Here is a 57,671-nt window from a genome sequence, read left to right on the forward strand (position 1 = left end):
AGGAATCGCCAGTGTGGGAGCGACGGAAGTCGCGACGCTTTCGGCGACAGCGGGTCGCGACTTCCCGGCGACGACATGCCGCCGCCACTCCCACATTCGGAACGGGGTGCATCGCTGCGATCAGGGGATCGCCAGCGCTCCTGCAGCCATGGGTTCGCCGGCCTTCCGCGGCCTGGCCTCGATGACGGCATCGGCCGGCAGCGCACCCTCGCCATCGAGGTGCGCCGCCACCCGGTCGAGCGCCGCGTACACGTACGGCAGCAGCGGCACGTAGCGCACGCCGTAGTCCGGCAGCCCGAGGAACGCGTCGAAATGCTGCGCGTTCCGCACCTGCCAGAAGCGGACGTCGCGCCCGGCGGACCGCGCCGCGGCGACATAGGGCGCGCTGCTGAAGGCGAGCGGGATCAGGCCGTCGTCGCGGCCGTGGACCACCAGCACCGGCAGCCCCGCGCGCGGCAGGCCGGCGCGCACCGCCTCCACGCCCTCGCGGACGCGGTCGGCATCGGCGCCGTTGCCGTCCCAGAGCGCGCGCAGGCATTGCAGGCCCGGGAGAGTCGGATCGGGCGGCGCCAGCCGGGGATCGACGATGCCGACGCCCGCGCCCGGCGGAATGCCGCTGGCGTCGCTCCACCAGGCGCCGCGCTCGGCCGCGGTGGCGGCGCGCGGCGTGAAATCGGCGTTCTGCGCGGAGAACCCGAAACCACAGGGATGCTCCCCGGCACGGTAGCGACCGTAGGCCGAGGCGTAGGTCACCGCCACCGCGCGCCACAGGTCGAACTCCACCGAAAGCGTTCCGGCGCGGATCGCCGCCTCGCTCCAACCGACGTCGCGCAGCCGCTGCCAGGCCGAACGCGCCTGCGCGGCGGTGTCGTCGCCGTCGACCAGGCCGGCCTGCTTCAAGGCGGCGCAGCGCGGCACGCGCTGCGGCTGGTTCACGGCCGTGAACGGCGACTGCGGCAGGTCGTCCAGGTGCGCCAGCGCGCATGGCATCAGCAGCGCGGCTTCGGTGGTGTAGTCGTACAGGGCGCGCGCGCCGTCGCCGCCGGACAGCACGCTCGGCGCGCCGGCGACCACGGCATCGAGCCAGTCGCCGTCCAGTTCCGCCGCGCGCAGGACCGCACCACCGCCGTTGGAGATACCGACCGCGATGATGCGGGTGTTGTCGAAGGTGAACGGCGCCGCCTGCGGCAGCGCCTCGTCGAGCGTGCGCAGGGCGAACTCGGCCGCCTGGCGCACGTGGCGACCCCAGTCGGCCTCGGGATTGTCCTGCGAATGCGCATGCTTGAAGGCGACGCCCGATGCCGACGCCGGCGCGTCCGGTGCGAACGCCATTGCCTGCCCGCGCGGAACGACGGCGCCGTCCGCACCAATCCCGAGCCCGGCGTCGAGATCGAAGTAGTCGCTGCCTGCACCCTTGTCGGTGTACGCCACCGCGCAGCCCTTCGGCAGTCCCCAGGCGCCCGCGACCGCGATCGCGCCGTAGATGCCGCGCGAGCCGGACGAGGCGCTCACCAGCACGCAGCGGCGCCCGGCGTCGAAGTCGTCCGGCAACTGCAGCAGTACGCGGTGCGGATGGCGCGCACCGGGCAGCGTGGCCAGGGCGTGGAACTCGCGACCGGGCACGGCCGCGACGCTGCCGTAGACATCGCCGTAACCGCCGCCCGGCACCAGGTCGGCGATGCCGCGCCAGTTGCTCCAGATCGCACGGCGGCGCCGTTCGGCCGCGGTCGACCGCTCCGGATCGGCGAATGCCGGCGCCGCCATCGCGCGCAGGCCGCCGAGCCCGAGCCCGGCGCTGAGCAGGTCGTCGCTGTCACGGTGCGTGCTGGCGTGCCGGTCGGTGAACATGGCGGGCTCCGATGATGCGCGTTGCTGGCCGGTGGCGCAGGCAGCCAGCAGCACGGCAGCGGCCAGGACGACGGTATTCGCGGGATTTCGGCTCATGCCGCCGACCTTAGCAGCGGCGACCGGCACCGGCATCGTACTTTGGTACACCTGCACGCTCTCGTAGGAGCGCGCCATGGGCGCGATACCGCGGGTATCCGGCTGCAGGCGCGTCGCCCTGAGCTTAGTCCAAAAGGCGCCCGGGTCGATTTTCATCCGGGCAATTCCAGCATCCGCGGCATCGCGCCCATGGGGCGCTCCTACGTGCGTGTTCCGCGTGCCAGGCGGCTCTCCTACAATCCGTCCATGCCGATCCTGCTGATCGCCGACGACCACCCGCTGTTCCGCGCCGCGTTGCGCGGCGCGGCGGCGGAAGCCGTGGCCGACATGCACGTGGAGGAAGCCGACACCTTCGACGGCGTCATCGCCGTGCTCGATGCACGCAGCGACATCGACCTGGTCCTGCTCGATCTGCACATGCCCGGCAACCACGGCCTGGCGGGGCTGGCCGCGATCCGCGCGCAGTTCCCGGCGGTGGCGGTGGCGCTGGTTTCGGCCAACGAGGATCCGCAGGTGATCCGCCGTGCGCTCGACCACGGCGCCGCCGGCTACATTCCCAAGAGCGCCGGCCTGGACGAGATGCGCCAGGCCATCCGCAGCGTGCTCGCCTGCGAGCAGTGGCTGCCGCCGGCGCTGCGCGGTCCGGTGGAGCGCGCCGACTCGCTGCCGCACGATGCCGATCTCGCCGCGCGCCTGGCCAGCCTCACCCCGCAGCAGTTCCGCGTGCTCACCCTGGTCGCGCAGGGGCTGCTCAACAAGCAGATCGCCGATCGCCTCGACGTGCAGGAGCGCACGGTGAAGGCGCACCTGTCGGCGATCTTCGAAAAGCTCGGTGTCCGCAACCGCACGCACGCGGGCGTGATCCTGCGCGAGCTGGAGATCGGTGATCCCGCGCGGCGGGTCGAACCCGATGTCGCGGATCGGGCAGACGAATCGCGAACGGGAACTTCGCCGACACAATGATAGTCTCCGGCATCGCACCCTCCCCGACCGGAGCCCGCCGATGCCAACCGTGTTTTCCGCACCCCGATTCCTGCGTTCCCTTGCGCGCATCCTCGCCCCGCTCATGCTCGTCGTGGCGCCGCTTTCCGCCGGCGCCGCCGTGCAACAGGCCGGGCCGATCCAGCAACTGCGCATCTACGAGATCTTCGACGACACCCGCGATGCGTTCCACGACCGGTTCCGCGACCACGCCGCGCGCCTCATGGAAAAGTACGGCTTCGAGATCGTCGCGATATGGGAATCGCGGCGCGAGGACCGGCTCGAGTTCGTCTACCTGCTCGAATGGCCGGACGAACGGACCATGCGCGACAGCTGGGAGCGGTTCATGGCCGACGAGGAGTGGGCGGAGATCAAGCGCCAGACCGGGCGCGAGCACGGCCGGTTCGTCGGCGAGATCGAGGAGCGCACGTTGCGGGCGACCGATTATTCGCCGGCCCGGAGCTTCGCGGACTGAGCACACCGCACCGGCCCCGCGGATTCATCGGGCGCCGCTGGATAACCTCCATCCCCCCCGTAGGAGCGCGCCATGCGCGCGATGCCGCGAGCATTTCGCCGCCCGCAAATTCCGGCGATCGGCGCGCCTGCCGGTCCAGAATCGTGGCATCCGCCGGATTCTGTCGACACCCGCGGCATCGCGCGCATGGCGCGCTCCTACGGAGATGCCGCCGGGCCCATGCGCCCATCCCCGGCTCAGATGCGCGAGTACGTCCACGACAGCATGCCGCCGTCGCGATAGGGCATGACGCCGTGGAAGGCGCGCGGGTCGGCGTCGAACACCAGTGGCAGGAAATGGCGGTCGCCGTCCCATAGCGGCAGTTCCAGGATGCGTTCGACCGGCACCCATTCCAGCGTCCCCTCCGGATTGCTGGCGAGCGGCGTGCCGCTGAAGCGCGTCACCAGGAACAGGAAGCCGAACCAGTCCTCGCCCGCCTTGCCGAATCCGGGCCAGCTGATGGTGCCGCGCAGCTGCAGTTCCTCGCACTCGATGGCGGCCTCCTCGCGGATCTCGCGGCGCATACCCGTCACCACGTCCTCGTCCGGATCGAGCTTGCCGCCCAGGCCGTTGTACTTGCCGAGATGGTGGTCGTCGTCGCGGGCGTTGCGGTGGATCAGCAGCACCTCGCGGCGATCCGGCGACAGCACGTAGCCGAGGGTGGCGACGATCGGGGTGTAGGGCATGACGTTGGCTTGGACGCGAAAGGCGCGATTGTAAGGGAGCCGGGGAGCGGGAGCCTGGGGAATCGGGAATCGGGAATCGGGAATCGGGAATCGGGAATCGGGAATCGGGAATCGGGAATCGGGAATCGGGAATCGGGAATCGGGAATCGGGAATCGGGAATCGGGAAAGCGTAACGCCTTTGCTCGTCATCCCAGCGGCTTTCAACAGCCGAATGGCTGGTCAAGCTGGGATCCATCACGGAGATCGCGAAAAAAGCAAAATGGATCCCAGCTTCCGCTGGGATGACGAGCGAGGGAGTCGGAACTGCTGTCCGCCGGAGAAACGACGCCCGGTTCTCTCAACCCCGCCGCGCCAGCAGGCGATCCAGTACCGACTTCAACGCCAGCGGCCGCACCGGCTTGTTCAACAGCGCCAGGCCGTTGTCGAGCACGTCGCGGCGGAGGCCGCTGCCATCGTCGGCGCTCAGGATCAGCGTCGGCCGCGGCCCGAAGTGCGCGGCCAGCCGTGCATGCAGGCGAACGCCGGTGTCGCCGTCGTCGAGGTGGTAGTCGAACAGCCACAGTGCAGCCGGATCGGCCCGCATCGCATCCGCCGCGGCCGTGCCGCCGGCGGCTGCGGCGATCGTGCAGCCCCAGCCGCGCAGCAATCCGGCCAGTGCCTCGAGCGCGTCGGCATCGTTGTCGACCACCAGCACCCGCGTACCGGACAGTGCGTGACGCGCGGCACCCATCGGTAGCCCTTCCCGAGCCGGTATCCGCGGCTGCGTGAGCGAGAACACGGTGCCGCGCCCGACTTCGCTGCGCAGCCCCAGCGGCGCCGCCAGCAGCCGTGCGATCCGGTCGGCGATCGCCAGGCCGAGGCCGAGCCCCTGCCCGCCGACGCCTTCGCCGCGACGGAACTCCTCGAAGATCGGCGCGCGCTGCGGCGCCGGGATGCCCGGCCCGGTGTCGTGGACCTCCACCCGCAGCGCGCCGCCTTCGCGGCGCACGCCCAGCAGGATCGCGCCGGACCGGGTGTAGCGCACGGCATTGGCCAGGAAGTTCTGCAGCGCGCGGCGCAGCAACTGCGGATCGCTGCGCGTCCATGCCTGCGTCGGCCGGTAGCGGAAGTCGAGCCCCTGCTCCGACGCCAGCACGCGGAATTCGGAGGCCAGCGGATCGAGCACTTCGGACAGCGGGAACTCGCGCGGCTGCGGCGCCAGGCCGCCCGCCTCGAGCCGCGACATGTCGAACAGCCCGGTCAGCAGGTCGCTGGTGGAATCGAGCGCACCGCGGATCTGCCGCAGCTGGCCGCGGCGCGACGCGTCGTCGAGCTGTTGCGCGAGCGAGTCGGTGAACAGCTGCGCGGCATGCAGCGGCTGCAGCAGGTCGTGTCCGACCGCGGCGAGAAAGCGGCTCTTGGCGTCGTTGGCGCGCTCGGCCTCGCGCCGCGCCTGGTCGAGACTGGCGGTGCGTTCGGCCACGCGCTGCTCGAGGGTCTCGTTGGCGGTGCGCAGCGCGTGCTCGGTGCTGCGAAAGGCGGTGACGTCGGTGAAGGTGGCGACGAAGCCGCCGCCGGGCATCGGGTTGCCGCGGATTTCTACAGTGATGCCTTCGACGGTGATGCCATCGACGACACTGCCGCCGGGCGCACCCGCGTCGGGGAAACGGCGCTCGGCGACGTACGGCGTGCCCGCGCGCATGTGTCGCAGGCGTTTGCGCAGCTCGTCCTCCAGCGAGACCGCGCCGAGCAGGCCGCGATCGAGATTGAAGCGCACCAGGTCCGCCACCGGCACGCCCACGCGCAGCAGGTCCGGCGGGTAACCGAACAGTTCGGCATAGCGCGCGTTCCAGGCCACCAGCCGCAGTTCGGCATCGACCACGCTGATGCCCTGGCTCATGTTCTCCAGCGCCGCTTCCAGCACGCGCTGATTGAAGCGCAGGTCCTGTGACGCCTCGCCGACGATCGCGGCGACGGTGTCGAGGTCCGGCCCGGCTTCGCGTCGGGCCGCATCCAGCAGCAGCCGCGCCGAGGCGCTGCCGAGCACCGCCGACAGTTCGCGCTCCATGCTCGATTCCAGCGCCGCCGGCACCGGGCCTTCGGACGGGGCGTCCTGCAGCAGCGCATCGACCAGGTGCTCGGGCAGGAACCGGCGCCCGGCGTTGCGCAGCGTCCGCAAGTCGGCGCGCCGATGCGGGCCGCTCCGTTCGCGTCGGTCCAGCGCCGCGACCAGCACCGTGGCCAGGGTGCCGGTGAACAGCGTCGCCCCGACTGCACGTCCCAGCCGGCTCCAGCCGGTCAGGCCGAACAACGCATCCGGCGCCAGCCACTCCAGTCGGAGCGGGCCAGCGGCCAGCCACGCGGCATCGGCGCGCGCGAACGCCGGTACCAGCATCACCCAGGCCCAGACCGCGAACGCCGCCAGCACCCCGGTGGTCGCCGCGCGCGCGGAGGTCTGCGGCCGCCACACCGCGAACGCCAGCGCCGGCGCCAACGTCGCCAGCGCCGAGAACGACACCGCGCCGATGTCCGCCAGCGCATCGCTGTCGCCGACCAGGCGGCTGTAGGCCCAGGCCAGGAGCATGATCACGACGATGCCGGCACGGCGCAGCAGCAACAGGCCGCCGCGATGATCGTCGCCCTGCCCGCGCGACCACGCCCCGCGCAGCAGGCCCGGCGCGAACCAGTGGTTGCCGATCATCAGGCTCAGGGTCAGGGTGCTGACGATCACCATGCCGGTCGCCGCGCTCAACCCGCCGAGGAACGCGAACAGCGCGATCCCCTCGCCGCCCTGCGACAGCGGCACCGCCAGCGCGTACATGTCCGAGGGCACGCCATCGTCGAGCAGCGCCATGCCGGCATGCGCCAGCGGCAGGCCCGGAATCGCGATCAGCAGCAGGTACAGCGGGAACTGCCAGCGCGCCGTGCGCACGTCGCGTTCGTCGCGGCATTCCACCACCGCGACGTGGAACTGGTGCGGCAGGATGAACATCGCCAGCCCGCCCAGCAAGACCAGCGGCACGAATCCGCCGACATCCTGCGGCGGCGGCGCCGGCACGCTCGGCAACGGATCCAGCGCGAACCAGACGAACGCGCCCAGCGCCAGCATCGCCGCCAGCTTGAACAGCGACTCGAACGCCATCGCCAGCACCAGGCCGCGGTTGTGCTCGGCGGCACTGGCGCGCCGGGTGCCGAACAGCATGGTGAACAGGGCCATCGCCAATGCCACGTACAGCGCGCTGTCGCGCCACGGCGGCACTTCGGTCAGATCGCCGGCCGCGGTCCCGGTGAGCGTCGCGAAGCTCATCGCCACCGCCTTGAGCTGCAGCGCGATGTAGGGGATCAGCCCGAGCGCCGCGACCAGGGTGATGGTGGCCGCCAGCCACGCGTCCTTGCCCAGGCGGGTGGCGATCAGGTCGGCAAGCGAGGTGGCGTTGCTCTCGCGCGCCAGTCGCACCAGCCGCGTCATGAAGGCGAACGCGACCGTGTAGAACACGATCGCGCCGAGGAAGGTCGGCGGCAGCGGCCAGCCGTAGCGCGCCGCCTGGGTGACCGTGCCGTAGAAGGTCCACGAAGTGCAGTGCACCGCCAGCGACAGCGCATACACGTGCCGCCAGTGCTTCGCGAACACGCCCGGATGCCGCTCGCCGAACAGCGCCGCGGCGAACATCAGCCCCAGCCATAGCCCGGCCGCGAGCACCACCACGCCGACGCTCAGCATCGGCGCTCAGGTTCGCATTCGGTCCCCTGCCCCATCTCGTCCCGGCCCGCGTTCGTCACGCAGGCGAGCATAGCGCAGCGGCGCATTTGCGACCTGCTCAGAACTCGTAGCGCGCGCTCAGGCTGTACTGCCGCGGCGCGCCGTAGAACCCGGTCAGTACCCCATAGGAGGCGATGTTGTAGCCGGTGGTGCGGTATTCCTCGTCGGCCAGGTTGCTGCCCTGCAGCGACAGCGACCAGGCATCGTCGATGCGCCAGATCACGCCGGCACCGACCAACCCGTAACCCCCCTGCCGGATCGCCGGACTCAGGTCGGTGGTCGGCCACACTTCCGACTGGTAGCTGTAGCCGACCCGCGCCGAGAGATTGCCGCTGTTGGCCAGATCGGTGCGGTACTCCACGTTCAGCGCGCCGGAGAACTCCGGGGCGTTGGTGAACTCCTGCGTGTCGGCGACATCGACGCCGCCGCTGATGAACTCGTCGTACTTCGCGTCCAGCCACGACAGGTTGCCGCTGACCAGCCAGTTGGCCGTCGGCAGGAACTGGTATTCCACCTCCACGCCCTGCACGGTGCCGCGACCGGCATTGGTGAAGTCGCCGAAGAAGCTGGAACTGCCGTCGGGCAGCGTGTAGGACGTGAACACCGACAGCTGGATGTCCTTGTACTTGTTGTGGAAGTACGCCAGGTTGAGGAACAGGCGCTGGTCGAGCAGCGCCATCTTGCTGCCGATCTCGTAGCTGTCGACCTGCTCGTCGTCGAACGGCTCGCCGGAACGCGGGATCGACGTGGTGTTGGCGCGGATGTTGTAGCCGCCGGACTTGAATCCGCGCGAGGCGAGCCCGTATACCATGATGTCCGGCGTCACCTCGTAGTCCAGCGACACCTTCGGCGAGACGTTCTTGAAGTTCACGGTCTTGTCGAAATTGGCGGCCGTGCCCCATGACGTGGCGTAGGTGTCGTCGGTGTAGAATCGGTTGAGGGCGATGGCATGCTTGTCCTCGTCGGTATAGCGCGCGCCGACGTCGAGCTTGAGACGCTCGCTGAGATCGAAGGTCCAGTCGGCGTACAACGCGTAGCTTTCGGTGAATACCTTGCCCTGGGTATCGCCGAACAGCGGGTTGGTCAGCGATGGCGGCAGCAGCGGATTCTCGAAGCGGTTGAGCACCTGGCCGCCGGCCTCGCCGTCGAAGTAGTAGAAGCCCATCACGCCGCGCGCGCGGCCGCCGCCGTCGAAGTTGGCCTGCAGCTCGTGGCTGACCTGGCTGTCGCTGTAGAAGGCGAGCACGTCGACCAGCTGCAGCGGGGTCTCGTCGAAGTCGATGTTGGTCTCGGTGTCGGACTCGCGCTTGGCGACGATGTACTTGAACGCCCAGTCCAGGTTCGGCCGCCAGTTGAGCGTGGCCGATGCGCCCTTCATCTCGGTGTCGTTGACGTTGGGCATGCCGCTGCGGATGTCGTAGCGGTCGTCGAGCGGCGGATAGGCCGGCGCCAGCGGGTTCGGCGCCAGCAGCCGGGCGCCGCGCACGCCGGACTGGTCGTCCATGTAGTCGAGCGCGAACTGCACGTCGAACTGCTCGCTGGCGAAGGCGCCGAGCTGGAAGCGCGCGGCGTTGATCTCCTTGTCGCTGACCTCCTGGCCGTTCTCCCGGTTGGTGCCGAAGCCGTCGCGGTTCATGCTGGCCAGCGACAGCCGTGCGCGCAGCGCCTCGCTGCCGCCGATCGGGCCGCCGATGCCGCCCTTGACGTCGAGCTGGTTGTAGTTGCCGACCGTGACCTGTGCGAAGCCGTCGAGCTCCGTGGGCAGCTCGCGGCCGATGTACTTGATCGCGCCACCGATGGTGTTCTTGCCGTACAACGTGCCCTGTGGCCCGCGCAGCACCTCGATGCGACCGATGTCGAATACGTCCAGCAGCGCGCCCTGCGGGCGGGCGATGTAGACGTCGTCGAGATAGATGCCCACGCCCGGATCGACGCCCCACAGCGGATCGGCCTGGCCGATGCCGCGGATGTAGGCCGTGGCGGTGCTGGTGGAGCCGCGCGCGGCGTAGATCGTCAGGTTCGGCACCTGCGCATCAAGGTCGCCGATATCCTGGATGTTGAGCTTGTCGAGCGTCTCCGGCGTGAACGCGGTGACCGCGACCGGCACGTCCTGCAGGGTCTCTTCGCGCTTGCGCGCGGTGACCGTGATGGCATCGAGCGTGGTGGGCTCCGCCCGGGCGGCCGCTCCAACGGCCTGCTGGGCGGATTGCTGGGCAAACGCAGCAGCAGGCGACGACAGCCCGAAGGCGATCGCGAGGCTCAAGGCGGTGTGCTGGATCGTGGCGCGCTTCATCGGGCTCCCCTCGCGGATATGGCAATGCGGGCGGCCGGTCGCCGCCGGGGAGAAGCTTAGGTAGAACGCACCGCGGCGGGCATCGTACCTTCGGACAATGGGCCGTCCGCGGGCGGCCGGCCACACTGGCCGCCGGCATTTCCGCAACCGGACCTGCGATGGCCCTGCTGATCGTGCTCGGCGCGCTGAGCTTCCTGATGTACGTCGCCTACCGCGGCCACAGCGTGATCCTGTTCGCGCCGGTGGCGGCGATGGGCGCGGTGCTGCTGACCGATCCGACCCTGGTGGCGCCGATGTTCACCGGCCTGTTCATGGAGAAGATGGCCGGCTTCCTCAAGTTGTACTTCCCGGTGTTCCTGCTCGGCGCGGTGTTCGGCAAGCTGATCGAACTGTCCGGCTTCTCCAAGTCGATCGTGGCCGCGACCATCCGCCTGTTCGGGCCGCAGCGCGCGCTGTTGTCTATCGTGGTGGTCTGCGCGCTGCTCACCTACGGCGGCGTGTCGTTGTTCGTGGTGGTGTTCGCGGTGTATCCGTTCGCCTCGGAGCTGTTCCGCCAGAGCGAGATTCCCAAGCGCCTGATCCCGGGCACGATCGCGCTCGGCGCGTTCACCTTCACCATGATGGCGCTGCCGGGCACGCCGCAGATCCAGAACATCATCCCGACGGCGTTCTTCGGCACGGACTCGTGGGCGGCACCGGTGCTGGGCACGGTCGGCTCGGTGCTGATCTTCGCCTTCGGCATGCTGTACCTGGAGTGGCGCCGCCGCCGCGCGGTGGTCGCCGGCGAGGGTTACGGCACCGAGCTGCGCAACGAGCCCGAGGCCTTCATCGGCGGGCATCTCCGGCACCCGCTGCTGGCGGTGTTGCCGCTGGTGCTGGTGGGCGTGGCCAACAAGCTGTTCACCGTGCTGATCCCGCGCTTGTACGGCGACAGCCACGCGTTCGTGCCGGCGGTGATGGGCGAGGCCGCCCCGGTGGTACAGGAGGTCTCGCGGGTGACGGCGATCTGGGCGGTCCAGGGCGCATTGCTGATCGGCATCCTCAGCGTGCTGCTGCTGGCCTGGAAGCCGGTGACCCGGCGATTCGCCGAGGGCACCCGCGCGGCCATCGGCGGCGCGTTGCTGGCGTCGATGAACACGGCGTCCGAGTACGGCTTCGGGGCGGTGATCGCCGCGCTGCCGGGTTTCCTGATGGTGGCCAATGCCCTCAACGGCATCCCCGACCCGCTGGTCAACGAGGCGGTCACGGTGACCGCGCTGGCCGGCATCACCGGCTCGGCCTCGGGCGGCATGGGCATCGCGCTGGCGGCGATGTCGGAGAGCTTCATCGCCAACGCCGAGGCCGCCGGGATCCCGATGGATGTCCTGCACCGGGTCGCGGCGATGGCCTCCGGCGGCATGGACACGCTGCCGCACAACGGCGCGGTGATCACCCTGCTCGCGGTCACCGGGCTCAGCCATCGACAATCCTACGGCGACATCTTCGCGATCACGGTGATCAGCACGCTGACGGTGTTCGCGGTGATCGGGCTGTATTATCTGACCGGTTGGACGTAGAGCGGAGCTTGCTCCGCTATGCGGCTCCGGAGCCCGGGGCAGCGGAGCAAGCTCCGCTCTACGCGACCGGCTGGGTGTAGAGCGGAGCTTGCTCCGCTATGCGGCTCCGGAGCCCGGGGCAGCGGAGCAAGCTCCGCTCTACGCGAGAGGGAGCCTCGGGGCTTGCCGGGGGAGCGGTTCAATCCGCCACCACCTCGAACGTGGTCTCGCTGGTCTCGGCCGAGCTGCCGCCGGCGAACACGGTGAACGTTCCGGGTTCCACCACCGGGCGCAGGTCGGCGTCGAGCAGCGCCATGGCCTCGGGCTCCAGCCGGAACCGCAGCGTGCGGCTTTCACCCGGCTGCAACGTCACGCGCTGGAAGCCACGCAGTTCCTTCACCGGGCGGGTGAAGCTGGCGACATCGTCGCGCAGGTACAGCTGCACCACCTCGTCGCCGGCGCGGCCGCCGGCGTTGGTCACCGTGACCTCCACGTCGACCGCTTCGCCACGGCCGATGCGCGGCGTCTTCACCCGCAGATCGTCGTAGCGGAAGCGGGTGTAGGTCAGGCCATGGCCGAACGGATACAGCGGCGTCCAGTGCACGTCGAGGTACTTCGAGGTGTACTTGTCCTCCGCATCGGGCGGGCGCCCGGTGTTCTTGTGGTTGTAGTGGATCGGCACCTGGCCGACGTTGCGCGGAAAGGTCACCGGCAGCTTGCCGCTGGGGGCGTGATCGCCGAACAGCACGTCGGCCAGTGCGTTCCCGGCCTCCACGCCAGGGAACCACGCCATCAGGATCGACGGCACGTTGTCGTGCAGCCAGTTCACCGACAGCGGGCGGCCGCCGAACAGCACCGCCACCACCGGCTTGCCGGTCGCCTGCACCGCCTGCGCCAGCTCCTCCTGCACGTCGGGCAGGTCGAGCGTGGTGCGATTGTTGGCCTCGGCGCTCATCTCCTGGTCCTCCCCGAGCATCAGGATCACCGCATCGGCCTGGCGCGCGATGCGCACCGCCTCGTCCAGGCCGGACACGTCGTCGCCGTCGATCTCCGCGCCCTGTGCATGCAGCACGCGCACATCCGGCCCGAGCGCGGCGCGGATGCCGTCCAGCGGCGTGACCGCATCCTCGGGACGGCCGGCGGCGGCCCAGTTGCCCAGCATCTGCCGACGGTCGTCCGCCAGCGGGCCGATCACCGCCACCGTGCGCAGCCGCTTCGACAGCGGCAGGGTGTCGCCGTCGTTCTTCAGCAGCACGAAGGACTTGCGCGCCAGCTCGCGCGCGGCCTCGCGGTGCGCCGGGGTGAGCGTCATCGCCGCCTCGCGTGCGGGATCGCTGTAGCGGTACGGGTCGTCGAACAGGCCGAGCCGGTACTTGGCGCGCAACACGCGGCGCACGGAAGCGTCGACCAGGGCTTCGTCCAGGCGGCCGTCGCGCACCGCCTCCGCCACGTCCTCGAGATAGATGCCGCTGACCATGTCGATGTCGACCCCGGCCTCGAGCCCGAGGATGGCGGCGTCGGTGCGGGTCGCGGCGACGCCGTGCTGCATCAATTCCTGGACCGCGTTGTAGTCGCTGACCAGCACGCCGTCGAAGCCCCACTGCTCGCGCAGCAGCGTCTCGATCAGCGGCCGATGGGCGTGCATCGGCACGCCGGCGACCTCGTTGAACGCCGGCATGATCGACTGCACCCCGGCCGCGACGGCGGCCTTGAACGGCGGCAGGTAGACCTCGTGCAGGGTGCGCTCGGACACGTCGACGGTGTTGTAGTCGCGGCCGCCTTCGGCGCCGCCGTAGGCGACGAAATGCTTGGCGGTGGCGAGCAGCGTGTCGGGCGCGGTGAGATCGGTGCCCTGGAAACCGCGCACGCGCGCCTCGGCCATCCGCGAACCCAGGTAGGGATCCTCGCCCGCGCCCTCGACGATCCGTCCCCAGCGCGGATCGCGCGCGATGTCCACCATCGGCGCGAACGTCCAGTGCAGCCCGTGCGCGGTCGCTTCCACCGCGGCGATGCGCGCGGCGTTCTCCACCGCCTCGAGATCGAAGCTCGCCGCCTCCGCCAGCGGCACCGGGAAGGTGGTGCGGAAGCCATGGATCACGTCGTGCGCGAACAGCAACGGGATGCCGAGACGCGACTCCTCCACCGCCACCTGCTGCATCTGCCGGCTGTAGTCGGCGCCGTAGACGCCCAGGAACGATCCGATCTGCCCTGCCCGGATCTGCGCCTCGCCGCCTTCCGGAACGCGCGGGCCGGTATCGCTGCCGCGGCCGCGGGACTGGGTCAGCTGGCCGAGCTTCTCCTCCAGCGTCATCCGCGCCAGGAGCGACTCGACCACCGCGCCTTCATCGCCCGAGGCCGGGTCGGACGCCGCCGCCTGCCCCAGCGCCAAGGCCGGCAACAACAGCACCAGCCCGAACAGCACCCGACCCGCACGCCACGCTTTCATCGACACGCCTCCAGCAAAAGGGGCACCATGCTAGCAGCAGCATCGATCGCTCCGCGTGCGCGCAGAGCCGTGATGTCAGGTCGATCGGATCGCAAGGCACGATGTAACGTTTCAACGCGTATTGGCGTGGTGCCTGGAACACCGTTCTGCGCCGTTGGTCAAACCCAGGGGAATGCCGCCGACGATATATTCGCGATGTACGTCAACTATACGAATCGTGACTACCGGGACATCGAACACGTCAGCCGATGGTCGCTGCCGCGATGCAGCGGCAATGGCCATCGCATGGCCGCAACGCGAGAATGCGATCGCCTATGATGTCGGGCCTGCCAGTGGAGGACGGCCCCAGCCGTGATCGAGGCGCTGCACAGCACATGCCGGACCCGCGCGCCACGGGCGCCGGCACGCGAACCTGCGCGGAGCTGAGGCCTGCATGGTCGAAGGCCTGTTCCGCGACGAAGTACTGGAAGCCCGCAGGCAGGACTGGCTCGGCAGCGTGCACCTGTCGACGTCGAGGCTGGGTTGGCCGATGACCGTGGTCGCCGCACTGGCGATGCTCGCCTTGCTGCTGATCCTGGCGTTCGGAAGCTATACCCGGAAGGAGCGCGTGCAGGGCCGGCTGGTACCCGAGGGTGGCCTGCAGACGGTGGCCGCACCGGCCGCCGGCGTGCTGGTCCGCCGCTTCGTCGCCGAGGGCGATGCGGTGACGCGCGGACAACCGCTGCTCGAGATCTCGCCGGACATCCACACGCCGCAGTCCGACGGACCGGTCGGCGAACAGCTTGCCGCCGGTCTCGACCGCCGGCACCTCCGCCTGCAGCGGGACCTTGCCGAAATGGAAAACGCGGTGCCGCGGCAGCGCGATGCGCTGACCCGGCGCATCGAGTCGCTGCGGCACCAGTTGGCGTCGGCCGATGCCGAGTTCGAACTCAGGCGCAGGCAGGCGGAAGGGGCGCGGCGCATGCTGGAACGCCTGCAACCGCTGACGGAGCAGCAGATCGTCTCCGAAGTGCAGCTGCAGCAGTACGAGGAGCAGGCGCTCGGCACCGAAGCGCAGCGCGAACTGGCGCGGCGGACCCGGCTCGAAGTCGAGCGCGACCTGGCCCAGGCCCGTCAGGAGCTCGACGAGCTGCCGCTGCGAAACCGCGAGCGACGCAGCGCGGTCGAGCATTCGCTCGCCGAGATCGAACAGTCCTTGGTGCGCAACCAGGCACAGCGCTCGGTCCTGGTCCTCGCCCCGGGGCCCGGCACCGTCTCGGGCCTTGCGGCGGATGCCGGCCAGGCCATCGCGGAGCGCCAGCGCCTGCTGTCGATCGTGCCGCGGCAGGCACGACTGCTTGCCGAACTCTGGGTGCCGTCGCGCGCCGTCGGCCCCCTGTCCCCGGGCGACCGGGTCGCGCTTCGGTACGACGCCTTCCCGTACCAGACCCATGGGCAACGGTACGGCCGCATCGTCGAGATCGCCGGCAGCACGTTCGCTCCGGACGAAGTGAGGACGCGGACGGGCATCGACCTCGACGGACCGGTCTATCGGGTGCTGGCGGCGCTCGACCGGCAGGACGTGACCACCGGCGACCGCGCCCTGCCCCTGCGCGTGGGCATGCGCCTGGATGCGGACCTGCTGCTCGAGCGCCGGCGCCTGTACCGGTTGGTGCTGGCGCCGCTGGGCGACGGCGATACCGAAGCGGCGCCGTCGGGACGGCCATGATGACCCGAGGCAACGACGCGACGGCCCGGCGGTTACCGGTGATCCAGCAGAACGAGATCGCCGAGTGCGGGCTGGCCTGCCTGGCGATGATCGCGCGCTACCACGGCCACGACGTCGACCTCGCCGGGCTGCGACGGCGTTTCCCGATCTCGCTCAAGGGCACCGGGCTGTCGCGGCTGATCGCGATCGCCGGCAACCTCGGCTTCGACACGCGTCCGTTGCGTGCCGAGGTCGGGCACCTGCGCGACATCCGCACGCCGTGCATCCTGCACTGGGACCTCAACCATTTCGTCGTGCTGCGGCGGATCCGCGGCAACCGGGTCGAGATCCACGATCCGGCGCGCGGTGCGGTCACGATGTCGTTGCAGGAATTCGGCCGCCATTTCACCGGCGTCGTGCTCGAGCTGACGCCCTCGCCTTCGTTCGCGCCCGTGCGCGAGCGCCGCCGGCTGTCGCTGCGCGCCCTGGTCGGCCAGGTGTTCGGGCTACGCCGCGCCGCGGTGCAGGTGCTGCTGCTTGCCCTGGCGCTGGAGCTGTTCACGCTGGCCCTGCCGCTGGCGCTGCAGTGGGTGATCGATCTGGTGCTGGTCTCGGCCGACCTCGGACTGCTGACCCTGATCGGGATCGGCTTCAGCCTGGTGGTGCTGTTCCAGGCCGCGATCGCGATCATGCGCGGCTGGCTCGTCGCCGACCTGGGCGCTTCGCTCAATGCGCAATGGATCGGCAATCTCTTCGGCCATCTGCTGCGGTTGCCGCTGGAGTTCTTCGAGAAGCGCAGCGTCGGCGGCGTGCTGTCGCGCTTCCTGTCGGTGCAGTCGATCCAGCAGACCCTGACCGGCAGCTTCATCGAAGGCATTCTCGACGGCCTGACCGTACTGCTGGTGCTGGTGCTGCTGCTCGCCTACAGCCCGCCGCTGACGCTGCTGGTGCTGGCGGCCTTCGCGCTCTACACGCTGCTGCGCTGGATCAGCTACCGGCGCCTGCGGCAGCTGAAGGAGGAGCAGCTGGTGCATATCGGCCGCCAGCAGAGCCAGATGATCGAATCGATCGAGGGCGTGCAGACGATCAAGCTCGCCAACCGCCAGGCCGAACGCAGGGCACGGATGGCCAACGCCACCATCGAGGTGGCCAATCGCGAAGCGGCGATCAACCGGGTCGCCGCGACGTTCGCCTCGCTGTCGAAGCTGATCTTCGGCCTGCAGCGCATCGCGCTGATCTGGATCTGCGCCTGGCTGACCCTGCGCGGCGAATTCACCGCCGGCATGCTGGTGGTCTTCGTCGTCTACGCCGAGCTGTTCGCCGTGCGCGGCGGCAGCCTGATCGACAAGCTGGTCGAACTGCGGCTGCTGGAGATGCACGGCGCGCGCATCGCCGACATCGCGCTGGAACCGCCCGAGGCGCATCTGGATAGCGGGTACGCCGGCCCCGTGCCGGCCGCACGGATCGAGGTGGAGGACGTCGGCTTCCGTTATGCCGAGGACGATCCCTGGGTACTCCGGAACTGCTCGCTGCGCATCGAGCCGGGCGAATGCGTGGCGATCGTCGGCCCTTCCGGCTGCGGCAAGACCACGCTGGCCAAGCTGCTGCTGGGACTGATGCGCCCGGCCGAAGGCCGCATCCGCATCGACGGCATCGACATCGAGCGCTACGGTCTTGCGCAGTATCGCGACCGGTTCGGCGCCGTCATGCAGGAGGATGCGCTGTTCGCCGGCTCGATCGCCGACAACATCGCCTTCTTCGACGGCGACGCCACCGCCGAGCGCATCCAGGCCGCGGCGCGCACGGCCGAGATCCACGACGACATCGTATCGATGCCGATGGGATACGAATCCCTGGTCGGCGACATGGGCTCGGCGCTGTCCGGAGGACAGAAGCAGCGCGTGCTGCTGGCACGGGCGCTGTACCGCGAGCCGTCGATCCTGCTGCTGGACGAGGCCACCAGCCATCTCGACGTGGCGCGTGAGCGTGCGATCAATCACCATGTTTCCGCGATGTCGATCACGCGCATCGTCATCGCCCATCGGCCCGAGACGATCCGCAGCGCGGATCGCGTGATCGCCCTGCGCGACGGCCGCATCGTTCCGTCCGATGGCGGTGAATGGGCCGATACGGATGAACGATCCGCAAGCGCACGCTCGAAATAAGACGGCGGTAACAGACCCGTGCGCGCGATCGGCTAGCATCGGATCGATGCCGGAGTCCGGGAAGACACGACCGGATTCCGGAGAGCCGGTGGAAGCGATCGATCGCCCGCACCAGCGGGCGATGGCGGAGAAGCTCCAGACGCCATCGTTCGATTCCATCGTCCCGTCCCGGGTCCCTCCGGATCCGGATCGAGCATCGGACGGCACGCCTGCCCGGGCACCGGGCAACGTGCCGTCCCTGCCGCAGGGCCGTGACGCGGACAATGCCGCTCCACGGCCGTCGTTCCATCCCATCTTTCCGTGACCAAGGAGTTCCCTATGAAGCATCAAGCCGAAACGGTGACCGCCGATACGACCGACGCCACCCGCCCGTTTGCGCGTCAGGTTGCGCGCGAACTGACACAGGACGAGATCGCCGCCATCGCCGGCGGCAAGGGCGATACCACCCATGCGACCGGCCCCAACGGCGACGATCCGTCCGATCCCGGCGTCTGAATCCGGCACGGGCCGGCTTCGAAGCACCGGCACGAACGGGCCGCTTTCGTCAGGATGATCCCGCGCGGTCGGCCCGACTGCCGCCCTGGGCGGCACCCGTCAAGGCAAACACGCCCCGCATCTGCGGGGCGTGTTTCGTCAAGGCATCCTGCGGCCGGACGCCGCCCGCATCCGATGCCGCCCCCTCCCCTCGACCGCCCCACCGTCGCCCATGCCTGATCGCCAGCCGCTGATCCTGTCCGCCCTCGCCCACGATATCCACGCCGCCGCCGTCTGCTGGGGTCTGCGAAAACATGGCCTTTCGCCGCGCTGGATCGACTCCTGGGCGGATCCGGCGATGCCGCCGCTATCGATGTGCTGCGATGCGGAATCGGGCCTGCGGGCAACGGGCGGTGCGGCCGACGCGGGGGTGGGCAGCGTCTGGTTCCGCAGGCCGCGCAATCCGGAATCCTTCCCACGGGCGTTGGAGGCGGACCTGCCGTTCCTGCGCAACGAATGGGCTCGCTTCGCCAACAACGTGCATGCGCTGGCCTCAGGACTCACCGATGCGCTGTGGGTGAACCGTCCGTCGGCGGCGATCGATGCCGAGAACAAGATGGTGCAGCTCTGCGCGGCGCGACGCGCGGGCCTGCGTTTCCCGGCGACGTTGATGTCGTCGGACCCGGCCGAGATCAGGCGCTTCGCCGGGGCCCATCGCCGCGTGGTGTACAAGCCGTTCCAGACCCACTCCTGGCAGGACGCGGCGAGCGGCAAGATGTTCAGCACCTATGCGCGGATCGTCGACGCGGAAATGCTGCGCGACGATGCCAGCCTGCGCCAGTGTCCCGGCATCTACCAGGCGGTGGTTCACAAGCGCTACGACGTGCGGGTGACGATCATCGGCGAATGCTCGTTCGCGGTCCGCCTGGACTCGCCGCCGCAGGGCGATTTCATCGATTGGCGGATCGCTTCGCTCGCCAGCACCATGCAGGCCCGGCCGGCCGAACTCCCGGCCGGCTACGACGGTCGGCTGCAGCGCCTGATGCGCGAACTCGGCATCGTGTTCGGCTGCGTCGACCTGGCGGTCGACGCGTCGGGCGAAGCGCACTTCCTCGAGGTCAACCAGGCCGGGCAGTTCCTGTTCCTCGAGCAGGCGGTGCCCTCGATGCCGATGCTGCGGGCGATGTGCGCGCTGCTGGCGCAGGGCCGCACCGACTATTCGCCGGAAGCGATGACCGCCGTGGGCTTCGCCGACTATCTGGCGAGCGACGAACACCGGCAGTGGTGGGAGCGCGTCGGCGGCGGGATCAAGGGCAAGGACGGTTCGGTTCCCGGCGTCAGCGTGGAATGAAGCGCGGAAACGGAAAAAGCGGGCCGAAGCCCGCTTTTTCAGCTTGCACGACGGCGGCGGCGAATCACTCCGCCGACACGCCCTCGCCTTCTTCCACGGCCTTCATCGACAGGCGGATGCGGCCCTGCTTGTCGACCTCCAGCACCTTGACCTTGACCACGTCGCCTTCCTTGAGCTTGTCGGAGACCTTCTCCACGCGCTCGCTGGAGATCTGCGAGACGTGGACCAGGCCGTCCTTGCCCGGCAGGATGGTGACGAACGCGCCGAAGTCCATGATCTTGACCACCTTGCCCTCGTAGATCCGGCCCGGCTCGACGTCCGAGGTGATCTGCTCGATCCGGTCCTTGGCGGCCTGCGCGGCGGCGGCGTTGACCGAGGCGATGACGATGGTGCCGTCGTCCTGGATGTCGATCTGGGTGCCGGTCTCCTTGGTGATCGCCTGGATCGTGGAGCCGCCCTTGCCGATCACCTCGCGGATCTTGTCCGGGTGGATCTTCAGGGTCAGCAGGCGCGGCGCGTACTCGCTGAGCTCGCCACGCGGCTCGGTCAGCGCGTTGCCCATTTCCTTGAGGATGTGCTGGCGGCCCTGGTTGGCCTGCGCCAGCGCGACCTTCATGATCTCCTCGGTGATGCCCTGGATCTTGATGTCCATCTGCAGCGCCGAGATCCCCTCGGCGGTGCCGGCCACCTTGAAGTCCATGTCGCCGAGGTGGTCTTCGTCGCCGAGGATGTCGGACAGCACCACGAACTCGTCGCCTTCCTTCACCAGGCCCATGGCGATGCCCGCCACCGGCGCCTTGATCGGCACGCCGGCGTCCATCAGCGCCAGCGAGCTGCCGCAGACCGAAGCCATCGAGGACGAGCCATTCGATTCGGTGATCTCCGAGACCACGCGGATGGTGTAGGGGAACGCTTCCATCGTCGGCATCACCGCCAGCACGCCGCGCTTGGCGAGGCGGCCGTGGCCGATCTCGCGGCGCTTCGGTCCCATCATGCGACCGGCTTCGCCGACCGAATAAGGCGGGAAGTTGTAGTGGAACAGGAAGTGCTCCTTGTACTCACCGCCGACCGCGTCGATCACCTGGCCGTCGCGCGCGGTGCCGAGCGTGGTGACCACGATCGCCTGGGTCTCGCCGCGGGTGAACAGGGCCGAGCCGTGGGTACGCGGCAGGATGCCGACCTTGCTGCTGATCGGGCGCACGGTGTCGAGCGCACGGCCGTCGATGCGGACCTTGGTGCCGAGCACGGAACTGCGCAGGGTCTGGTATTCGAGTTCACCGAATTCCTTGGACAGCGCCGCAGGCGACCAGCCGTTGGCCTCGATCTGTGCGGCAAGCGATTCGAACACTTCCTTCTTCAGCGAAGAGATCGCATCGCGGCGCTTCAGCTTGTCGCGGATCTGGAAGGCCTGCTCCAGGCGGTCGCCGACCGCGGACTGTAGCGCCGCGACCATCGAGCCGTCGCGCGCCGGCGGCTGCCACTCCCACTTCGGCTTGCCGGCTTCGGCGACCAGCTCGTTGATGGCGTCGATCGCGCCCTGCATCTCCCGGTGACCGAACATCACCGCGCCGAGCATCACGTCCTCCGAGAGCTCCTTGGCCTCGGACTCGACCATCAGCACGGCGTCCTTGGTGCCGGCGACCACCAGTTCCAGGTCGCTGTCCTGCAGCTCGCTGGTGGTGGGGTTGAGCAGGTACTGGCCGTCCTTGTAGCCGACCTTGGCGGCGCCGATCGGGCCCTGGAACGGGCAGCCGGTCAGCGCCAGCGCCGCGGATGCGCCGATCAGCGCCGGGATGTCGGCGTCGACCTCGGGGTTGAGCGACATCACCGTGGCGACGATCTGCACCTCGTTCCTGAACTCGTCCGGAAACAGCGGCCGGATCGGGCGGTCGATCAGGCGCGAGATCAGCGTTTCCTTCTCGGTCAGGCGCCCCTCGCGCTTGAAGAAGCCGCCGGGAATGCGGCCACCGGCGTAAAACTTCTCCTGGTAGTCGACGGTCAGCGGGAAGAAGCTCTGGCCTTCACGCTCGGTCCTGGCGGCGACCGCCGCGACCAGCAGCGTGGTCCCGTCGACCGACACGATGACCGCGCCGCCAGCCTGGCGGGCGATCTCGCCGGTCTCGAGGGTCATGGTGCGACTGCCGTACTGGAAGCTCTTGGTAACTTTCGACACGTTTGATTTCCTTGGATCTCTTTACGATGAACCGGACGGGACCCCTGTCCAGACCGGGTGGCCGCTGGGCGGCGCAGGAGGGTGACTGACAGGAACGGGCATCCGGCCCATCCCGATCGATACCGCCGCAGACCTCGTCCGACGCGGTTGAACGGTCCGGGGGATTCCCGTCCCGCGCGTGGCATCCCTGCACCGCGGTGTTGGCAACGGCCGAAGGCCGGAAAAACAAAACCGCGGCGCATCGCTGCGCCGCGGCATGGGTTCGTTTAGCGGCGCAGACCGAGCTTTCCGATCAGGGCCTTGTAGCGCTCGGCATCCTTGCGGTGCAGGTAGTCGAGCAGGCTGCGGCGCTGGTTGACCATCTGCAGCAGGCCGCGCCGGCTGTGATGATCCTTCTTGTGCGTCTTGAAGTGCTCGGTGAGGTGCGCGATGCGCGCGGTCAGCAGCGCGACCTGGACTTCCGGGGAACCGGTGTCGTTGTCGCCGCGCTTGTGCTGGCCGATGATTTCGCTGGTGTCGATGGACATGTGTCGCCTCTGTGATGCGCGGCCTGCAGGAACGGCGCACCGTGCCGAGTGGCACGGGCGAAGCACCGCATGGCCCGCCGCTTGCTGGAATGAATGCGTGAAATGCTTGGGAAAAGCCGCAAAAGTGTAACCTCTGGCCGCCCTTGCGACAAGGCTCAATGCGGCCCCGGCGGCTGGCTGCAGGCCCAGGCGAACAGCCGCTGCGGGCGCAGCTGCCCCGACTCGTCGACCTGGCCGAGCCCGAGGGCGCGTCCGGCGCGATCGAAGGCCGCCACCGCGCCGCGCGCCGTGAACCCGCCGTCCACGCCCTGGCCGTACGCGAGCCGCCGGGCCTGCTCCTCGTTCAGGACCACCACCGGCCACGCGGTCATGCCGGCTTCGATCGGCAGCAGGCAGGCATCGAGGCAATGGCGGCCGCGCTCGGCCAGCGCCTGCAGCGCTTCCAGGGTCCACAGCCGGGGCTCCCTGAACGGATCCACCCAGAGTCGCCGCAGTTCCGCGACGTGGGCGCCGCAGCCCAGCACCTCGCCGAGGTCGCGCACCAGGCTGCGCACGTAGGTCCCCGACCCGCACTCCACATGCAGCCGCAGCAGCGGCTCGCCGCGGTCGAGCAGGTCTGCCGCGGACTGCAACCGGAAGGCGTGCACGTCGACCTCGCGCGGCTCGACCTCGATCGTCTCCCCGCGCCGCGCCTTGGCATACAGCGGCTCGCCGCCGCGCTTGAGCGCCGAATACACCGGCGGACGCTGCAGGATCCGGCCGGTCAGGCCGGTCAGCGCCGCGTCGAGGATGGGAATGTCCAGCAGCGGCACCGGCCGTTCGCGCAGCGGCTGCCCCTCGGCGTCGTCGGTGTCGGTGACGATGCCCAGCCTGGCCACGGTGTCGTAGGCCTTGCGCGCGCCGAGCAGTCCGCCGGCGATCTTGGTCGCCTCGCCGAAGCACACCGGCAGCAGGCCGGTCGCCAGCGGGTCGAGGCTGCCGGTGTGGCCGGCCTTCTCCGCCTGGAACAGGTGGCGGACGCGCTGCAGCGCCTGGTTCGAACTCAGTCCGCGCGGCTTGTCGAGCAGCAGGATGCCGTCGAGCTTGCGAAAGCGTGTGCGTGGCCGGCGGGTCATCTATTCATTGTAGAGGCGCGGGAAATGGGAACCTGAAACCTGGACTCGGACCCGGTCCGACACTTGGATTGGGACTTGGGAATGGCCAAGAAGCTACCGCGCCGTCATCCTGGCGAAGGCGGATCCATTTGTTTCCCGGAGCCACGTCAACAGATGATCCCGGCTGTTCATTGACACCGCCCGTGGCGACGGGTCCGACCTCACCGCAACGGATACGGTTGCCTGGCGCGGCTTGCGCCGGGATGACGATACAAGGCGCTTCCGGCTGTCGACTGTCACCTATCGGGCATCGGACGCCGATACCGGCGATCAACTGCCGCTGCCGGCCACCAGCTTTAACGTTCAGGCAGCATCCCCACCATGGTCGTCGCGCAGCAGGTTGTCGATCCGCTCGCCACGGTCGACCGAGTCGTCGTAGTGGAAATGCAGCTCCGGCACGTGGCGCAGGTTCACCGCGCGCGCCAGCCGGAAGCGTATCTCGCCGGCGATCTCGCGCAGGCCCTTCACCGCCTCGCCGGAGCGCTCCGCCTGCAGCGCGGTGACGAATACCTTGGCGTGCGCCAGGTCGCGCGTCACCTCCACGTCCGACACGCTGACCGACGGCAGTCCGTGCTCCTGCACCGCCGCGCGGACCAGCGCACCCAGCTCGCGGCGGAGCTGTGCGGAAACACGGTCGGTACGATGGAAGGACTTGTTCATAGGAGTGAGTGAAGAGGAGTGAGAAACGAGTGGAGAAGCGGAAGCCGGCGAAGAATCGCTCTCACTTCTCACTTCTCTCCACTCACTTCTGCCTTTAAAGCGTCCGCTGCACCTCGATCCGCTCGAAGCACTCGATCTTGTCGCCCGGCTTGACGTCGTTGTACGCCTTCACGCCGATGCCGCACTCGGTGTTCACGCGCACCTCGTCGACGTTCTCCTTGAAGCGCCGCAGCGACTCCAGTTCGCCTTCGAAGATCACCGTGTCGTCGCGCAGCACGCGGATCGGCTTGTTCCGCTTGACCACGCCCTCGACCACCATGCAGCCGGCGACCGCGCCGAACTTGGAGCTGCGGAACACGTCGCGGACCTCGGCGGTGCCGATGATCTCCTCGCGGATCTCCATGCCGAGGATGCCGGAGGCCACCTGCTTCACCTGGTCGATCACGTCGTAGATGATCGAGAAGTAGCGCAGGTCGAGACCGTTGCTCTCGATCACCTTGCGTGCGGAAGCATCGGCGCGGACGTTGAAGCCGATGATCGTCGCCTTGGCCGCGGCCGCGGAGTTGGCGTCGGACTCGGTGATGCCGCCGACGCCCGAGACGATGATGTTGATGCGGATCTGCTCGTTCGACAGCGCGATCAGCGCCTGCCGCAGCGCCTCGGCGGAACCCTGCACGTCGGCCTTGATCACCAGGTTGAGCGACAGCTGCTGCTCGCTCTGGCCCATCTGCGCCATGATGTCTTCCATGCGGTTGCCCGCCGCCTGCACCAGGCGTGTCTCGCGGCGCTTGGTCTCGCGCTGCTGGGCGACTTCCTTGGCCAGGCGCTCGTCGTCGACGACCACGAAATCGTCACCGGCATCCGGCACGCCCGACAGACCCAGCACCTGCACCGGAATCGAGGGGCCGGCACTGTCCACCGGCTTGCTGTTCTCGTCGAACAGCGCGCGCACGCGGCCGAACTGAATGCCGCAGACCAGGTAGTCGCCCTTGTTCAGCTTGCCCTGCTGCACCAGCACGGTCGCCACCGGGCCGCGGCCCTTGTCGAGCGAGGACTCGATGACGGTACCGACGGCGCGGCCTTCCGGTGGCGCGCGGAGCTCGAGCACCTCGGACTGCAGCAGGATCGCGTCGAGCAGGTCGTCGATGCCATCGCCGGTCATGGCGGACAACTCCACCATCTGGATCTCGCCGCCGAACTCCTCGGCCACGACCTCGTGCGCCAGCAGCTCGTTCTTGATCCGGCCCGGATCGGCGCCGGACTTGTCGATCTTGTTGATCGCCACGATCAACGGCACGTTCGCGGCGCGCGCGTGCTGGATCGCCTCGATCGTCTGCGGCATGACGCCGTCGTCGGCCGCGACCACCAGCACCACGATGTCGGTGAGCTTGGCGCCGCGCGCGCGCATCGACGTGAACGCGGCATGGCCGGGCGTATCCAGGAAGCTGACCACGCCCTTCTCGGTCTCGACGTGATAGGCGCCGATGTGCTGGGTGATGCCGCCGGCCTCGCCGGAGGCGACCTTGGTGCGGCGGATATGGTCGAGCAGCGAGGTCTTGCCGTGATCGACGTGACCCATGATGGTGACCACCGGCGGGCGCGCCTCGCCCTCGCCCTCGGCCGCGCCGACGTGTGCGATCAGCTCGCTCTCGACGTCGTCGCTGTCGGCGCGGACCGCCTTGTGGCCGAGCTCCTCGATCACCAGCACCGCGGTGTCGTGGTCGATGGTCTGGGTGATGGTCGCCATGACGCCCATCTTGAACAGCGCCTTGACCACGTCGCCGCCCTTCATCGCCAGCTTCTGCGCGAGCTCGGCCACGGTGATCGCGTCGCCGACCGGCACTTCGCGCACCACCGGCGCGGTCGGCCGGGCGAAGCCGTGCTGGCCGCCGCCGGTGCGTGCCTGCTCCACCTGGCGCCTGGACTTGGGCTTGCGCACCGTCGAACGACGCGCGCGCTCGGAGGCGCTCAGGTGCAGCTGGCCGGCGAAGCGCGCGGCAGCGCCGTCGTCGTCCTCGACGCCCGCGACCATCACATGCGAACCGCGATGATGCTTCTGCTTGTGTCCGCTGCGATCGTCACGCGCGGGGGCCGGCTTCGGATGGCCGTGGCCGTGACCGGGCTTGCGCGCGGCGGCGGATTCTTCCTCGACCGGTGCGGCCGCGGCGGCGACGGCCAGCTCGGCCTCCTTGCGCAAACGCTCGGCCTCGGCCTCTTCCGCGCGCTTGCGCTGCTCGGCTTCCTCGGCGCGACGCTTGTCGGCCTCGGCCAGGCGCTGCTGCTCGGACAGGTTGCGCTGCCGCGATTCCTCGAGCTTGCGCAGGATCTCGGCGCGCTCGTCGTCGACCGGCGCGCCGCTGTTCCCGGCCGCTTCCTCGGTCGGCTTGACCAGGGTGACCTTCTTGCGCACCAGGACGTCGACGGTGGCGCGGTTCTTGCCGCCACCCACCGTCAGCTCCTGCTTGCGGCTGCGGTTGAGCGTGATCTTCTTCGGCGCAAGGCTCTCGTCGGCGGCCTTGTCGGCCTTGCCGTGGGTCCGGCGCAGGAAGCCCAGAAGCTTGACCTTCTCGGTGCTGGTCACGACCTGGTCGGGATCGCTGAACGGCATGCCGGCCTCGGCCAGCTGCTCCAGCAATTTCTCGACCGGCGTGTTCACCAGTGCGGCCAGCTTGCGGATCGTGGTTTGTTGCGACATTCGGGTTCCGGTTCCTTGGGCGTCGGCGAAATCGCCGCGCTGTGGATTGAGCCAATTGTACCGTTTGCGGACGGACGCTTCGGGCCGGGGGCCAGGAGGCGTCGTCGGCCTCCGGCGCTCAACCCGCGTTTAACGCCATCTCAGGCCTCCCGCTCGAGGCGGGCGATCTCCTCGGCGCGAGCGGCGAGGATCAGGGCGGCGGCGCGCTCCTGGTCGATCCCCTCGACGCCGAGCTCCAGCAGTTCGTCGGTGCCGAGATCGGACAGGTCCTCGCTGCTGCGCACGCCGTGCGAGGCCAGCGCATAGGCGGTGGTGTCGTCCATGCCTTCCAGCGCCAGCAGGTCCTCGCCCGGCGCGTTCTCGTCGAGCTCCTCCTCGACCGCCAGGGCGTCGTTGAGCAGGGCGTCGCGGGCGCGGGCGCGCAGTTCCTCGACGATGTCCTCGTCGAAGCCCTCCACCGCCAGCAGCTCGCCGACCGGCACGTAGGCGATCTCCTCGACGGTGCTGAAGCCTTCCGACACCAGGATGCCGGCGATTTCCTCGTCGACCTCGAGCTTCTCCTGGAACAGCTCGCGCGCGGCGATCTGCTCGGCCTCGGACTTCGCGGTCACCTGGTCCTGGGTCATCACGTTCAGCTGCCAACCGGTCATGCGGCTGGCCAGGCGCACGTTCTGGCCGCCCTTGCCGATCGCCTTGGCCAGCAGCTCCTCGGCCACCGCCAGGTCCATGGAGTGCTTCTCCTCGTCGACGATGATCGACTGCACCTCGGCCGGCGCCATCGCGTTGATGACGAACTGGGCAGGGTTGTCCGACCACAGCACGATGTCGACGCGCTCGCCGTTGAGCTCGTTCGACACCGCCTGCACGCGCGAGCCGCGCATGCCGATGCAGGCGCCGATCGGGTCGGTGCGGTTGTCGTAGGCCACCACGGCGATCTTGGCGCGGTCGCCCGGGTCGCGCGCGCAGGCCTTGATCTCGACCAGGCCCTGGCCGACCTCCGGCACCTCGAGCTTGAACAGCTCCATCATGAATTCGGGCGCGGCGCGGCTGATGAACAGCTGCGGGCCACGGGGCTCGCTGCGCACGTCGAACAGGTAGCCGCGGATACGGTCGCCGGCGCGGACCACGTCGCGCGGGATCGCCTTGTCCTTGGGGATGAACGCTTCCGCGTTGCCGCCCAGGTCGACGTAGACGTTGCCGCGCTCGACACGCTTGACGATGCCGGTGACCAGTTCGCCGATGCGGTCCTTCCAGGCGTCGACCACCTGCGCGCGCTCGGCCTCGCGCACGCGCTGCACGATCACCTGCTTGGCGGCCTGCGCGGCGATGCGCCCGAACTCGGCGTTCTCGATCGGCTCCTCGATGTAGTCGCCGACCTCCACGCCCTCGGCCTCGTCGACCGCGTCCATCAGCCGGATCTGGCGATGCGGCGACTCCATCACAACGTCGTCGGCCACGACCTCCCAGCGGCGGAAGGTCTGGTAGCTGCCGTCCTTCGGGTCGATCGCGACGCGCGTGATCACGTCCTCGTCGTGGTAGCGCTTCTTGGCGGCGGTGGCCAATGCTGCCTCCATCGCCTCGAGGATCACCGATTCCGGCACGCCCTTTTCGTTGGCGACCGCGTCGACGACCATCAACAGTTCCTTGCTCATTTCTGGATCACTCCGAACTCGACGGCCCATCGGCCGTACGCTTGTTGGCTTGTGGTGGCTTCACCTGCTTGTCGGAACGCGAATCGCGCCCCGACGGCTTCTTCTGCTTGCCCGGACGGGCGTCGCGGCCGGAACGGTCCTTCGCCGGCGCCAGGCCGAGCGCGGCCCAGTCCGGGACCAGCCGCGCCTTGTCGATGTTGTCGAACGCCACCGTGAACGGTTGGCCGTCGACCTCGAACGCGATCGTGTCGCCCTCGACCCCGGTGATCCTGCCCTGCAGCCGGCGGCGCCCGTCCTGCGGCAGCTTCAGCCCGACCTTCGCGGCCTGTCCGGCGAAGCGCGCGAACTGCTCCGGCGTGAACAGCGGCCGATCGATGCCCGGCGACGACACCTCGAGGGTGTAGTGCCCGCTGATCGGGTCCTCGACGTCCATCTGCGCCGACACCTCGCGGCTGACGGCCTCGCAATCCTCGATCGTCACGCCCTGCCCTTCGGCCTCGGGATCGGCGCCGGGCCGATCGATGTACAGGCGCAGCACGGCGCTGCCGGGCGTCGGCAGGTACTCCGCGCCCAGCAACTCCAGCCCCAACGCTTCGACCGTCGGCGCCAGCAGTTCCACGATTGTCGTCGCTTTGTCCGCCATCTCTTCCCGTAAAGCGGCTGCGCACCGGTGTGCGGATCCGCCAAGAACTCCCGCCAAGAACTCGTAAAACAAACAAGGGGCCCGACGGGCCCCTTGTCCGATACCACTGGATTTCGGCACCGGCACGCGAGCAGTACGCGTTCCGGCTCAGCCCGATTCGCGGCCGGGAAACAAAAAAGCCTCCAGGAGAGGCTTTTCGTCGACCGCGAAAAGCTGGTAGCGGGGGCAGGATTTGAACCTGCGACCTTCGGGTTATGAGCCCGACGAGCTGCCAGACTGCTCCACCCCGCAGCAGATTGCGAATTATGGGGAATCCGGCGCTTTATTGCAAGCCCAGGATCCTTGCCGAACAGATGCCCCATGCACTCGAAGCGGGGATCTCCAGCCGCGGATCGGCGCGGATGAACGCGGATGGAATGCGCCGGGCCGGTATCCACAAGATGGGGCTTCGTCCGAACCATGCAAGGCGTGGGCCGGGCAAGGCAACGGCGGGGGTGCGCTCCATCTGCCGAGCGGGTGCTGACGAAGGCGGTTCCGCTTCCGATCCGCGTTCATCCGCGTTGATCCGCGGCAAAAAAACGCTATCCCGCGAACGCCTGCTGGCACAGGGCCATCAGCGGGCTCCAGAACAGTCCCAGTACCAGCAGCGACAGCGCGTTGACCGCGAACATCGCCCGCAGCCCCGTGCCCTGGCGCGCCTGCAGCGGCTCGCCGGCGGGCTCGTCGAAGTACATCACCTTGATCACGCGCAGGTAGTAGAACGCGCCGATCACCGCGAACACGATGCCCACGATCGCCAGCCACAGCAGGTCGCCCTCGAGCGCGGCGCGCAGCACCGCCAGCTTGGCCCAGAAGCCCAGGAACGGCGGCACGCCGGCCAGCGAGGCCATGATCACCAGCACCAGGCCGGCCATCCACGGGCTGCGCGCGTTCAGGCCCTTGAAGTCGTCGATGCGGTCGGCCTCGAAGCCCTTGCGCGACAGCATCACGATCGCGCCGAACGCCGCCGCCGACATGATCGCGTAGCTGATGGCATAGAACATCGCCGCGGCGAAGCCGCCCTCGCCGCCGCCGGCCAGCCCCAGGAACAGGAAGCCGATGTGCGAGACGGTGGAGTACGACAGCATCCGCTTGAGGTTGCTCTGCGCGATCGCGACGATGTTGCCGATCGCCAGCGACAGCGCCGCCAGCAGCGCCAGCAGCAGTTGCCACTGGTCCTGCATCGGCCCGAGGCCGACCTCGAACAGGCGGTAGGCCATGCCGAACGCCGCCAGCTTGGGAACCGAGCTGATGAAGACCGTGATCGCCGTCGGCGCACCGTGATAGGCGTCGGGCAGCCACATGTGGAACGGCGCGGCACCGAACTTGAACGCGACGCCGGCCACCACGAACACCAGACCGGTCAGCAGCAGCACGCGGTCGGCGCCGGAAACGGTCGCCGCGGCCGCGCTGATCGCGTCCAGGTACAGGGTGCCGGTCGCGCCGTAGACCAGCGACAAGCCGTACAGCAGCAAACCGGAGGCCAGCGAGCCGAGCACGAAGTACTTCATGCCGGCTTCCGAAGCCAGCGGACCGTCGCGGTCGATCGCCACCAGCGCATACGAACACAGCGCCAGCAATTCCAGCCCCAGGTAGACCATGGTCAGGTTGCCGGCCGAGACCAGCAGCATCATCCCGACCACGGCGAACAGCACCAGGATCGCCACCTCGCCCTTGTACAGGCCGCGCTCGCGCAGGTACGACCAGCTGTAGCCCAGCGACATCGCCGACACCACCAGGATCACGAACTTCAGCATGTCGGCGGCGGCGTCGCGGACGAACAGGCCCTCCATTACCACGCCGCGCCCGCCGACCCCGGCGGCCACCAGTCCCGCCGCAGCCAGCAGCGTGACGATCGCCAGCGTGTGGGTGAGGATGCGGTGGCGTTCGTCGAGGAACAGGTCGAGCATCAGCAGCGCGAACGCACCGAAGATCACCGTCAGTTCCGGCAACAGCGGCGCGAACTCGGCGAAGGTGCGGACGGGTGGCGTCATGGCGGCGACGGTCATCGCACGATCCTCAAAGCTTGGTGGCGGACAGCAGTTCCGCCAGGTGCGCGATGGAAGGTTCCATCAGGTCGGTCAGCGGCTTCGGCCAGAGGCCGATCGCCAGCACGCCGGCGGCGAACACGCCCAGCACCAGCACCTCGCGGGCGTTGACGTCCTGCAGCGCGGCGACGTGGGCGTTGCCGACCTCGCCGTACAGCACGCGCTTGACCAGCCACAGGGTGTAGGCCGCGCCGATCACCAGGGTCATCGCCGCGACGAAGGCAATCAGCGGATGGCTCTGGAACGCCGCCAGGATCACCATGAATTCGCCGACGAAGCCCGAGGTGCCCGGCAGGCCGGCATTGGCCATGGAGAACAGCACCATGAACGCGGCGAACCAGGGCATCACGTTGGCGACGCCGCCGTAGTCGACGATCTGGCGGCTGTGCATGCGGTCGTAGAGCACGCCCACGCAGGAGAACATGGCGCCGGAAATGAAGCCGTGGCTGACCATCTGCACCATCGCTCCCTGTAGGCCCAGGCGCGCGGCGTCGGCGTTGCCGGTGTCGCGCATCAACGCGAAGGCGATGAAGATGCCCAGGGTGACGAAACCCATGTGCGAGACCGACGAGTAGGCGATCAGCTTCTTCATGTCCGACTGCGCCAGCGCCACCAGGCCGACGTAGACCACCGCGATCAGCGACAGCGCGATCACCAGCCAAGCCCACTCGTGGCCGGCGTCGGGCACGATCGGCAGGCTGAAGCGCAGGAAGCCGTAACCGCCGATCTTCAGCATGATCGCGGCCAGGATCACCGAGCCGCCGGTTGGCGCCTCGACGTGCGCGTCCGGCAGCCAGGTGTGCACCGGGAACATCGGCACCTTGACCGCGAACGCCGCCAGGAAGGCGAAGAACAGCCACATCTGCTCGGTGGCGGTGAGCGGCAGCCGGTACAGGTCGGGCAGCTGCCAGCTGCCGCCCTTCAGGTACAGGTAGATCAGCCCGACCAGCATGAAGACCGAGCCGAGGAAGGTGTAGAGGAAGAACTTCACCGACGCGTAGACGCGCCGCGGGCCGCCCCAGACGCCGATGATGATGAACATCGGGATCAGCATCGCCTCGAAAAAGGCGTAGAACAGCATCGCGTCGACCGCCGCGAACACGCCGACCATCGCCCCTTCCAGCACCAGGAACGCGGCGAAGTACTGGCTGACGCGCTTGTCGATCGACCCCCACGCGCCGATCAGCACCAGCGCCGTGGTCAGCGTGGTCAGCACGATCAGCGCCACCGAGATGCCGTCCGCGCCGAGGTGGTACTGGATGTCGTAGGCGGGGATCCACTCGCGCCGCTCGACGAACTGCATGCCGGCGGCGGCGAAGTCGAAACCGGTCAGCAACGGAATGCTGACGACGAACACCAGCAGCGCCACCGCCAGCGCCAGCCAGCGCGCCAGCTGGGGTCGCGCCTCGCCGCAGGCGAGCGTCAGGACGCCGCCGAGGACCGGGAGCCAGATCAGGAGGCTGAGAAGTGGCCAGCTATGCATGGAAACATCCGACTCGGAAAGATTTGGCCGGCCGCGCCTGCCCCTCGTCCCCGCACGGGTGGGAGTCGGAAGGCTTCGCTGTCAGCCGAATGACGCCGCCGGATCCCGGCCTGCGCAGGGATGGCGAACTGATGGTGTGTTGACCCCGGAGATGCATCGTCTTCTCGTTCCCGCCGTCAGGTCCAGTAACGGATCAGCACGGCCAGCAGCGCGATCAGGCCGATGATCATCGCGAAGGCATAGTGGTAGAGGAAGCCGGACTGGACCCGGCGCGCGACCCCCGAGACGAGATCGACCACGCGCGCGGCGCCGTTGACGATCAGGCCGTCGATCAGCTTCTCGTCGCCCTGCCGCGAGACCTTGCCGAGCAGCAGGCCGCCGCCGGCGAAACCGCCGATCCACAGGTCGTCCGCCCAGTACTTCTTCTCCAGCACGCGCGTGATCAGCGAGAACGGGAACACGCCGCGCAGCTTCGCCGGCAGGCCGGGCTTCCACCAGTACAGCACCGTCGCCAGCACGAAGCCGGCCAGCATCAGCCAGAACGCCGGAGCGAGCAGGCCATGCAGGGCGAAGGCCACCGGGCCGTGCCACAGCTCGGCCCCGAGCGCGACCACGGTGTCGCGCGCCTCGGCCAGGTCGATCGCGCCGAGGAAGAACGGCGCCTGCTCGTGATGGCCGCTCCAGTCGGTGCCGAACAGCACCGGCCCGGCGGTGAAGAAGCCGATCGCGATCGAGGGAATCGCCAGCAACACCAGCGGCAGGGTCACGACCCACGGCGACTCGTGGGGGTGAGCGGGGGTTTCATGCGCCACTGGCGCATGCCCGCGAACGCCCGGCCATGGATGGCCGGGCTGGTGCTCGTGATCAGGCACGGTCTCGCCATGGACGGCGGCATCGTCTGCATGATCCCCGTGGTGCCCATGCGCAAGCGCGTCGCGGAAGCGCTCGGCACCGAAGAAGGTCAGGTACAGCAGCCGGAAGCTGTAGAAGCTGGTGACGAACGCGCCCAGCAGCACCGCCCAGTAGCCGTAGGTGCCGATCCAGCCCATGCGCTCGGCGGCGTGCCCGGCCGCCTCGATGATCGTGTCCTTGGAATAGAACCCGCTCAGGAACGGCGTGCCGATCAGCGCCAGGGTGCCGATCACGCTGGTCCAGAAGGTGATCGGCATGTACTTGCGCAGGCCGCCCATCTTGCGCATGTCCTGCTCGTGGTGCATGCCGATGATCACGCTGCCCGCGGCCAGGAACAGCAGCGCCTTGAAGAACGCGTGGGTCATCAGGTGGAAGATCGCGGCCGAGTACGCCGATACGCCGAGCGCGACGGTCATGTAGCCCAGCTGCGAGAGCGTGGAATAGGCGACCACGCGCTTGATGTCGTTCTGCACGATGCCGATCAGGCCGGTGAAGAACGCGGTGGTGGCGCCGATGAACAGCACGAACGCCAGCGCGGTGTCGCTGAGCTCGAACAGCGGCGACATGCGCGCGACCATGAAGATGCCGGCGGTGACCATCGTCGCGGCGTGGATCAGCGCCGAGATCGGGGTCGGGCCTTCCATCGAGTCCGGCAGCCAGACGTGCAGCGGCACCTGCGCCGACTTGCCCATGGCACCGATGAACAGGCAGATGCAGATGAGGGTCGCCACCGACCAGGGCCGGCCGTCCAGGATCTCCACCACCTGGCCGCCGCCGATCTTGTCGGACGCATTGGCGAACACGGTGGCGTAGTCCAGCGTGCCGAACCAGTACAGCACCGCGGCGACGCCCAGCAGGAAGCCGAAATCACCGACGCGATTGACCAGGAACGCCTTGAGGTTGGCGAAGATCGCGCTCGGCTTCTTGAACCAGAACCCGATCAGCAGGTACGAGACCAGGCCCACCGCCTCCCAGCCGAAGAACAGCTGCAGGAAGTTGTTGCTCATCACCAGCATCAGCATGCTGAAGGTGAACAGCGAAATGTAGCTGAAGAAGCGCTGGTAGCCGGGATCCTCGGCCATGTAGCCGATGGTGTAGACGTGCACCAGCAGCGAGACGAAGGTGACGACCAGCATCATCATCGCCGTGAGCCGGTCGATCATGAAGCCGACGTGGGCGGAGTAGTTGCCCACCTCGAAGAAGGTGTAGACGTTCTCGTTGTACGGCGCCGCGCCCTGCCCCGTCAGCTGCCACAGCACGTAGCCCGACAGCGCGCAGCTGACCGCCACGCCGAGGATGGTGACCGAGTGCGCGCCCGCGCGCCCGACCTGGCGGCCGAACAGGCCGGCCACGATCGAGCCGAGCAGCGGCGCGAGCACGATGATCAGCAGGTGGGTTGTCGAAATCGCCATTTTTGTCAGTTATCCAGAAGCCGCACCATCGAACATCTCGAGAAAAACCTTCCGCACTGCACCCCGGTCATCACTGCCGCCATCCATGGCGGTACTGCGTCTGCTCCGGATGGTCCGGCCCGGCCATCCGTGGCCGGGCGTTCGCGAAGGCGCGAGCCAGTGGCTCGCAAGCGCATCGCTACGCCCCGGTTGTCACATCCGCCATCCATGGCGGCACTACCTCAGCTCCGGATGGTCCGGCCCGGCCATCCGTGGCCGGGCGTTCGGCAGGCCGCGCGGCAGTGCCGCGCAAGCGGCCTGCCTCACCCCTTCAACGTATCGATGTCGGCGACGTTGATCGTGCGCCGGTTGCGGAACAGCGTGACCAGGATCGCCAGGCCGATCGCCGCCTCGGCCGCGGCCACGGTCAGGATGAAGAACACGAACACCTGGCCGGTGGCGTCGCCGAAATGGCGCGAGAAGGCGATGAAGTTGATGTTGACCGCGAGCAGCATCAGCTCGATCGACATCAGCAGCACGATCACGTTCTTGCGGTTGAGGAAGATGCCGGCGACGCTGATGCAGAACAGCACGGCGCCGAGCGCGAGATAGTGTCCGAGGGCCAGGCCCTCGCCGAGGAAACTCATGGCTTACCCTCCCCGTCCGGCGTTTCGCCGTCGACCGGCGGCGCCTGGGTGGTGCGCGGCGCCTCGGCCTGCATCTGCACCATGCGGAACCGGTCCTTCGCCTGCACCCGCGACTGCGCGCCCGGGCTCTGGTGCTTGGCGCCCTCGCGCCGGCGCAGGGTCAGCATCACCGCGGCGATCACCGCCACCGTGAGGATCAGCGCCGCGACTTCGAACGGCAGCAGGTAATCGGTGAACAGGCGGTGTGCCACCCAGGCGGTGTTGGACACCCCGGCCGCCTCCGCGACGTCCGGGGCGAACAGCGTGACGCGCGAACGGATGCCGATCAGCGTCAGCATCTCGGCCAGCATCACCACCGCCACCAGCAACCCGACCGGCAGGTAGCGCACGTAGCCTTCCCGCAGCGGCGCCACGTCGATGTCGAGCATCATCACCACGAACAGGAACAGCACCATCACCGCGCCGACGTACACCAGGATCAACGCCACGCCGAGGAACTCGGCGCCGGCCAGGATCCAGGTGCAGGCGACGGTGAAGAAGGTCAGCACCAGGAACAACGCGGCATGGACCGGATTGCGGACGCTGATCACCGCCACCGCGGACATCACGGTGAGGACGGCGAACACCAGGAAGGCGAGCAGAGTGAGATCCATGGCTTACCTGTAGGCGGCGTCGGCGGCGCGGCGTTCGGCGATCTCCGCCTCGAGGCGGTCGCCGATCGCGAGCAGTTGCTGCTTGTTGACCACGTTCTCGCCGCGGTTCTCAAAATGGTATTCGTGCACGTGGGTCTCGACGATCGAGTCGACCGGGCAGGATTCCTCGCAGAACCCGCAGTAGATGCACTTGAACAGGTCGATGTCGTAGCGCGTGGTGCGGCGGCTACCGTCGGCGCGCTGCTCGGAGTCGATGGTGATCGCCAGTGCCGGGCACACCGCCTCGCACAGCTTGCAGGCGATGCAGCGCTCTTCGCCGTTTGGATAGCGGCGCAGCGCGTGCAGGCCGCGGAAGCGCGGCGACTGCGGCGTCTTCTCCATCGGGTACATCAGCGTGTACTTGGGCCGCCACAGGTACTTGAAGGTCAGCCACAGGCCGCCGATCAGCTCGAGCAGCAGCAGGCTGCGGAACCAGAACACGATGCGGTTCATCGCTGCACTCCATTCATGACGTCCCGGACAGCTGCCGTCACGGCAGCTGTCCGGGTCGCCGAGCCCGGCGCAGGTCCGGACTCGGCTCCGCCGATCAAGCACGTATGTGCTTGATCGCGTGCGGCACATCCATGTGCCGCGGTCGTCTCGGCATTCGCCGAGACGCCCTCGAGCACGCCGTAGTAGGCCATCAGCGCGACCACGCAGATCCAGGCGATGCTGATCGGAATGAACACCTTCCAGCCCAGCCGCATGATCTGGTCGTAGCGATAGCGCGGGAACGAGGCGCGGAACCAGACGTAGGTGCTGGCGAAGAAAAACACCTTGACGAACAGCCACCACCAGCCGTCGACCGACAGCAGCGGGATGCCCCAGCCATGGAACGGCGACAGCCAGCCGCCCATGAAGAAGATCGCGGCCAGGAAGCTGATCAGGATCATGTTGGCGTATTCGGCCAGGAAGAACAGCGCGAACGCCGATCCCGAATACTCCACCATGTGCCCGGCGACGATCTCCGACTCGCCCTCGACCACGTCGAACGGCGCGCGGTTGGTCTCGGCCACGCCCGAGACGAAATAGACCACGAACAGCGGCAGCAGCGGCAGCCAGAACCAGCTCAGGAAGCCCTTGTCGCCGGCCTGCGCCATCACGATGTCGCTGAGGTTGAGGCTGCCGGCGGCGATCAGCACGCCCACCAGGGCGAAGCCCATCGCGATCTCGTAGCTGACCACCTGCGCGGCCGAGCGCATCGCGCCGAGGAAGGCGTACTTCGAGTTGGACGCCCAGCCGGCGAGGATGATGCCGTACACGCCCAGCGAGGTCATCGCCAGCAGGTACAGCAGGCCGGCGTTGGCGTTGGACAGCACCAGCTGCGCATCGAACGGCACCACCGCCCAGGCGGCGAACGCCGGCGCCAGCGTGATCAGCGGCGCCAGCACGTACAGCGCGGGCTGCGCCTTGGCCGGCTGGATGACTTCCTTGAACAGCAGCTTGAAGACGTCGGCGAAGGCCTGGAACACGCCGAAGCCGACATACATCGGCCCGCGCCGCACGTGCATCCAGCCGATCAGCTTGCGTTCCCAGACCACATAGAAGGCCACCGCCAGGATCACCGGCACGGCGATGGCGACGATCTTCAGCACGATCCAGACGAGGGTGCCGAGCGGCCCAAGCGCCGTCAGCCAGTCCTGCAACGGACCGGTCAGCTGGGTCAGCAGTTCCGCGGTGGTCATGCCGGCACCACCTGGACGCGGCCGGCGGCGAGCGCGGCGGTCGCGCCGTATCCGCTTTCGGCCCACGCCGCGCCCTGCGCCACGCACTCGCTGACCGACACCTGCAGGGTCGCGGTGCCGGCGGTATTGGAGATCCTTGCCATGGCGCCTTCGGCGACTCCGATCGTGTTCGCGTCCTGCGGGTGCAGGCTGATGCGCGGCCCCAGGGTCAGCGGATGCGCCTGCAGCGCCGCGGCGCGACGCACGACGGCATCGCTGCGGTAGATGGCCGGAGACACGGCCAGCTCCAGCCCGCCCGATGCATCCCCGTGGGAGCGACGGAAGTCGCGACGGTCTTCAGCCGACGCGCGGTCGCGACTTCCGTCGCTCCCACCCCTGTCCGGACCGTTGCGACCATCTGCTTCGCCGCCGTCCCGGGGCTGCATGCCGGCGCGCAGTTCCGACAGCTCGGTGAACTCGAAACCGGGCAACTGCAGCTGGCCGCCCAGCGCGCGCAGCACGCGCCAGCCGGCGCGCGCCTCGTCCGGCAGCCGGCCGGCGGCGAACGCGCGCTGCGCAGTGCCCTCGAGGTTGGTAAGGGTGGCGTCGATCTCGGGCAACGCGCCGATCGGCAGGATCACGTCGGCCACCGCGCGCGTCGACGCGCAGGCGAACTGGCTGAACGCCACCACCTGCGCGCCCTTCAGCGCCTTCAGCGCCGTGGCCTGGTCGGCGAAATCGAGGCCGGGCTCGATGCCGTACAGCACATAGGCCGAGCGCGGGTCGGCGAGCATGGCCTGCGCGTCGCGCGAGACCGGCAGCACGCCTTGCCGCACCAACCCCAGCGCGTTCGCGCCCTGCGGGATGCGGCACAGCGCGGCACCGTGGCTCCGGGCGAAATCGCCGGCGGCGGCGCGAATGGCAGCGGCATGCTCGCCGGATTCGGCGATTGCACCAACGATGACCACCGCGCGGTCGGCTTCCTTCAGCGCATCGTTCAGCTCACCGGCGGCCAGCGCCCCGGCGACCCGCGACGGCGGCACGATGTGCTTGCCGGCGATGTCGAAGGTGAACTCGAAATCGACCGGGTTGACCACGTGCACCTTCGCGCCCCGGCGCCAGGCCTGGCGCACGCGGTGATGCAGTAGCGGCACTTCATGGCGCAGGTTGGACCCGACGATGACCACGACGTCTGCCTTGGCGATGTCGGCGATCGGCGACGCGAAAGGCTCGGCGACGGCGCCGTCGGACAGGTCGCGCTGGGCGATGCGGTGATCGAGGTTGCCGGTTCCCAGGCCCTCGGCCAGGCGCGCCAGCAGCAGCCCTTCCTCGTTCGAGGTCGCGGGGTGCGCCAGCACGCCCAGATCGTCGGCGGCGTTGTCGCGCAGGATCTGCGCGGCCTTCGCCAGCGCCTCGTCCCAGGTCGTCTCGCGCCAGCCATCGCCGTCCTTCAGCAGCGGCTGCAGCGCGCGGTCTTCCGCGGCCAGGCCCTGGTGCGAGTAGCGGTCGCGGTCGGACAGCCAGCACTCGTTCACGGCCTCGTTGTCGCGCGGCACCGAACGCAGCACCTCGCCGCGACGCACGTGCAGGAACAGGTTGCTGCCGAGCGGATCGTGGTAGCCCAGCGATTCCTTGGCGATCAGCTCCCACGGCCGCGCACGGAAACGGAACACCTTGTTGGTCAGCGCGCCCACCGGGCAGACGTCGATGACGTTGCCCGACAGCTCGGTGGTCAGCGGCTTGCCGTCATAGGTGCCGATCTGCAGGTTCTCGCCGCGCTGCATGCCGCCCAGTTCGTAGGTGCCGGCGATCTCGTCGGTGAAGCGCACGCAGCGCGTGCACTGGATGCAGCGGGTCATCTCGGTTTCGACCAGCGGCCCCATGTCCTCGTCGGCGACCACGCGCTTGCGCTCGGAGAAGCGGCTGACCGAACGGCCGTAGCCGAGCGACAGGTCCTGCAGCTCGCATTCGCCGCCCTGGTCGCAGATCGGGCAGTCGAGCGGATGGTTGATCAGCAGGAACTCCATCACGTTGCGCTGCGAGGCCAGTGCCTTGTCGCTGCGGGTGGAAACCTTCATGCCGTCCATCACCGGCGTGGCGCAGGCGGGCGCCGGCTTGCCCATCTTTTCCACCTCGACCAGGCACATGCGGCAGTTGGCCGCGATCGCCAGCTTGTCGTGGTAGCAGAAGCGCGGAATCGCGATCCCGGCCTTGTCCGCGGCCTGGATGATCATCGAGCCCTTGGGCGCGGCCAGCTCCACCCCGTCGATGAAGACGGTGACGTGGTCGGGCGGCAGGTTCGGGTTGACCGGCTGGGCGCTCATGCGGGAACTCCCGGGACTCGGGACTCGGGACTCGGGACTCGGCAAAGCGCCGCAATGGCTGCCTGCGTAGAGCCGAGCTTGCTCGGCTGCACTGGCATCGGAGACGAAAGCAGCGGAGCAAGCTCCGCTCTACGACGGTTCGGAGCCGGACCTCGCTTTGCGAGTCCCGAGTCCCGAGTCCCGAGTCCCGCAATGCTCATGCCGCAGCCTCCAGACCGGCGTCGACGGTCGACCTGCCGTGCGCGACGTAATACTCGAACTCGTCCCAGAAGTGGCGCAGGAAGCCCTGCACCGGCCACGCCGCGGCCTCGCCGAAGGCGCAGATGGTGTGGCCCTCGATCTGGCCGGCGGCGGCCTTGAGCATGTGCAGGTCGTCGACGGTCGCGTGCCCTTCGACGATGCGGGTCAACATGCGGTACATCCAGCCGGTGCCCTCGCGGCACGGCGTGCACTGGCCGCAGGACTCGGCATAGTAGAAACGCGCGATGCGCTGGCAGGCGCGCACCATGCAGGTGGTGTCGTCCATCACGATCACGGCACCCGAGCCGAGGCCGGAGCCGGCCTTCTGGATGCTGTCGTAGTCCATCGTCAGGCCCATCATCGTCTCGCCCGGCAACACCGGCATCGACGAGCCGCCCGGGATCACGCCCTTGATCGTGCGGCCCGGGCGCATGCCGCCGGCCATCTCCAGCAGCTCGGCGAACGGCGTGCCGAGGCGGATCTCGTAGTTGCCGGGCCGGGCGACATGCCCGGAGACCGAGAAGATCTTCGGGCCGCCGTTGTTCGGCTTGCCGAGGTTGAGGAACCACTCGGCGCCGTTGCGCACGATCGCCGGCACCGAGGCGAAGGTCTCGGTGTTGTTGATCGTGGTCGGCTTGCCGTACAGGCCGAAGTTGGCCGGGAACGGCGGCTTGTAGCGCGGCTGTCCCTTCTTGCCTTCCAGCGACTCCATCAGCGCGGTTTCCTCGCCGCAGATGTAGGCGCCGGCGCCGAGCGCGTTATAGAGATCGATATCGATGCCGCTGCCGAGGATGTCCTTGCCGAGCCAGCCGTTGGCATAGGCCTCGGCGGTGGCTTCCTCCAGGTGCTCGAAGGGTTCGTGGTGGAACTCGCCGCGCAGGTAGTTGTAGCCCACGCTGCTGCCGGTGGCGTAGCAGGCGATCGCCATGCCCTCGATCACCGCATGCGGGTTGTAGCGCAGGATGTCGCGGTCCTTGGCGGTGCCGGGCTCGGATTCGTCGGAATTGCAGAGGATGTATTTCTGCATGCCCGAGTCCTTCGGCATGAAGCTCCACTTCAGGCCGGTGGGAAAGCCCGCGCCGCCGCGGCCGCGCAGGCCCGACTGCTTGACCATCTCGATCACGTCGGTCGGCGCGATCTTCTCTTCCAGGATCCTGCGCAGCGCACTGTAGCCGCCGGTCTTGAGGTAGTTCTCGTACGACCACGGCTTGTCGAAATGCAGCGTGGTGTAGACGGCCTGATGCTCCTTCGGCGCGGGGCCGACGGGGCCGTGGCCCTGGGAATGCGTCATCGCGCCCCCTCCCCTGTAGGAGCGGCTTCAGCCGCGACTGCGCGGGCGTTTCCGACAGGAAGGTCGCGGCTGAAGCCGCTCCTACAGTTGCTCATGCGGGTACCGGCTCGACGATGGATAGCGGTCATTTCAACGCCTCCAGCAACTCGTCGACCTTCTCCGGCGTGAGCTTCTCGTGGTAATGGCCGTTGATCACGACGACGGGTGCGCCGCAGCAAGCGGCGACGCACTCCTCCTCGCGCTTGAGGTAGACGCGGCCGTCGGCGGTGGACTCGCCCAGCTTGCAGCCGAGCTTCTTCTCGGCATGCGCGACCAGGCCCTCGGCGCCGTTGAGCCAGCAGCTGATGTTGGTGCAGAACGCGACGTTGTTGCGGCCGACCTTCTGCGTCTCGAACATCGAATAGAAGGTGGCGACCTCGTACGCCCATACCGGCGGAATGCCCAGGTACTTGGCGACCGCGGCGATCAGCTCGTCGCTGAGCCAGCCGCCGTTCTGCGCCTGCGCGGCCTGCAGGCCCTGCAGCACCGCCGAGCGCTTGCGGTCCGGCGGGAACTTGGCCAGCCAGTGGTCGATGTGCGCACGGGTGTCGTCGTTCAACGCGACCATCGGGTCGACGTTGCGCGCATTCTCGAAGTTTCCTGTAGCTCTCATACGAAGGTTTCCCGCAGTACTCCAATGCAGGGCCGTCGGGGGCGCCTGCCGGGTACCACGCTGAGTCGCGGCCCGATATCCGCTTGGTCAGCGCGGCACCCGGCAGGCGCTCCGCACAATCCCGCAATCGGACCGGAAAAGCGGATGGCTTCTTCCGAAGCACCGACGACATCGGAAGCGGAGGTTCGGTGCCGTCGCGACCAAGCGGATATCGGGCCGCGACTCGCGGCGGCACCGGACCTCCGCCTCACGGACGGCTGCACCATGCGCGTTCCCTGCCTCATCGATCAATTTCTCCGAACACGATGTCGTAGGTACCGATCATCGCCACCACGTCGGCCAGCATGTGCCCCTTCACCACCGCGTCCATCGACGACAGGTGGGCGAAGCCGGGCGCGCGCAGGTGCACGCGGAACGGTTTGTTGGCGCCGTCGGACACCAGGTAGCAGCCGAACTCGCCCTTGGGCGCCTCGACCGCGCAGTAGGTCTCGCCCGCAGGCACGCAATAACCTTCCGTGAACAGCTTGAAGTGGTGGATCAGCGCTTCCATGTCGTCCTTCATCTCCTCGCGGGAGGGGGGCGACACCTTGTAGTTGTCGATCATCACCGGGCCGGGATTTGCCTTCAGCCAGGCCACGCATTGCTCGATGATGCGGACCGACTGGCGCATTTCCGCCACGCGCACCAGATAGCGGTCGTAGCAGTCGCCCTCGACGCCGACCGGGATGTCGAAGTCGACCTCGGCATACCTGGCGTAGGGCTGCTTCTTGCGCAGGTCCCAGGCCACGCCCGAGCCGCGCAGCATCGGGCCGGTCATGCCCCAGGCCAGCGCCTTGTCCGGCGGCACCACGCCGATGCCGACCGTGCGCTGCTTCCAGATGCGGTTGTCGGTGAGTAGCGTCTCGTACTCGTCGATGCGCGCCGGGAAGTCCTTGGCGAAGGCCTCCAGGTAGTCCAGCATCGAGCCTTCGCGCCAGGCGTTGAAGCGTTTGAGCTTGGCTCCCTTGCGCCACGGCGATTCGCGGTACTGCGACATGCGCTCCGGCAGGTCGCGATAGACGCCGCCGGGACGGTAGTACGTCGCATGCATGCGCGCGCCGCTGACCGCCTCGTAGACGTCCATCAGCTCCTCGCGCTCGCGGAACGCGTACAGGAACACCGCCATCGCGCCGAGGTCGAGCGCGTTCGAGCCGATCCACATCAGGTGGTTGAGGATGCGGGTCACTTCGTCGAACAGCGTGCGGATCCACTGCGCGCGCTCCGGCGCCTCGATCCCCATCAGGGTCTCGATCGCGCGCACGTAGGCGTGCTCGTTGCACATCATCGACACGTAGTCGAGCCGGTCCATGTAGCCGATCGACTGGTTGAACGGCTTCGACTCTGCCAGCTTCTCGGTGCCCCGGTGCAGCAGGCCGATGTGCGGATCGGCGCGCATCACGGTCTCGCCGTCCATCTCCAGGATCAGGCGCAGCACCCCGTGCGCGGCCGGATGCTGCGGGCCGAAGTTCATCGTGTAGTTGCGGATCTCCTGCCGGAGCACCGCGGCGCTGCTGGCGCTGGGCTCGACCGGCGGATGGACCGGAACGCTCACGTCGCTCATTTTGCGCCCCCCGTCCTGCGCGCCACCTGCTCGCCGGTAGCGGTGGCGTAGCGTGCGTCGTCGCGGATCACCCGCGGCACCAGCACGCGCGGCTCGACCGAGGTCACCGGCTCGTAGATCACGCGCTTCTTCTCCGCGTCGTAGCGCACCTCGACATTGCCGATCAGCGGGAAGTCCTTGCGGAATGGATGGCCGATGAAGCCGTAGTCGGTCAGGATCCGGCGCAGGTCGGGATGGCCCTGGAAGATGATGCCGAGCAGGTCGAACGTTTCGCGCTCGAACCAGTCGGCCACCGGCCAGATATCGGTCAGCGAGGCGACGATCGGCAGCGCGTCGTCTGGGGCGAAGCAGGTCACGCGCAGGCGCTGGTTGTGCTGCACCGACAGCAGCTGCGCCACCGCCGCGAAGCGCTTCGGCGGCGGCGCGATCGCGCCCTCGCCGTCCGGCTGCTGCAGCTGCCGGCTCGGCGTCTGCCCGAAGCCGAACCGCCCCGGGCCGCGGCCCTCGACGCCGCGGCTGAAGCCTTCGGAGGACACGTCGGTGTCCCACTCGTCGCTGCCGTAGCTCAGGTAATCGACACCGCAGACGTCGATCAGCTGCTCAAAGCCGAACTCGTCGCGCAGCGCCAGGCAGCCGTCGTGCCAGGCGGCGGCGTCGAACACGATGCCGACCTCGCCGCGCGGCTCGCTCACCGAGACGTCCGCGCCGTCGAAACGCGCGCGCAGGCGATCCGCGAAAACGTTCACCTTGTCGCTCATTCGCGCAGTCCCGTGCGGTTCTCGCCGAAATTGGTACCGCGGCGGATCTTGCGCTGCAGCTGCAGGATGCCGTAGACCAGCGCTTCGGCGGTCGGCGGGCAGCCCGGCACGTAGATATCGACCGGCACGATGCGGTCGCAGCCACGCACCACCGCGTACGAGTAGTGGTAGTAGCCGCCGCCGTTGGCGCAGCTGCCCATCGAGATCACCCACTTCGGGTCGGGCATCTGGTCGTAGACCTTGCGCAGCGCCGGGGCCATCTTGTTGACCAGGGTGCCGGCGACGATCATCACGTCGGACTGGCGCGGCGACGGGCGGAACACCACGCCATAGCGGTCCAGGTCCAGGCGCGCCGCGCCGGCGTGCATCATTTCCACCGCGCAGCAGGCCAGGCCGAAGGTCATCGGCCACATCGAGCCGGTGCGCGCCCAGTTGAGCAGGATGTCGGAACTGGTGGTGACGAAGCCGCGCTCGAGCAGGGGGTTCTCCCCCTGCGGGCGCAGGATGTCGTCGAACTGCCCTTCCGGCAGCGGATTGCTGGCGAAGTCGGCGGCCTTCTGGATCGTCTGGATCACTCCCATTCCAGTGCTCCCTTCTTCCAGACGTAGATGAAGCCGAGCAGCAGCATGCCGGCGAAGATGCCCATCTCGACCAGGCCGACCACGCCGAGGTCGCGGAACACGGTGGCCCACGGCACGATGAAGATGATCTCCAGGTCGAAGATGATGAACTGGATCGCGATCAGGTAATAGCGCACGTCGAACTGCATGCGCGCGTCCTCGAACGCGGCGAAGCCGCACTCGTAGGGCGCCAGCTTCTCCGCCGACGGACGCTTGGGTCCGAGCAGGTTGCCGATGATCAGCAGGGCTATGCCGATGCCGGTGGCAACGATCAGGAACAGCAGGGTCGGCAGGTATTCGGCCAGCACGCGTTGTTCTCTCGGCTACTTGCCGCACTCGGCGGCCGTTGCTCGACGCTTTCGCGCCAGCCGCGACACGGTGACCGCGTCACGGCGTTGAAGACTACGGACCTTCGACGGAAGGTCCGCACGGACTTGCGCCATCCCTGGCATCTCGATGCGGCGTGCACTCCGCCCCGGTCGCCCGGGGCCGCGCTCGAACCCGTGAATTGTAGCGGTTCGTGAACTCGCGAGTAAACGATTACGCGGCCATCGCATCCCGTGCGCATCGAATCGTTCGCATGGCGTGAAGCCAGCAGCACTGCGAATCGCGCCCGCGTCCGTCATGCGCGCCGCGGACAGCAAAAACCCCGCTCGGGAGCGGGGTTTTGATCGCCTCGCGAACATGGTGCGCGAAGCCGGATATGGTGCCCAAGAGGGGACTCGAACCCCTACGACTCTCGTCGCTACCACCTCAAGGTAGTGCGTCTACCAATTCCGCCACCTGGGCAATGGTGCCGCCCGACGATCGCGGACGGCGGACAGCGCATTGTAAACGCTATTGCTCTTCGTCTTCCTGCGCCGGCGCAGGCTCCTGCGCGGGCGCCTGCTGCTGCCCGGCAGCCTCGGCGGGCGCCTCGGGGAGGTCCGACGCCGGCGCGGCGGGTACGGCCGTGTCCGGCGCCTGTCCGGGCGCCGCCGGTACCGAACCGGCGTCCGCCGCCGGCGCCTGCGGAATCGACATCACGCCCAGGTCCTGCTGCACCTGCTGCGGCGCGGCCTGCCGCGTCGCGTGCCAGGCCATGAACAGGGTGATGGCGAAGAATCCGATCGCCAGCCACTTGGTGGCCTTGGTCAGGAAGCTCGACGAACCGCGGGCGCCGAAGACGGTGGCGGAAGCGCCGCCGCCGAAGCCGGAGCCGGCCGCCGCGCCGGAGCCGCGCTGCATGAGGATCAGCGCGACCATGGCGATCGCGATCAGGACGAACAGGACGTTGAGAACGAGCAACAGCATGCGGATCGGATCCGGTCAGGGCGCCGCAGCGGCGATGATGGCGAGGAAATCTTCGGCGACCAGCGAGGCGCCGCCGATCAGCCCGCCATCCACGTCCGGCTGCAAAAACAGCGCGGGAGCATTGTCTGGTTTGCAGCTGCCCCCGTACAGGACGGGCAGCAAGCCGGCGATTGTAGCATCGTGGCGCGCCGCCTCGCCACGGATGAAGGCATGGACCGCCTGGGCCTGCTCCGGGGTCGCGGTGCGGCCGGTGCCGATGGCCCAGACCGGCTCGTAGGCCACCACCGCCCCCTCCAGCGCCCGATCCCCGGCCGCCTCGAACACCGGCGCCAGCTGGGCCGCGATCACCGCCTCGGTGCTGCCGGCCTCGCGTTCATCCAGGGTTTCCCCGACGCAGAGCACCGGCACCAGGCCGGCTTGCCGGACCACGGCGAACTTGCGCGCGACCAGCGCGCTGTCCTCGCCGTGGTATTGGCGGCGCTCCGAATGGCCCACCAGGACGTGGCGGACCCCGACATCGGCCAGCATCGCCGCCGACACCTCCCCGGTGTAGGCACCCTTCGCCTGCGCGCTGACGTCCTGCGCGCCGAAACCGAGGCCGCGCCCGGCGTAGGCCGCGGCCAGCTCGCCCAGGTAGGGGAACGGCGGCATCACGATCCGTTCCACCCCGGCGGGCGCGGCAGCGGAGGCCAGCGCGTCCAGCAGCGCGCGCGCGAAGGCGCGGTCGCCGTGCAACTTCCAGTTCCCGGCCACGATGCGTGGGCGCATCTGCGATGCTCCTTCAGTAGTGGAAACGCGATTCTAGCGGTCGCGGCGGCGGCGCGCTCCTGTGGATCGGCCGCGAGGTCACGCCGGCCGCTCATCCGTAGGAGCGCGTCATACGCGCGATGCCGCGGACATTTCGCCGCCCGCAAATCCCGGTGACCGGCGCGTTTGCCGGTCCAGAATCGCGGCATCCACCGGATCCTGCCGGCACCCGCGGTATCGCGCCCATGGGGCGCTCCTACTTCAGTTTGATTTCCCGCAGGCGTTCTTCCAGGTAGCCCTGCGCGGTGATCGGCTCGGGATAGCGGTTCGGGTTGTCCGCGGTCACCGTCGCCGACAGCACGTCGATCACGAAGTCCGGATTCGGATGCAGGAAAAACGGCGTGGAATAACGCGGCTTGCGCGCCTCCTCACCCTGCGGATTGACCACCCGATGGGTGGTGGACGGATACACGTGGTTGGTCAGGCGCTGCAGCATGTCGCCGATGTTGACCACGATGACGTCCTCGTCGGCGGTGAACGGCACCCACTCGCCCTTGCGCGACTTCACTTCCAGGCCGGCCGCGCTGGCGCCCACCAGCAAGGTGATCAGGTTGATGTCCTCGTGCGCGCCGGCGCGCTCGTTGGGGATGTCGTCGGTGGTGATCGGCGGGTAATGGATCGGGCGCAGGATGGAGTTGCCGAAATCGGTCTTGTCGGCGAACCAGTCCTCCGGCAGGCCGATGTGCAGGGCCAGTGCCGCCAGCACGCGCGAGCCGAGCCGGTCGAGCGTCCGGTACAGGCCGTAGCCGTGTTCGCGGAACCCCTCGACCTCGACCGGCCACAGGTTCGGTGGCATCACCTCGCGGTACTTCGAGTCATCGGGGATCTCACGGCCGATGTGCCAGAACTCCTTGAGATCGAAGTGGCTGGCGCCCTTGGCCGTTTCCACCCCGAACGGGGTATAGCCGCGCGCGCCGCCGCTGCCCGGCACGTGGTAGCGCATCTTGACGTCCTCGGGCAGGGCGAAAAACTCGACGAAGACACGGTAGGCCGCGTCGATGTCCGACTGCGGAATGCCGTGACCGCCGATGCCGGCAAAGCCCCATTCGCGGTAGGCGGCGCCGAGCTCGGCGACGAAGGCGTCGCGGTCACTGTCGAAACGGCGGATGTCCAGGGTGGGAATGCGCGAAGCCATGAAACTCTCCGTAGTCGATCAGCCCGCCGCCGCGCGCACCGCGTCGGCCAGGCCATCCAAGGTCTGCTGCATCAGCGCGGCGTCGTCGGCCTCGACCGTCACCCGCACCACCGGCTCGGTGCCGGACGGGCGCAGGAAGGCGCGCCCCCTGCCCTCCACCGCGGCCTGCGCCCGTGCCAGTGCGGCCTGTACTGCAGGCGCCTCGGCCGGCCTGGCGCCGTTGCCGTAGCGCACGTTCACGGTCTGCTGCGGCAGTTTCCGCAGACCTTCCAGCGCCTGCTGCAGGGAGATCCCGCGGCGCTTGAGTACCTCCAGCACCTGCAGCGCGCTGACGATGCCGTCGCCGGTGCTGGCGCGATCCAGGCACAGCAGGTGCCCGGAGGTCTCGCCACCGAGCGTGCCGCCGTGCTGCAGCAGCGCCTGGTGCACGTAGCGGTCGCCGACCTTGGCGCGCACGAAACCGATCCCGCGCGCGGCCATCGCCTGCTCGAAACCGTAGTTGGTCATCAGCGTGCCGACCACCGGGCCGCGCAGGCGGCCGCTGACCTGCCAGTCGCTGGCCAGGATGTACAGCAGGTCGTCGCCGTCGGCGATGCGGCCGTCGCCTGCCACGAACAGCACCCGGTCGCCGTCGCCGTCGAAGGCGATGCCGAGTTCGGCGCCGGTCGCCCGCACCTGTTCGGCCAGGGCCTGCGGGTGGGTGGAGCCGACGCCGTCGTTGATGTTCACGCCGTTGGGCTCGATGCCGATCGCGTCCACGCGCGCGCCCAGCTCGCGCAGCACCAGCGGGCCGATCTGGTAGGTGGCGCCGTTGGCGCAGTCCATGGCGATGCGCATGCCGTCCAGGTCGAACTTGCGCGGCAGCGAGCCCTTGCAGGCCTCCAGGTAGCGGCCGACCGCATCGCGGGTGCGCACCGCCTTGCCGAGCTTGTCGGAAGGGGCGGTGCGGAACGGCACCTCCAGCGCGGCCTCGATCGCCAGTTCGGTGACGTCGTCGAGCTTCTCGCCCTCGGCCGAGAAGAACTTGATGCCGTTGTCGTGGTGCGGATTGTGCGAGGCGGAGATGACGATGCCGCCGTCGGCGCGCAGCGACCGCGTCAGGTGCGCGACCGCCGGGGTCGGCATCGGCCCCATCAGCTCGACGTCGACGCCGGCCGCGACCAGCCCGGCTTCCAGCGCCGCCTCGAACATGTAGTTGGAGATGCGGGTGTCCTTGCCGATCACCACGAACGGCTTGCGCCATGCCGCATCGTCGCCGCGCAGCACGTGGCCGTAGGCATTGCCCAGGCGCAGCACGAAATCGGCCGAGATCGGCGCCACGCCGACGCGGCCGCGGATGCCGTCGGTGCCGAAGTACTTCCTGCTCATGGGCGGTTCCGCCCATGAGCAGGGAATGGGGAATCGGGAATGGGAAATCGGAAGAGCAGGACATCACGCCGGTTCCGGCGCCAGACGAATCCGCTCTTGTGGGCCGGGCGGCGGCCGCAGGCATCCTGCACCGACAGGCGTGTCGGCACCCTGCCTTTCCCGATTCCCGATTCCCGATTCCCCATTCCCGGCCTCATGCCACCACCTCCACGTCTTCCTCCGGCCGCGGCTGCCGCATCATCAGCGCGAGCAGGCGGGCGATGCGTTCGCGCAGTTCGCGGCGGTCGCAGATCTGGTCGATGGCGCCGTGCTCGAGCAGGAACTCGCTGCGTTGGAAGCCTTCCGGCAGGGTCTCGCGCACGGTCTGCTCGATCACCCGTGGGCCGGCGAAGCCGATCAGCGCTTCCGGTTCGGCCAGGTTGATGTCGCCGAGCATCGCGAACGAGGCCGAGACGCCGCCGGTCGTGGGGTGCGTCATCACCGAGACGTACGGCAACCCGGCGGCGCGCAGCCGGCCGAGCGCGGCCGAGGTCTTGGCCATCTGCAGCAGCGAGAACAGGCTTTCCTGCATGCGTGCGCCGCCGCTGGCGGAGAAGCACACGAACGGGCTGCCCAGCGCCAGCGCGCGCTCGGCGCCGCGGGCGAAGCGCTCGCCGACCACCGAGCCCATCGAGCCGCCCATGTAGGCGAAATCGAACGCGCAGGCGACGATCGGCCTGCCCTTGAGCGCGCCTGCCATCGCCACCAGGGCATCGCGCTCGCCGGTCGCCTTCTGCGCGGCCTTGATGCGGTCGGCGTATTTCTTCTGGTCCTTGAAGCGCAGCACGTCGGTCGGGCCGAGCTCGGCGGCGATCTCGTCGCCGCTGTCGCGGTCCAGGAAGCCGCGCAGCCGCGCACGGGCGCGGATGGGCCGATGGAAGCTGCACTTGGGGCAGACCTCCAGGTTCTCCTCCAGCTCCGGCCGGTACAGGATCGCGCCGCAGCGCTCGCATTTCTCCCACAGCCCCTCGGGCACGCTGCGCTTGCGCGGCGCACCGCTCTCGGTGCGGATGCTCGCGGGCATCAGTTTCTTCAGCCAGCTCAAGTCGGATTCACCTTCGCATGTTCGGAACGGCCGCCGTATGCGGACCTGGGGCGGCGCGCCGGCGCCTGCTGCAAGCACAAGTCTAGCGCGGGCCGCGCCAGGCAGACGATTCCGTGGTGACGAGAGAAGGCCCGCCGCCACGGGCGGTGCCAATGGACAGCCGGAACCATCCTGCCAGGGACTTCGGATTCGCGCTTCCGTTCAGGCTCGACGGTCTATGTCCGGGGCCCCGCGTCCAGCGCAGCGCGCAGCGGTGCCAGGAACGCCGACGCCCGGGTTCCGGCCTCGTCCGCGGACGCGGCGTCGGCCAGCACGGCGACCAGCGCGCTGCCGACCACGACCCCGTCCGCATCCACGGCCATGGCCGCGGCACCGGCGGCGTCGCGGATGCCGAAGCCCGCGACCACCGGCACCTCCGTTCGCGCGCGGATACCGCGCAGGCGTTCGCCGGCGGCGGCGGTATCGAGCCGCTCCGAAGCCCCGGTCACGCCGGCGAAGCTGACGTAGTACAGGTATCCGCTGGCATCGGCGCACAGCCGTTGCAGGCGATGTTCGTCGGTCGTGGGCGAGGCCAGCAGGATCAAGGCGATTCCGTGCGCGGCGAACGCGTCGCGGAATTCGGCTGCCTCCTCCGGCGGCAGATCGACCAGCAGCACGCCGTCGACCCCCGCCGCGGCCGCCGCCGCGGCGAACCGCTCCGCGCCGCGGATCTCGACCGGATTGAGATACCCCATCAGCACCACCGGGGTGTCCGCGTCGCGCTCACGAAATGTCCTCACCGCCTCGAACACGAACGACATTCCCGCGCCCCGCGCGAGGGCGCGTTCGGAACTGCGCTGGATGGTCGGCCCATCGGCCATCGGGTCGGAGAACGGCACGCCGAGCTCGATCACGTCGGCGCCGGCCCGGACCATCGCATGCATCACCGGCACGGTCGCCTCCAGCGACGGATCGCCGGCGGTGATGAACGGAACCAGCGCCTTGCGGCCGGCGTCCTTGAGTGCGGTGAATTTCTGTTCGAGACGGGACATGGGGGCGAGGAGTGAGGGTAGAGGAGTGAGAAACGAGTGGAAGCAAAGGCTGGGAGCAGATTCGGAAACGACGACCCGAGAGGCCTGATCCTCTCGTTTCTCACTCCTCTTCATTCACTCCTGCCTCAAACCTCCACGCCTTCGCGCGCGGCGATGGTGTGCACGTCCTTGTCGCCGCGGCCGGACAGGTTGCACAACACCAGGGCGTCCTTCGGCAGCTCGCGGGCGAGCTTGATCGCCTGCGCGATGGCGTGGCTGGACTCGAGCGCGGCAAGGATGCCCTCGGTCTTCGCCAGCAGGTGGAAGGCGGACAGCGCCTCGTCGTCGCTGATGCCGACGTATTCGGCGCGGCCGCTGTCCTTCAGGAACGCGTGCTCGGGTCCGACACCCGGGTAGTCCAGTCCGGCGGAGACGGAGTGCGTCTCGGTGATTTGGCCATCGTCGTCGCAGAGCACGTAGGTGCGGTTGCCGTGCAACACGCCGGTACGGCCGGCGGCCAGCGACGCGGCGTGGCGGCCGCTGGCGATGCCCTCGCCGGCCGCCTCCGCACCGACCACGCGCACGTCGGCATCGTTGAGGAAGGCATGGAACAGGCCGATGGCGTTGCTGCCGCCGCCGACGCAGGCGGTGACCGCGTCGGGCAGGCGGCCGTATTCGGCCAACATCTGCGCGCGCGCCTCGCGGCCGACCACCGCGTTGAAATCGCGCACCATGCGCGGATACGGGTCCGGCCCGGCCACGGTGCCGATGATGTAGAACGTGTCGCGCACGTTGGTCACCCAATCGCGCATCGCTTCGTTCAGCGCGTCCTTCAGCGTCGCCGAACCGGAGGTGACCGGCACCACTTCCGCGCCGAGCAGCTTCATCCGGTAGACGTTGATCTTCTGCCGCTCGATGTCGGTGGTGCCCATGTACACCACGCACTCGAGCCCCAGCCGCGCGGCCACGGTGGCGCTGGCGACGCCGTGCTGGCCGGCGCCGGTCTCGGCGATGATCCGCGTCTTGCCCATGCGGGTGGCGAGCAGCGCCTGGCCGATGGTGTTGTTGATCTTGTGCGCGCCGGTGTGGTTCAGGTCCTCGCGCTTGAGCAGGATGCGCGCGCCGCCGGCCTCCTCGCTCAGCCGCTCGGCGTGGTAGATCGGGCTGGGGCGGCCGACGTAGTGCGCCAGGTCGCGCTCGAACGCCGCGACGAACGCCGGATCGACGCGCGCCGCGTCGTAGGCGGCAGCCAGCTCCTGCAGCGGTCCGATCAAGGTCTCGGCCACGAAGCGTCCGCCGAAACGGCCGAAATGGCCCCCGGCATCGGGCCAGGCGTGATAGTCCATGGCGCGCTCAGTCACCGGAATTCCTTTCTGGCAGGTCGGTGCAGTCGGCGCGGCGGACCTCCTGCACGAAACGGCGCATGCGGTCGCCGTCCTTGATGCCCGGCGCGCTTTCGATGCCGCTGCAGGTGTCCACGCCCCAGGGCAGCGTTCCCAGCGCGGCGTTGAACACGTTGTCCGGGTCGAGGCCGCCGGCGACGAAGAACGGCAGGTCCAGGCCCGGGGGGATCCGCTTCCAGTCGAAAGCGCTGCCGCTGCCGGGTTGCGCGTCGCCGCCGTGGCTGTCGAACAGGAATCCGGAAGCGCTTGGAAATTTGAGCCGCAGTCCGGTCGCATCGAGCGCCATGGGCCCGCCCATCGGCACCGCCTTGATGTAGGGAATCCCGAAGCTGCGGCAGAAGGCGTCGTCTTCCTCGCCATGGAACTGCAGCAGCGAGGGACGCACTTGGCGCACGACCTCGCGGACCGAATCGCCGTCGTTGTTGCGGAACACCGCCACCGCGTTGACCAGCGGCGCGAGCGCATTGCGCATGGCACGCGCTTCCTCCGGCTCCACCCGGCGCGGGCTGCCGGCGGCGAAGATGAAGCCGACCGCGTCCACGCCGAGTTCGCCGGCCAGGCGCACATCGCCGGCACGGGTCATGCCGCAGAACTTGATGCGGGTGCGGAGCAGGATGCGGCTCATCGACGGGCGAGGGACGGATGGATAGCGGGACAGCGTAACTTTTTCCATGCGCGCGTGCGCATGAACCCCGCGCCGTTCACAGCGTGACCTCTTCCGGAAGACCGCATTCAGGCAGATACAGCGGACACAGGAACGACAACCCGGCCGCCGGCGCGGTCGCCCCGGCCAGGGTGCGGTCGCGCGCCGCCAGCAGTTCGGCGATCCATGCGCCGGAGCGCTCGCCCGCCCCGACCTCGAGCAGCGAACCGACGATGTTGCGGACCATGTGGTGCAGGAAGGCGTTGGCCTGCAGCTCCACCGCGAGTTCTTCGCCGACGCGCTCGACCGCGATCCGCTGCAACTCGCGGCGCGCGTGCGGCGCCTGGCAGCGCACGGTGCGGAAGCTGGAGAAATCGTGCTCGCCCACCAGGGCCTGCGCGGCGCGGTGCATCGCCTGTGCGTCCAGCGGCTGCCGGTACCAGGCCAGGTACTGGCGCTCGAGCGCGGCGCGCACCGGACGGTTGACGATGCGGTAGCGGTAGCGCCGCGCGCGCGCCGAGAAGCGCGCATGGAAGTCGTCGCCGACCGGCACGCACCAGCGCACCGCCACCGCCGGCGGCAGCCGCGAGGTCGCGCCCAGCATCCAGCCGCGCGGCTCGCGGCGCGCCTGGCTGTCGAAATGCACCACCTGGCAGCGCGCGTGGACACCGGCGTCGGTGCGTCCGGCGCAGACGGTGGCGACCGGCGCATCGGCGACCTCCGACAGCGCACGCTCGAGCGCGGCCTGCACGGTCGGCGGCCCGGCCGTGCCCGGCTGGCTCAGGCGCTGCCAGCCGGAGAAGTCGCCGCCGTCGTATTCGACGCCCAGTGCGTAGCGCATGCGGAGTCCGGTAGGTGGAAAGAGCAGGAGATGCTAGCGGGTGGCCGCGCCGACTTCAGCGCCGGAACCGGCCGCAGGGCGCGGCCACCCGGTTCGATGCGGCGTCGCGGCGATCGGCGGATGCGCCGGCGGCTTCAGCCGATCTCGCGCAGCAGCCGCTCCGCTTCGCCGCGTTCGCCGCTGCTGCCGATGGCGACGACTTCCTGCAACAGGCTGCGGGCGGTGTCGACATCGCCGAGTTCGACATAGGCGCGGGCGAGTTCGATACGCTCCTGCCCCGGCTCGAGCTCCGTCACGGACGTTGCGGTCGCATCCGGATCCGTTTGCCCCGCCTGCTCCAGCCGCTCGGCCTGCAGCGCGTCGGATTCGCCGGTCGCGATCCTGGTCTCGGCAGTCGGCACGGGGCCGTAGTCGAAACGCGGTTCCGACGCGGGCGCGGCCGGCGGCACCGTCGGTGGCGATTCTGCTGCTCCGGCATCGCCGCCGTGCCAGGTCGGCGTCGTGGCGGCGGCCCGCTTGCCGGTCCTGCCGGGCTTCGCTCCGGATCGTGCTCCGGAGCTCGACGGTGACGCCGCGGAGGCCGCGGAGGCCGGCGCGCCGGCGCGGAAGCTGCGCGCGGGCACGGGCTTTTCGCGCCGCGACCAGAACCATGCCACCAGCGCCGCCAGCAGCAACGCGATGCCAAGGCCGAGCCACAGCCAGGTCCCGCCGCCGGTCTCGACCGCCGGAACGCCGACCGCGACCGGCTGCTCGCCGGTCTCGGCCAGGGTCGTCGCCGGTTGCCGGTTGGATTCGGCCAGGCGCTGCTGCGCGGCGGCCAGTTCGCTGTCCTTGAGTGTGATCAGCTGCTGCTGTTGCTGCTGCAGCTGCTCGAGTTCGGCGATCCGCGTTTTCAGCTCCTCGACCTCGGCATCGCGCGCGGCCAGTGTTTCCCGGGTTTCCTGCATGTCCTGTCGAAGCATCTCGCCCTCGCCGCCGGCGGTGATGCCGGACCGTGTTCCCGCCTGCTGGCCGCCACCGGAGGATGGCGGCGCGATCTCCAGGCGCGCCTCGGCGGTGCGCGCCGACCCGCCGCTTTCCGTCGCCGGCGCATCGCCGGCACCGTCCGCGGCAGCCGCGACGGCGGCCTCCGGCTGCGGCGCCGGCACCGACATCTCGCGCCAGCGCGCCACCTGCGCGCGCACCTCGGCCGTCGCCTCGGCGGCCGAGACGCGGGTGAGCTCGTCGCGCGGCGGGATCCGCAGTACCGCGCCCTGCCGGACCAGGTTGACGTTGCCGGCGATGAACGCCTCGGGATTGGCGCGCAGCAGCGCCAGCATCATCTGGTTCAGGCTGACGTCGTCGTCCGGGGAGATCCGCTGCACGATCTGGCTCAGGGTGTCCCCGGCCTGCACCGGACCGTACTCGCCGGGGACCGACATCGCGGTGGCGGCGGGAGGCGGCGCCGGGGGCCGCGGCGCCGGAGTGGGCGCGACCGCATCGCCGGCCGTCGCTTCGGGCCCGGCGGCCGCTTCGGCGGCCGGGGCGGCTTCCGACGGCACTTCGGCGACCGCGGCGGCGTCCGGCTGCGGCGGCCGCACGATCGTGCCCGCCGGCGCCGCTTCCGGGGCGCGCACCGGCGGCTGCGCGGGCGCGGCCATGGTATCGGGCGTATCGACCAGTGCCGAGTATTCGCGCACCAGCCGCCCCTGCCCCCAGTCGACCTCGACCAGGAAGGTCAGCAGCGGCTGCTCGACCGGCCCGGCGCTGGTGACGCGAACCACAGGACGGCCGCCGGCGTCGAGCGCGACCGTGAACTGCAGGTCCGAGACCACGCCCTGCGGCGGTTCCAGCCCGATCCTGGCGAAGGTCTCGGGCGACGCCAGTCGCGCCTGCAGGTGCCGCAGTTCCGCCGGGTCGCCGGAGACGATCGGGATCTCGGCCAGGAACGGCTCGCCGTACTGCGAACGCACCTGGATCTGGCCAAGCCCGAGCGCGAACGCCGGACCGGCCAACAGCGCCAGCGCCAGCACCCACGCGATTCGCCACTTCGACAGCATGCATCTCCCCTCTTCGGGCTACGACTCTAGCCGGCCGGGGCGTCGATTCGCAATGACGCGGCCGGAAAACCGCGACGCCCGCCTATTCCGCGCCCGCCGCCGCCACCAGTTCGGCGATCTGCACCGCGTTCAGGGCCGCGCCCTTGCGGATGTTGTCCGAAACGATCCACAGGTTCAGTCCGCGCGGGTGCGAGAGATCCTCGCGGATGCGGCCGACGTACACCGCATCCTTGCCGGACGCGTGCGTCACCGGCGTCGGGTAGCCGCCGGCGCGGCGCTCGTCGACCACCTCCACGCCCGGTGCCGAGGCCAGCAGCGCACGGGCGTCGACCGCCGTGAGCTTGGTCTTCGTCTCGATGTGCACCGC

43 protein-coding genes, 2 tRNA genes and 1 pseudogene (1 of these 46 running past the window's edge) are annotated in these 57,671 nt (G+C 69.0%); 7 read left to right on the forward strand and 39 right to left on the reverse strand.

Going from position 1 to position 57,671, the window contains the following annotated elements; translation table 11 throughout:
* Positions 1-120: 120 nt before the first annotated feature.
* A complete protein-coding gene (locus AB5T46_RS14450) occupies positions 121-2,022 on the reverse strand; it encodes a 3-hydroxybutyrate oligomer hydrolase family protein (RefSeq protein WP_370564721.1) in 1,902 nt (633 codons plus the stop codon).
* Between the two features lie 168 nt (positions 2,023-2,190).
* On the opposite strand from AB5T46_RS14450, the gene AB5T46_RS14455 reads away from it, so the two are divergent.
* Both AB5T46_RS14455 and AB5T46_RS14460 read left to right on the forward strand, forming a co-directional pair.
* Positions 2,191-2,907: a response regulator gene (locus tag AB5T46_RS14455; protein WP_370564722.1), complete on the forward strand. Its 717-nt coding sequence runs from the start codon at positions 2,191-2,193 to the stop codon at positions 2,905-2,907.
* Between the two features lie 40 nt (positions 2,908-2,947).
* On the forward strand, positions 2,948-3,400 hold the full coding sequence (locus AB5T46_RS14460; RefSeq protein ID WP_370564723.1) for an NIPSNAP family protein: 453 nt from the start codon (positions 2,948-2,950) through the stop codon (positions 3,398-3,400).
* 236 nt (positions 3,401-3,636) lie between these two features.
* Here AB5T46_RS14460 and AB5T46_RS14465 read toward each other — a convergent pair whose 3' ends face one another.
* From AB5T46_RS14465 to AB5T46_RS14475, 3 genes are all read right to left on the reverse strand, one after another.
* Positions 3,637-4,125: an NUDIX hydrolase gene (locus AB5T46_RS14465; protein WP_370564724.1), complete on the reverse strand. Its 489-nt coding sequence runs from the start codon at positions 4,123-4,125 to the stop codon at positions 3,637-3,639.
* Between the two features lie 338 nt (positions 4,126-4,463).
* Positions 4,464-7,826 (reverse strand): hybrid sensor histidine kinase/response regulator, encoded by a 3,363-nt coding sequence (locus tag AB5T46_RS14470; protein ID WP_370564725.1) that lies wholly within the window; start codon positions 7,824-7,826, stop codon positions 4,464-4,466.
* Between the two features lie 97 nt (positions 7,827-7,923).
* Entirely contained in the window at positions 7,924-10,158 is a 2,235-nt protein-coding gene (locus AB5T46_RS14475; protein ID WP_370564726.1) for a TonB-dependent receptor, read from the reverse strand.
* 158 nt (positions 10,159-10,316) lie between these two features.
* Between AB5T46_RS14475 and AB5T46_RS14480 the strand changes: the two genes are divergently transcribed.
* On the forward strand, positions 10,317-11,714 hold the full coding sequence (locus AB5T46_RS14480; RefSeq protein ID WP_370564727.1) for a GntP family permease: 1,398 nt from the start codon (positions 10,317-10,319) through the stop codon (positions 11,712-11,714).
* Between the two features lie 178 nt (positions 11,715-11,892).
* Here the strand turns inward: AB5T46_RS14480 and AB5T46_RS14485 are convergent, their stop codons facing one another.
* Positions 11,893-14,139, reverse strand: a complete 2,247-nt coding sequence (locus tag AB5T46_RS14485) for a glycoside hydrolase family 3 N-terminal domain-containing protein (RefSeq protein ID WP_370564728.1) — start codon at positions 14,137-14,139, stop codon at positions 11,893-11,895.
* A gap of 433 nt (positions 14,140-14,572) precedes the next feature.
* On the opposite strand from AB5T46_RS14485, the gene AB5T46_RS14490 reads away from it, so the two are divergent.
* The 4 genes from AB5T46_RS14490 to AB5T46_RS14505 all read left to right on the forward strand — a co-directional run bounded on the left by AB5T46_RS14490 (position 14,573) and on the right by AB5T46_RS14505 (position 19,816).
* Positions 14,573-15,847, forward strand: coding sequence for an HlyD family secretion protein (locus AB5T46_RS14490; protein ID WP_370564729.1), 1,275 nt, complete (start codon positions 14,573-14,575; stop codon positions 15,845-15,847).
* Positions 15,847-17,991 carry a peptidase domain-containing ABC transporter gene (locus AB5T46_RS14495; protein ID WP_370564730.1) on the forward strand — a complete coding sequence of 715 codons (2,145 nt, stop codon included), beginning with the start codon at positions 15,847-15,849 and terminating at the stop codon, positions 17,989-17,991. The genes AB5T46_RS14490 and AB5T46_RS14495 overlap by 1 nt, the downstream gene beginning before the upstream one ends.
* Before the next feature lie 318 nt (positions 17,992-18,309).
* Positions 18,310-18,486: a hypothetical protein gene (locus tag AB5T46_RS14500; RefSeq protein WP_370564731.1), complete on the forward strand. Its 177-nt coding sequence runs from the start codon at positions 18,310-18,312 to the stop codon at positions 18,484-18,486.
* Between the two features lie 211 nt (positions 18,487-18,697).
* A complete protein-coding gene (locus AB5T46_RS14505) occupies positions 18,698-19,816 on the forward strand; it encodes a hypothetical protein (RefSeq protein WP_370564732.1) in 1,119 nt (372 codons plus the stop codon).
* 64 nt (positions 19,817-19,880) lie between these two features.
* On the opposite strand, the gene pnp is transcribed toward AB5T46_RS14505, so the two are convergent.
* From pnp to AB5T46_RS14675, 34 genes and pseudogenes are all read right to left on the reverse strand, one after another.
* On the reverse strand, positions 19,881-21,989 hold the full coding sequence (gene pnp, locus AB5T46_RS14510; protein WP_370564733.1) for a polyribonucleotide nucleotidyltransferase: 2,109 nt from the start codon (positions 21,987-21,989) through the stop codon (positions 19,881-19,883).
* Between the two features lie 266 nt (positions 21,990-22,255).
* Positions 22,256-22,516, reverse strand: a complete 261-nt coding sequence (gene rpsO, locus AB5T46_RS14515) for a 30S ribosomal protein S15 (RefSeq protein ID WP_370564734.1) — start codon at positions 22,514-22,516, stop codon at positions 22,256-22,258.
* A gap of 155 nt (positions 22,517-22,671) precedes the next feature.
* Complete coding sequence (truB, locus tag AB5T46_RS14520; protein WP_370564736.1) at positions 22,672-23,631, reverse strand: tRNA pseudouridine(55) synthase TruB; 960 nt, start codon at positions 23,629-23,631, stop codon at positions 22,672-22,674.
* Positions 23,632-23,973: 342 nt separating this feature from the next.
* Complete coding sequence (gene rbfA, locus AB5T46_RS14525; RefSeq protein ID WP_370564737.1) at positions 23,974-24,330, reverse strand: 30S ribosome-binding factor RbfA; 357 nt, start codon at positions 24,328-24,330, stop codon at positions 23,974-23,976.
* A 94-nt stretch (positions 24,331-24,424) separates the two neighbouring features.
* Positions 24,425-27,025: a translation initiation factor IF-2 gene (gene infB / locus AB5T46_RS14530; protein ID WP_370564738.1), complete on the reverse strand. Its 2,601-nt coding sequence runs from the start codon at positions 27,023-27,025 to the stop codon at positions 24,425-24,427.
* 140 nt (positions 27,026-27,165) lie between these two features.
* Positions 27,166-28,677: a transcription termination factor NusA gene (gene nusA / locus AB5T46_RS14535; protein ID WP_370564740.1), complete on the reverse strand. Its 1,512-nt coding sequence runs from the start codon at positions 28,675-28,677 to the stop codon at positions 27,166-27,168.
* Positions 28,678-28,684: 7 nt separating this feature from the next.
* Positions 28,685-29,320, reverse strand: coding sequence for a ribosome maturation factor RimP (gene rimP / locus AB5T46_RS14540; RefSeq protein WP_370564741.1), 636 nt, complete (start codon positions 29,318-29,320; stop codon positions 28,685-28,687).
* A 214-nt stretch (positions 29,321-29,534) separates the two neighbouring features.
* Positions 29,535-29,611, reverse strand: a tRNA-Met gene (locus AB5T46_RS14545).
* 290 nt (positions 29,612-29,901) lie between these two features.
* Entirely contained in the window at positions 29,902-31,368 is a 1,467-nt protein-coding gene (gene nuoN, locus AB5T46_RS14550) for an NADH-quinone oxidoreductase subunit NuoN (RefSeq protein ID WP_370564742.1), read from the reverse strand.
* Between the two features lie 10 nt (positions 31,369-31,378).
* Positions 31,379-32,890, reverse strand: a complete 1,512-nt coding sequence (locus tag AB5T46_RS14555; RefSeq protein ID WP_370564743.1) for an NADH-quinone oxidoreductase subunit M — start codon at positions 32,888-32,890, stop codon at positions 31,379-31,381.
* A 176-nt stretch (positions 32,891-33,066) separates the two neighbouring features.
* Complete coding sequence (gene nuoL / locus AB5T46_RS14560; RefSeq protein WP_370564744.1) at positions 33,067-35,214, reverse strand: NADH-quinone oxidoreductase subunit L; 2,148 nt, start codon at positions 35,212-35,214, stop codon at positions 33,067-33,069.
* A 302-nt stretch (positions 35,215-35,516) separates the two neighbouring features.
* The gene (gene nuoK, locus AB5T46_RS14565) at positions 35,517-35,840 is read right to left on the reverse strand and encodes an NADH-quinone oxidoreductase subunit NuoK (protein WP_370564745.1); all 324 of its coding nucleotides are present in this window, start codon (positions 35,838-35,840) and stop codon (positions 35,517-35,519) included.
* Positions 35,837-36,493: an NADH-quinone oxidoreductase subunit J gene (locus AB5T46_RS14570; protein WP_370564746.1), complete on the reverse strand. Its 657-nt coding sequence runs from the start codon at positions 36,491-36,493 to the stop codon at positions 35,837-35,839. The genes nuoK and AB5T46_RS14570 overlap by 4 nt, the downstream gene beginning before the upstream one ends.
* A gap of 3 nt (positions 36,494-36,496) precedes the next feature.
* Positions 36,497-36,985 (reverse strand): NADH-quinone oxidoreductase subunit NuoI, encoded by a 489-nt coding sequence (gene nuoI / locus AB5T46_RS14575; protein ID WP_370564747.1) that lies wholly within the window; start codon positions 36,983-36,985, stop codon positions 36,497-36,499.
* Positions 36,986-37,152: 167 nt separating this feature from the next.
* Positions 37,153-38,217 (reverse strand): annotated as a pseudogene (gene nuoH / locus AB5T46_RS14580) (NADH-quinone oxidoreductase subunit NuoH); the annotation flags it as partial.
* On the reverse strand, positions 38,214-40,520 hold the full coding sequence (gene nuoG / locus AB5T46_RS14585; protein WP_370564748.1) for an NADH-quinone oxidoreductase subunit NuoG: 2,307 nt from the start codon (positions 40,518-40,520) through the stop codon (positions 38,214-38,216). The pseudogene nuoH and the gene nuoG, both read right to left, overlap by 4 nt.
* Positions 40,521-40,716: 196 nt before the next feature.
* Positions 40,717-42,051, reverse strand: coding sequence for an NADH-quinone oxidoreductase subunit NuoF (gene nuoF / locus AB5T46_RS14590; protein WP_370564749.1), 1,335 nt, complete (start codon positions 42,049-42,051; stop codon positions 40,717-40,719).
* Positions 42,052-42,175: 124 nt separating this feature from the next.
* Entirely contained in the window at positions 42,176-42,703 is a 528-nt protein-coding gene (nuoE, locus tag AB5T46_RS14595; protein WP_370564750.1) for an NADH-quinone oxidoreductase subunit NuoE, read from the reverse strand.
* A gap of 280 nt (positions 42,704-42,983) precedes the next feature.
* Positions 42,984-44,213 carry an NADH-quinone oxidoreductase subunit D gene (locus tag AB5T46_RS14600; RefSeq protein WP_370564857.1) on the reverse strand — a complete coding sequence of 410 codons (1,230 nt, stop codon included), beginning with the start codon at positions 44,211-44,213 and terminating at the stop codon, positions 42,984-42,986.
* Between the two features lie 86 nt (positions 44,214-44,299).
* Complete coding sequence (locus AB5T46_RS14605; RefSeq protein WP_370564751.1) at positions 44,300-45,061, reverse strand: NADH-quinone oxidoreductase subunit C; 762 nt, start codon at positions 45,059-45,061, stop codon at positions 44,300-44,302.
* Positions 45,058-45,642, reverse strand: coding sequence for a NuoB/complex I 20 kDa subunit family protein (locus AB5T46_RS14610; RefSeq protein WP_370564752.1), 585 nt, complete (start codon positions 45,640-45,642; stop codon positions 45,058-45,060). The genes AB5T46_RS14605 and AB5T46_RS14610 overlap by 4 nt, the downstream gene beginning before the upstream one ends.
* Positions 45,633-45,989 (reverse strand): NADH-quinone oxidoreductase subunit A, encoded by a 357-nt coding sequence (locus AB5T46_RS14615; RefSeq protein ID WP_149193728.1) that lies wholly within the window; start codon positions 45,987-45,989, stop codon positions 45,633-45,635. Before AB5T46_RS14615 ends, AB5T46_RS14610 begins: the two co-directional genes overlap by 10 nt.
* Positions 45,990-46,385: 396 nt before the next feature.
* Positions 46,386-46,470, reverse strand: a tRNA-Leu gene (locus tag AB5T46_RS14620).
* Between the two features lie 48 nt (positions 46,471-46,518).
* Complete coding sequence (secG, locus tag AB5T46_RS14625) at positions 46,519-46,974, reverse strand: preprotein translocase subunit SecG (protein ID WP_370564753.1); 456 nt, start codon at positions 46,972-46,974, stop codon at positions 46,519-46,521.
* A gap of 15 nt (positions 46,975-46,989) precedes the next feature.
* Positions 46,990-47,742, reverse strand: coding sequence for a triose-phosphate isomerase (gene tpiA, locus AB5T46_RS14630; protein ID WP_370564754.1), 753 nt, complete (start codon positions 47,740-47,742; stop codon positions 46,990-46,992).
* A 235-nt stretch (positions 47,743-47,977) separates the two neighbouring features.
* Positions 47,978-48,916, reverse strand: a complete 939-nt coding sequence (locus AB5T46_RS14635) for an isopenicillin N synthase family dioxygenase (RefSeq protein WP_370564755.1) — start codon at positions 48,914-48,916, stop codon at positions 47,978-47,980.
* A gap of 18 nt (positions 48,917-48,934) precedes the next feature.
* On the reverse strand, positions 48,935-50,284 hold the full coding sequence (glmM, locus tag AB5T46_RS14640; RefSeq protein ID WP_370564756.1) for a phosphoglucosamine mutase: 1,350 nt from the start codon (positions 50,282-50,284) through the stop codon (positions 48,935-48,937).
* Positions 50,285-50,477: 193 nt separating this feature from the next.
* Positions 50,478-51,368 (reverse strand): acetyl-CoA carboxylase, carboxyltransferase subunit beta, encoded by an 891-nt coding sequence (gene accD, locus AB5T46_RS14645; protein ID WP_370564758.1) that lies wholly within the window; start codon positions 51,366-51,368, stop codon positions 50,478-50,480.
* 215 nt (positions 51,369-51,583) lie between these two features.
* On the reverse strand, positions 51,584-52,399 hold the full coding sequence (gene trpA, locus AB5T46_RS14650) for a tryptophan synthase subunit alpha (RefSeq protein WP_370564759.1): 816 nt from the start codon (positions 52,397-52,399) through the stop codon (positions 51,584-51,586).
* 125 nt (positions 52,400-52,524) lie between these two features.
* Positions 52,525-53,724 (reverse strand): tryptophan synthase subunit beta, encoded by a 1,200-nt coding sequence (gene trpB, locus AB5T46_RS14655; protein WP_370564858.1) that lies wholly within the window; start codon positions 53,722-53,724, stop codon positions 52,525-52,527.
* Between the two features lie 7 nt (positions 53,725-53,731).
* Positions 53,732-54,406, reverse strand: coding sequence for a phosphoribosylanthranilate isomerase (locus AB5T46_RS14660; RefSeq protein WP_370564760.1), 675 nt, complete (start codon positions 54,404-54,406; stop codon positions 53,732-53,734).
* A gap of 76 nt (positions 54,407-54,482) precedes the next feature.
* Entirely contained in the window at positions 54,483-55,265 is a 783-nt protein-coding gene (truA, locus tag AB5T46_RS14665) for a tRNA pseudouridine(38-40) synthase TruA (protein ID WP_370564761.1), read from the reverse strand.
* Between the two features lie 134 nt (positions 55,266-55,399).
* Positions 55,400-57,304, reverse strand: coding sequence for a FimV/HubP family polar landmark protein (locus AB5T46_RS14670; protein WP_370564762.1), 1,905 nt, complete (start codon positions 57,302-57,304; stop codon positions 55,400-55,402).
* Positions 57,305-57,386: 82 nt separating this feature from the next.
* Positions 57,387-57,671, reverse strand: partial view of an aspartate-semialdehyde dehydrogenase gene (locus AB5T46_RS14675; RefSeq protein WP_370564763.1) — the final stretch only. The gene runs 747 nt beyond the window's last position; only the last 285 of its 1,032 coding nucleotides appear in the window; its start codon lies beyond the right edge, outside the window; its stop codon occupies positions 57,387-57,389.

The organism is Luteimonas salinilitoris (assembly GCF_041300785.1).
Classification (GTDB): Bacteria; Pseudomonadota; Gammaproteobacteria; order Xanthomonadales; family Xanthomonadaceae; genus Luteimonas; species Luteimonas salinilitoris.

Coding starts and splice junctions, on each gene's coding strand:
- AB5T46_RS14450 (WP_370564721.1), bottom strand. CDS start 2,022: ATGGCGCGCTCCTACGAGAGCGTGCAGGTGTACCAAAGTACGATGCCG.
- AB5T46_RS14455 (WP_370564722.1), top strand. CDS start 2,191: ATGCCGATCCTGCTGATCGCCGACGACCACCCGCTGTTCCGCGCCGCG.
- AB5T46_RS14460 (WP_370564723.1), top strand. CDS start 2,948: ATGCCAACCGTGTTTTCCGCACCCCGATTCCTGCGTTCCCTTGCGCGC.
- AB5T46_RS14465 (WP_370564724.1), bottom strand. CDS start 4,125: ATGCCCTACACCCCGATCGTCGCCACCCTCGGCTACGTGCTGTCGCCG.
- AB5T46_RS14470 (WP_370564725.1), bottom strand. CDS start 7,826: ATGCTGAGCGTCGGCGTGGTGGTGCTCGCGGCCGGGCTATGGCTGGGG.
- AB5T46_RS14475 (WP_370564726.1), bottom strand. CDS start 10,158: ATGAAGCGCGCCACGATCCAGCACACCGCCTTGAGCCTCGCGATCGCC.
- AB5T46_RS14480 (WP_370564727.1), top strand. CDS start 10,317: ATGGCCCTGCTGATCGTGCTCGGCGCGCTGAGCTTCCTGATGTACGTC.
- AB5T46_RS14485 (WP_370564728.1), bottom strand. CDS start 14,139: ATGAAAGCGTGGCGTGCGGGTCGGGTGCTGTTCGGGCTGGTGCTGTTG.
- AB5T46_RS14490 (WP_370564729.1), top strand. CDS start 14,573: ATGGTCGAAGGCCTGTTCCGCGACGAAGTACTGGAAGCCCGCAGGCAG.
- AB5T46_RS14495 (WP_370564730.1), top strand. CDS start 15,847: ATGACCCGAGGCAACGACGCGACGGCCCGGCGGTTACCGGTGATCCAG.
- AB5T46_RS14500 (WP_370564731.1), top strand. CDS start 18,310: ATGAAGCATCAAGCCGAAACGGTGACCGCCGATACGACCGACGCCACC.
- AB5T46_RS14505 (WP_370564732.1), top strand. CDS start 18,698: ATGCCTGATCGCCAGCCGCTGATCCTGTCCGCCCTCGCCCACGATATC.
- rpsO (WP_370564734.1), bottom strand. CDS start 22,516: ATGTCCATCGACACCAGCGAAATCATCGGCCAGCACAAGCGCGGCGAC.
- truB (WP_370564736.1), bottom strand. CDS start 23,631: ATGACCCGCCGGCCACGCACACGCTTTCGCAAGCTCGACGGCATCCTG.
- rbfA (WP_370564737.1), bottom strand. CDS start 24,330: ATGAACAAGTCCTTCCATCGTACCGACCGTGTTTCCGCACAGCTCCGC.
- infB (WP_370564738.1), bottom strand. CDS start 27,025: ATGTCGCAACAAACCACGATCCGCAAGCTGGCCGCACTGGTGAACACG.
- nusA (WP_370564740.1), bottom strand. CDS start 28,677: ATGAGCAAGGAACTGTTGATGGTCGTCGACGCGGTCGCCAACGAAAAG.
- rimP (WP_370564741.1), bottom strand. CDS start 29,320: ATGGCGGACAAAGCGACGACAATCGTGGAACTGCTGGCGCCGACGGTC.
- nuoN (WP_370564742.1), bottom strand. CDS start 31,368: ATGACCGTCGCCGCCATGACGCCACCCGTCCGCACCTTCGCCGAGTTC.
- AB5T46_RS14555 (WP_370564743.1), bottom strand. CDS start 32,890: ATGCATAGCTGGCCACTTCTCAGCCTCCTGATCTGGCTCCCGGTCCTC.
- nuoL (WP_370564744.1), bottom strand. CDS start 35,214: ATGGCGATTTCGACAACCCACCTGCTGATCATCGTGCTCGCGCCGCTG.
- nuoK (WP_370564745.1), bottom strand. CDS start 35,840: ATGAGTTTCCTCGGCGAGGGCCTGGCCCTCGGACACTATCTCGCGCTC.
- AB5T46_RS14570 (WP_370564746.1), bottom strand. CDS start 36,493: ATGGATCTCACTCTGCTCGCCTTCCTGGTGTTCGCCGTCCTCACCGTG.
- nuoI (WP_370564747.1), bottom strand. CDS start 36,985: ATGAACCGCATCGTGTTCTGGTTCCGCAGCCTGCTGCTGCTCGAGCTG.
- nuoG (WP_370564748.1), bottom strand. CDS start 40,520: ATGAGCGCCCAGCCGGTCAACCCGAACCTGCCGCCCGACCACGTCACC.
- nuoF (WP_370564749.1), bottom strand. CDS start 42,051: ATGACGCATTCCCAGGGCCACGGCCCCGTCGGCCCCGCGCCGAAGGAG.
- nuoE (WP_370564750.1), bottom strand. CDS start 42,703: ATGAGAGCTACAGGAAACTTCGAGAATGCGCGCAACGTCGACCCGATG.
- AB5T46_RS14600 (WP_370564857.1), bottom strand. CDS start 44,213: ATGAACTTCGGCCCGCAGCATCCGGCCGCGCACGGGGTGCTGCGCCTG.
- AB5T46_RS14605 (WP_370564751.1), bottom strand. CDS start 45,061: ATGAGCGACAAGGTGAACGTTTTCGCGGATCGCCTGCGCGCGCGTTTC.
- AB5T46_RS14610 (WP_370564752.1), bottom strand. CDS start 45,642: ATGGGAGTGATCCAGACGATCCAGAAGGCCGCCGACTTCGCCAGCAAT.
- secG (WP_370564753.1), bottom strand. CDS start 46,974: ATGCTGTTGCTCGTTCTCAACGTCCTGTTCGTCCTGATCGCGATCGCC.
- tpiA (WP_370564754.1), bottom strand. CDS start 47,742: ATGCGCCCACGCATCGTGGCCGGGAACTGGAAGTTGCACGGCGACCGC.
- AB5T46_RS14635 (WP_370564755.1), bottom strand. CDS start 48,916: ATGGCTTCGCGCATTCCCACCCTGGACATCCGCCGTTTCGACAGTGAC.
- glmM (WP_370564756.1), bottom strand. CDS start 50,284: ATGAGCAGGAAGTACTTCGGCACCGACGGCATCCGCGGCCGCGTCGGC.
- trpA (WP_370564759.1), bottom strand. CDS start 52,399: ATGTCCCGTCTCGAACAGAAATTCACCGCACTCAAGGACGCCGGCCGC.
- trpB (WP_370564858.1), bottom strand. CDS start 53,724: ATGGACTATCACGCCTGGCCCGATGCCGGGGGCCATTTCGGCCGTTTC.
- AB5T46_RS14660 (WP_370564760.1), bottom strand. CDS start 54,406: ATGAGCCGCATCCTGCTCCGCACCCGCATCAAGTTCTGCGGCATGACC.
- truA (WP_370564761.1), bottom strand. CDS start 55,265: ATGCGCTACGCACTGGGCGTCGAATACGACGGCGGCGACTTCTCCGGC.
- AB5T46_RS14670 (WP_370564762.1), bottom strand. CDS start 57,304: ATGCTGTCGAAGTGGCGAATCGCGTGGGTGCTGGCGCTGGCGCTGTTG.